Annotated in this window: 44 protein-coding genes and 1 pseudogene (2 of these 45 cut by a window edge); 27 read left to right on the forward strand and 18 right to left on the reverse strand. The window is 69.6% G+C overall.

Annotated elements, in window-relative coordinates; all coding sequences use genetic code 11:
* On the reverse strand, nucleotides 1-172 hold the 5' portion of the coding sequence (locus VFZ09_RS43890) for a hypothetical protein (RefSeq protein WP_329733800.1). Its footprint begins 458 nt before the window's first position; only the first 172 of its 630 coding nucleotides appear in the window; it begins with the start codon at nucleotides 170-172; the stop codon falls past the left edge of the window.
* 154 nt (nucleotides 173-326) lie between these two features.
* Here VFZ09_RS43890 and VFZ09_RS43895 point away from each other — a divergent pair, with 154 nt between their 5' ends.
* Nucleotides 327-1,751, forward strand: a complete 1,425-nt coding sequence (locus VFZ09_RS43895; RefSeq protein WP_329733801.1) for a M48 family metalloprotease — start codon at nucleotides 327-329, stop codon at nucleotides 1,749-1,751.
* 145 nt (nucleotides 1,752-1,896) lie between these two features.
* On the forward strand, nucleotides 1,897-2,484 hold the full coding sequence (locus VFZ09_RS43900; protein WP_329733802.1) for a GAF domain-containing protein: 588 nt from the start codon (nucleotides 1,897-1,899) through the stop codon (nucleotides 2,482-2,484).
* Nucleotides 2,485-2,735: 251 nt separating this feature from the next.
* Here the strand turns inward: VFZ09_RS43900 and VFZ09_RS43905 are convergent, their stop codons facing one another.
* From VFZ09_RS43905 to VFZ09_RS43925, 5 genes are all read right to left on the reverse strand, one after another.
* Nucleotides 2,736-2,999, reverse strand: coding sequence for a hypothetical protein (locus tag VFZ09_RS43905; RefSeq protein ID WP_329733803.1), 264 nt, complete (start codon nucleotides 2,997-2,999; stop codon nucleotides 2,736-2,738).
* 27 nt (nucleotides 3,000-3,026) lie between these two features.
* Nucleotides 3,027-4,622, reverse strand: coding sequence for a reverse transcriptase family protein (locus VFZ09_RS43910; protein ID WP_329733804.1), 1,596 nt, complete (start codon nucleotides 4,620-4,622; stop codon nucleotides 3,027-3,029).
* Between the two features lie 279 nt (nucleotides 4,623-4,901).
* The gene (locus tag VFZ09_RS43915; protein ID WP_329733805.1) at nucleotides 4,902-6,545 is read right to left on the reverse strand and encodes an SWIM zinc finger family protein; all 1,644 of its coding nucleotides are present in this window, start codon (nucleotides 6,543-6,545) and stop codon (nucleotides 4,902-4,904) included.
* A complete protein-coding gene (locus tag VFZ09_RS43920; protein ID WP_329733806.1) occupies nucleotides 6,535-9,609 on the reverse strand; it encodes a hypothetical protein in 3,075 nt (1,024 codons plus the stop codon). The genes VFZ09_RS43915 and VFZ09_RS43920 overlap by 11 nt, the downstream gene beginning before the upstream one ends.
* Before the next feature lies 1 nt (nucleotide 9,610).
* Nucleotides 9,611-11,035: a WGR domain-containing protein gene (locus VFZ09_RS43925; RefSeq protein WP_329733807.1), complete on the reverse strand. Its 1,425-nt coding sequence runs from the start codon at nucleotides 11,033-11,035 to the stop codon at nucleotides 9,611-9,613.
* Nucleotides 11,036-11,165: 130 nt separating this feature from the next.
* Here VFZ09_RS43925 and VFZ09_RS43930 point away from each other — a divergent pair, with 130 nt between their 5' ends.
* The 7 genes from VFZ09_RS43930 to VFZ09_RS43960 all read left to right on the forward strand — a co-directional run bounded on the left by VFZ09_RS43930 (nucleotide 11,166) and on the right by VFZ09_RS43960 (nucleotide 18,951).
* On the forward strand, nucleotides 11,166-11,828 hold the full coding sequence (locus VFZ09_RS43930) for a hypothetical protein (protein ID WP_329733808.1): 663 nt from the start codon (nucleotides 11,166-11,168) through the stop codon (nucleotides 11,826-11,828).
* Between the two features lie 51 nt (nucleotides 11,829-11,879).
* Nucleotides 11,880-12,308 carry a hypothetical protein gene (locus VFZ09_RS43935; RefSeq protein WP_329733809.1) on the forward strand — a complete coding sequence of 143 codons (429 nt, stop codon included), beginning with the start codon at nucleotides 11,880-11,882 and terminating at the stop codon, nucleotides 12,306-12,308.
* 61 nt (nucleotides 12,309-12,369) lie between these two features.
* Nucleotides 12,370-14,835 carry an Hsp70 family protein gene (locus VFZ09_RS43940; protein ID WP_329733810.1) on the forward strand — a complete coding sequence of 822 codons (2,466 nt, stop codon included), beginning with the start codon at nucleotides 12,370-12,372 and terminating at the stop codon, nucleotides 14,833-14,835.
* A complete protein-coding gene (locus VFZ09_RS43945; RefSeq protein WP_329733811.1) occupies nucleotides 14,832-15,191 on the forward strand; it encodes a hypothetical protein in 360 nt (119 codons plus the stop codon). Before VFZ09_RS43940 ends, VFZ09_RS43945 begins: the two co-directional genes overlap by 4 nt.
* Nucleotides 15,188-16,669: a hypothetical protein gene (locus VFZ09_RS43950; protein ID WP_329733812.1), complete on the forward strand. Its 1,482-nt coding sequence runs from the start codon at nucleotides 15,188-15,190 to the stop codon at nucleotides 16,667-16,669. The genes VFZ09_RS43945 and VFZ09_RS43950 overlap by 4 nt, the downstream gene beginning before the upstream one ends.
* Before the next feature lie 36 nt (nucleotides 16,670-16,705).
* A complete protein-coding gene (locus tag VFZ09_RS43955) occupies nucleotides 16,706-18,529 on the forward strand; it encodes a long-chain fatty acid--CoA ligase (protein WP_329733813.1) in 1,824 nt (607 codons plus the stop codon).
* A 200-nt stretch (nucleotides 18,530-18,729) separates the two neighbouring features.
* Nucleotides 18,730-18,951 carry a hypothetical protein gene (locus VFZ09_RS43960; RefSeq protein ID WP_329733814.1) on the forward strand — a complete coding sequence of 74 codons (222 nt, stop codon included), beginning with the start codon at nucleotides 18,730-18,732 and terminating at the stop codon, nucleotides 18,949-18,951.
* Nucleotides 18,952-19,001: 50 nt separating this feature from the next.
* On the opposite strand, the gene lepB is transcribed toward VFZ09_RS43960, so the two are convergent.
* Nucleotides 19,002-19,571 carry a signal peptidase I gene (gene lepB / locus VFZ09_RS43965; protein WP_329733815.1) on the reverse strand — a complete coding sequence of 190 codons (570 nt, stop codon included), beginning with the start codon at nucleotides 19,569-19,571 and terminating at the stop codon, nucleotides 19,002-19,004.
* 39 nt (nucleotides 19,572-19,610) lie between these two features.
* Nucleotides 19,611-19,883: a hypothetical protein gene (locus VFZ09_RS43970; protein WP_329733816.1), complete on the reverse strand. Its 273-nt coding sequence runs from the start codon at nucleotides 19,881-19,883 to the stop codon at nucleotides 19,611-19,613.
* A gap of 178 nt (nucleotides 19,884-20,061) precedes the next feature.
* Here VFZ09_RS43970 and VFZ09_RS43975 point away from each other — a divergent pair, with 178 nt between their 5' ends.
* The 3 genes from VFZ09_RS43975 to VFZ09_RS43985 all read left to right on the forward strand — a co-directional run bounded on the left by VFZ09_RS43975 (nucleotide 20,062) and on the right by VFZ09_RS43985 (nucleotide 24,034).
* Nucleotides 20,062-21,237, forward strand: coding sequence for an SRPBCC family protein (locus VFZ09_RS43975; RefSeq protein WP_329733817.1), 1,176 nt, complete (start codon nucleotides 20,062-20,064; stop codon nucleotides 21,235-21,237).
* Nucleotides 21,238-21,276: 39 nt separating this feature from the next.
* A complete protein-coding gene (locus VFZ09_RS43980) occupies nucleotides 21,277-22,959 on the forward strand; it encodes a bifunctional metallophosphatase/5'-nucleotidase (RefSeq protein WP_329733818.1) in 1,683 nt (560 codons plus the stop codon).
* An 88-nt stretch (nucleotides 22,960-23,047) separates the two neighbouring features.
* Nucleotides 23,048-24,034 carry an alpha/beta fold hydrolase gene (locus VFZ09_RS43985; protein WP_329733819.1) on the forward strand — a complete coding sequence of 329 codons (987 nt, stop codon included), beginning with the start codon at nucleotides 23,048-23,050 and terminating at the stop codon, nucleotides 24,032-24,034.
* 6 nt (nucleotides 24,035-24,040) lie between these two features.
* Here VFZ09_RS43985 and VFZ09_RS43990 read toward each other — a convergent pair whose 3' ends face one another.
* Complete coding sequence (locus tag VFZ09_RS43990; RefSeq protein ID WP_329733820.1) at nucleotides 24,041-24,313, reverse strand: hypothetical protein; 273 nt, start codon at nucleotides 24,311-24,313, stop codon at nucleotides 24,041-24,043.
* A 227-nt stretch (nucleotides 24,314-24,540) separates the two neighbouring features.
* A complete protein-coding gene (clpP, locus tag VFZ09_RS43995; RefSeq protein ID WP_043389552.1) occupies nucleotides 24,541-25,158 on the reverse strand; it encodes an ATP-dependent Clp endopeptidase proteolytic subunit ClpP in 618 nt (205 codons plus the stop codon).
* A gap of 98 nt (nucleotides 25,159-25,256) precedes the next feature.
* Here clpP and VFZ09_RS44000 point away from each other — a divergent pair, with 98 nt between their 5' ends.
* The 8 genes and pseudogenes from VFZ09_RS44000 (at nucleotide 25,257) to VFZ09_RS44035 (ending at nucleotide 32,599) form a co-directional block, all read left to right on the forward strand.
* The gene (locus VFZ09_RS44000; RefSeq protein WP_329733821.1) at nucleotides 25,257-25,943 is read left to right on the forward strand and encodes a phospholipase D-like domain-containing protein; all 687 of its coding nucleotides are present in this window, start codon (nucleotides 25,257-25,259) and stop codon (nucleotides 25,941-25,943) included.
* A gap of 261 nt (nucleotides 25,944-26,204) precedes the next feature.
* Nucleotides 26,205-27,047 (forward strand): DUF2169 domain-containing protein, encoded by an 843-nt coding sequence (locus VFZ09_RS44005; protein ID WP_329733822.1) that lies wholly within the window; start codon nucleotides 26,205-26,207, stop codon nucleotides 27,045-27,047.
* 197 nt (nucleotides 27,048-27,244) lie between these two features.
* Nucleotides 27,245-27,646: pseudogene (locus VFZ09_RS44010) on the forward strand (beta-ketoacyl synthase N-terminal-like domain-containing protein); the annotation flags it as partial.
* Nucleotides 27,647-28,097: 451 nt separating this feature from the next.
* The gene (locus VFZ09_RS44015) at nucleotides 28,098-29,195 is read left to right on the forward strand and encodes a DUF4150 domain-containing protein (RefSeq protein ID WP_329733823.1); all 1,098 of its coding nucleotides are present in this window, start codon (nucleotides 28,098-28,100) and stop codon (nucleotides 29,193-29,195) included.
* A gap of 41 nt (nucleotides 29,196-29,236) precedes the next feature.
* Nucleotides 29,237-29,971, forward strand: a complete 735-nt coding sequence (locus VFZ09_RS44020) for an SMI1/KNR4 family protein (protein ID WP_329733824.1) — start codon at nucleotides 29,237-29,239, stop codon at nucleotides 29,969-29,971.
* A gap of 30 nt (nucleotides 29,972-30,001) precedes the next feature.
* On the forward strand, nucleotides 30,002-30,451 hold the full coding sequence (locus VFZ09_RS44025) for a hypothetical protein (protein ID WP_329733825.1): 450 nt from the start codon (nucleotides 30,002-30,004) through the stop codon (nucleotides 30,449-30,451).
* Between the two features lie 17 nt (nucleotides 30,452-30,468).
* Entirely contained in the window at nucleotides 30,469-31,752 is a 1,284-nt protein-coding gene (locus VFZ09_RS44030; protein ID WP_329733826.1) for a HEAT repeat domain-containing protein, read from the forward strand.
* Nucleotides 31,753-31,855: 103 nt separating this feature from the next.
* On the forward strand, nucleotides 31,856-32,599 hold the full coding sequence (locus VFZ09_RS44035; RefSeq protein ID WP_329733827.1) for a hypothetical protein: 744 nt from the start codon (nucleotides 31,856-31,858) through the stop codon (nucleotides 32,597-32,599).
* 8 nt (nucleotides 32,600-32,607) lie between these two features.
* On the opposite strand, the gene VFZ09_RS44040 is transcribed toward VFZ09_RS44035, so the two are convergent.
* On the reverse strand, nucleotides 32,608-33,000 hold the full coding sequence (locus VFZ09_RS44040; protein WP_329733828.1) for a hypothetical protein: 393 nt from the start codon (nucleotides 32,998-33,000) through the stop codon (nucleotides 32,608-32,610).
* Nucleotides 33,001-33,031: 31 nt separating this feature from the next.
* Nucleotides 33,032-34,135, reverse strand: coding sequence for a D-TA family PLP-dependent enzyme (locus VFZ09_RS44045; RefSeq protein WP_329733829.1), 1,104 nt, complete (start codon nucleotides 34,133-34,135; stop codon nucleotides 33,032-33,034).
* A gap of 226 nt (nucleotides 34,136-34,361) precedes the next feature.
* Here VFZ09_RS44045 and eutB point away from each other — a divergent pair, with 226 nt between their 5' ends.
* Together eutB and VFZ09_RS44055 are read left to right on the forward strand one after the other, a co-directional pair.
* On the forward strand, nucleotides 34,362-36,668 hold the full coding sequence (gene eutB / locus VFZ09_RS44050) for an ethanolamine ammonia-lyase subunit EutB (RefSeq protein ID WP_329733830.1): 2,307 nt from the start codon (nucleotides 34,362-34,364) through the stop codon (nucleotides 36,666-36,668).
* Nucleotides 36,669-36,801: 133 nt separating this feature from the next.
* Entirely contained in the window at nucleotides 36,802-38,703 is a 1,902-nt protein-coding gene (locus VFZ09_RS44055) for a glycoside hydrolase family 88 protein (RefSeq protein WP_329733831.1), read from the forward strand.
* A gap of 141 nt (nucleotides 38,704-38,844) precedes the next feature.
* On the opposite strand, the gene fumC is transcribed toward VFZ09_RS44055, so the two are convergent.
* Entirely contained in the window at nucleotides 38,845-40,242 is a 1,398-nt protein-coding gene (gene fumC / locus VFZ09_RS44060) for a class II fumarate hydratase (RefSeq protein WP_329733832.1), read from the reverse strand.
* Nucleotides 40,243-40,723: 481 nt separating this feature from the next.
* Between fumC and VFZ09_RS44065 the strand changes: the two genes are divergently transcribed.
* The 3 genes from VFZ09_RS44065 (at nucleotide 40,724) to VFZ09_RS44075 (ending at nucleotide 47,433) form a co-directional block, all read left to right on the forward strand.
* Complete coding sequence (locus VFZ09_RS44065; protein WP_329733833.1) at nucleotides 40,724-43,900, forward strand: kelch repeat-containing protein; 3,177 nt, start codon at nucleotides 40,724-40,726, stop codon at nucleotides 43,898-43,900.
* Between the two features lie 74 nt (nucleotides 43,901-43,974).
* Nucleotides 43,975-46,827, forward strand: coding sequence for a kelch repeat-containing protein (locus tag VFZ09_RS44070; RefSeq protein ID WP_329733834.1), 2,853 nt, complete (start codon nucleotides 43,975-43,977; stop codon nucleotides 46,825-46,827).
* A 123-nt stretch (nucleotides 46,828-46,950) separates the two neighbouring features.
* A complete protein-coding gene (locus VFZ09_RS44075) occupies nucleotides 46,951-47,433 on the forward strand; it encodes an MOSC domain-containing protein (RefSeq protein WP_329733835.1) in 483 nt (160 codons plus the stop codon).
* A 9-nt stretch (nucleotides 47,434-47,442) separates the two neighbouring features.
* On the opposite strand, the gene VFZ09_RS44080 is transcribed toward VFZ09_RS44075, so the two are convergent.
* The 3 genes from VFZ09_RS44080 to VFZ09_RS44090 all read right to left on the reverse strand — a co-directional run bounded on the left by VFZ09_RS44080 (nucleotide 47,443) and on the right by VFZ09_RS44090 (nucleotide 49,222).
* A complete protein-coding gene (locus VFZ09_RS44080) occupies nucleotides 47,443-48,000 on the reverse strand; it encodes a Uma2 family endonuclease (protein ID WP_329733852.1) in 558 nt (185 codons plus the stop codon).
* A 91-nt stretch (nucleotides 48,001-48,091) separates the two neighbouring features.
* Nucleotides 48,092-48,655, reverse strand: coding sequence for a Uma2 family endonuclease (locus VFZ09_RS44085; protein WP_329733836.1), 564 nt, complete (start codon nucleotides 48,653-48,655; stop codon nucleotides 48,092-48,094).
* 201 nt (nucleotides 48,656-48,856) lie between these two features.
* On the reverse strand, nucleotides 48,857-49,222 hold the full coding sequence (locus VFZ09_RS44090) for a PspC domain-containing protein (RefSeq protein WP_329733837.1): 366 nt from the start codon (nucleotides 49,220-49,222) through the stop codon (nucleotides 48,857-48,859).
* A gap of 261 nt (nucleotides 49,223-49,483) precedes the next feature.
* Here VFZ09_RS44090 and aceB point away from each other — a divergent pair, with 261 nt between their 5' ends.
* Together aceB and aceA are read left to right on the forward strand one after the other, a co-directional pair.
* Nucleotides 49,484-51,130: a malate synthase A gene (gene aceB / locus VFZ09_RS44095; protein WP_414640800.1), complete on the forward strand. Its 1,647-nt coding sequence runs from the start codon at nucleotides 49,484-49,486 to the stop codon at nucleotides 51,128-51,130.
* 76 nt (nucleotides 51,131-51,206) lie between these two features.
* On the forward strand, nucleotides 51,207-52,493 hold the full coding sequence (gene aceA / locus VFZ09_RS44100; RefSeq protein ID WP_329733839.1) for an isocitrate lyase: 1,287 nt from the start codon (nucleotides 51,207-51,209) through the stop codon (nucleotides 52,491-52,493).
* Between the two features lie 64 nt (nucleotides 52,494-52,557).
* On the opposite strand, the gene VFZ09_RS44105 is transcribed toward aceA, so the two are convergent.
* Together VFZ09_RS44105 and VFZ09_RS44110 are read right to left on the reverse strand one after the other, a co-directional pair.
* Entirely contained in the window at nucleotides 52,558-56,883 is a 4,326-nt protein-coding gene (locus VFZ09_RS44105) for a kelch repeat-containing protein (RefSeq protein ID WP_329733840.1), read from the reverse strand.
* 226 nt (nucleotides 56,884-57,109) lie between these two features.
* On the reverse strand, nucleotides 57,110-57,671 hold the 3' portion of the coding sequence (locus tag VFZ09_RS44110; protein WP_329733841.1) for a hypothetical protein. It continues 233 nt past the right edge of the window; only the last 562 of its 795 coding nucleotides appear in the window; its start codon lies off the right edge, out of view; its stop codon occupies nucleotides 57,110-57,112.

Here is a 57,671-nt window from a genome sequence, read left to right on the forward strand (position 1 = left end):
CCATGAGGGTGAGGCGCGAGGCCACCAGCTCCCCGCCCGTCGAGGCCCCCACGGGGCGCAGCACGGCCACGCCCACACCGAGCGCCCCGAGCGCGAGCGCGGCCAGGGTGACGGATTGCAGGCGGCGGCAGCGGCGCTCCAGCAGCTCCAGGCGTGACTCCAGGCTCTCCATCCGTCGGGACCTCCTGTCCGGGCCTGGCGGCGGGCGCCGGATGACCAGAGGCTAACCGAGCCGGGCCCTCCGATGCGCGCCTCTGTCCACCATCCACCTCCCGCCGCGGGTGGGACTGGTGGGCGCCGGACGCCAGACGTATCCGCCCTGGAACATGTCCCGACGACTTCTCTTCCCGTGTCTGTTGCTCGCCCTGGCCGCGTGTGTGCGCAACCCCGTCACCGGCAAACGGCAGTTGTCCCTCGTGTCCACGCAGGACGAAATCGAGATTGGCAAACAAGGGGCCCAGGACGCGCGGCAGTCCATCGGGCTGCTGCCGGACCCCGCGGCGCAGGAGTACGTGGCCCGGGTGGGCAGGAGCCTCGCGGCGAAGTCGGAGCGGCCGCAGCTGCCCTGGAGCTTCCAGGTGCTGGACGATCCCACGGTGAACGCCTTCGCCCTGCCGGGCGGCCCCATCTTCGTGACGCGCGGCATCCTCACCCACCTCAACTCCGAGGCGGAGCTGGCGGCGGTGCTGGGACACGAGATCGGCCACGTCACGGCGCGGCACTCGGCCTCGCAGATAACGCGGGCGCAGCTCTCGCAGCTGGGCCTGGGGCTGGGCACGGTGCTGGTGCCGGACCTGGCCCGGTACGGCGGGCTCGCCTCGGCCGGTCTGCAGCTGATGCTGCTCAAGTACGGGCGGGACGCGGAGACCCAGGCCGACGAGCTGGGCCTGCGCTACATGCTGGAGGAGCGCTACGACCCACGCGAGATGGTGGGCCTCTTCCAGATGCTCTCGCGCGTGAGCGGCGCCGAGGGCAGCCGGCTCCCCACGTGGCTGGCCACGCACCCCAACCCGGAGGACCGTCTGAAGGAGACGCGGCGGCGCCTGGCCACGCTGAACCTGGACACCGCCACGCTCCGGGTGGAGCGCGAGCCCTTCCTGCGCCTGCTCCAGGGCATGCCCTACGGAGAGAACCCGCGGCAGGGCTTCTTCCAGGGGTCGCGCTTCCTCCACCCGGAGCTGCGCTTCCAGCTGGACTTCCCCCCGGGCTGGCGGATGTCCAACCAGACGCAGGCGGTGCTCGCCGTCAGCCCGCAGCAGGACGCCCTCGTGGGGCTCGCCGTGGTGGGCAACGTCCCTCCCGAGCAGGCCCTGCAACAGTTCTTCGCGAACCAGGCCGTGCAGCCGCTCCCCGTGGCCCCCGTGGGCCTGCCCCCGCTCTCGCGCTACTTCGAGGCCCGCACGGAGCAGGGCGTCCTCCAGGGGGTGACGGCCTTCGTCTCCCATGGCGGCAGCACCTGGCAGCTCATCGGCTACACGGCGGCCGGCCAGCTCGCCACCCATGAGCCGGCCTTCCGCGCCACCCTCTCCAGCTTCCGCGAGCTGAATGACCCGGCGGTGCTCGGCGTGCAGCCGGCGCGCATCGAGCTGGTGACGCCCGGCGAGCCGATGACCCTGGAGCAGTTCAACGCCCGCCACCCCTCCACCCTCCCCTTGGAGGAGCTGGCCACCGTCAATGGACTCAACCCGGGTGACACGATCCCCGCGGGGCGGACGGTGAAGCGCGTCGTGGGGGGCGTGCTCCCCCGCTGAATTCCAGAAGAGCTGGCAAAATCCAGATATGCTTGACAGCCAGAACCTACTTGATGTTCAATGAACTCATGAGTCACTGAGAAGTCGGCTCAGTCCTGTTTTCCTGTTTCAAGTCCGGGATACCCCCCTCGGAACGGAGGATGCGATGTCGCTCGAAGCATTCACGAAGGTGACCGAGGCCTCGAAGCTGCTGGTGGAGCACGGATTCTCTGGCCAGGCGGTGATGTCGGCCATCGAGATGGTGGGCAAGGCCATCGGGGTGGACCGGGCGGTGGTGTACGAGAACAGCACGGCGACGATGCCGGGCAAGCGCCTGGCGCCGCTGCGGCACGCGTGGGGCTCGGCGCCGATGACGCCGCTCATCCAGACGTTCCCGCTGAAGGATCAGATGTCGGGTTGGGTGGAGGTGCTCTCGCGCGGGCAGCCGGTCTGGGACCTGGTGCGCAACATCCAGGGGCCGCTGCAGGTGAACCTGGAGGCGCAGGGGGTGCAGTCGGTGCTGCTGAGCCCCATCAACGTGGGCAACATCAACGGCCAGTGGTGGGGTTTCCTGCGGCTGGACGACTGCCAGAAGGAGCGGCGGTGGTCGTCGGATGAGCTGACCATCGTCCGGACGCTGTCGCGCTCGCTGTCGAACGCGCTGCGCCAGGACATGCGGCGCGAGCAGCTGGCGCAGACGCGGCAGGACCTCGAGAGCATGATGCAGCGCTGCGCGGCGACGGGCACGCGCTAACCCCCGCCCAGCACCACAAGAACCCTCCCGCGAAACCCCTATCGCGAGAACCCTCCCTCTCCCCTCGGGAGAGGGTCGGGGTGAGGGTATCGAGGCCTCGGGTTCCCCCCCATCTCAGCGCCTCACGAGCCCGGCCTGGAACCGCTGTTCCTCAGCGGTCCAGGCCGCTTCTTTTTGCACGAACACATGGTGTACACATAACACCATCCCCACCCGGAACCTGACAAGCCCCGGAGGGCGAGGCGCGCGGGCTATCGCCGGTCGCGCTGCAGGTCGGCGAGGACGCGGCGGAGGTACCAGGCCTCGGACTTGCCGGGGTGCTTCTCCTGGAGACGTGCCAGGTGGCGCGCGAGGGACTCCTCGGCCTGGGCCCGCGGGAGGTGGACGCTGCGGAAGTACGCGTCCTTCAGGCGGCTGGCCTCGTTGCCAGTGAGGAGCCAGTAGAGGACCCCGAGCGCCAGCACCGCGCCCACCACCAGGATGACGATGTCCGTATCGACGACTTCTTGATTCACGCGCGGGACCCTACCGCGAGTCCCGGCTCAGAACAGCTTCCACCACTTCTTCTTCGGCGGCTCGGTGGGCTTCTGCCCGCTGTCCGGGGTGGCCGGAGCCGGGGGAGCCGCCGCCGGAGTCTCGGGAGCCTGGGCCGGAGCCGTAGAGGACGCGGGCGCGGAGCTCCCGGCCTGTGCCGCCCCCTTCGTCCCCTTCCCACGCGGCGGCGGCAAGGGACGGCGCCCGTAGCGGGCCTCCAGGGCGCGGGCCTTCTGCTGCAACGCCTTGCCCTTCACGGGGTCCACCATGGCCACGTAGTTGGCGTAGCCCACGGCGGAGGCGATGACATCCCCGCCGTTGCCCCAGCGCTTGCCCTCGGGCCCGCTCTTCTCGAGCTGGTGCAGCAAGGCGCGGAAGCGCTTGAGCGTCTCGCGGTCCACGCCGGGCTTGTCGTTGACGACGACGCCCGTCACCTCCTGCTGCCGGCCGCGGCGCAGCACGCGCGTCTTGTCGGGGTGCGGGGTGAAGTCCTCCTCGCGCACCAGCCAGCGGACGAAGCGCAGCAGCTCGCCGGCATCGTGCGGCCCGGGCCCGGGGGCGGAGAAGGTGAGGTCATCCGCGTAGCGCGTGTAGACGAAGCCCAGCTTGCGCGCCGCGCCGGAGAGCCTGCGATCCAACCGCCGGCACAGGATGTTCGTCAGCGCGGGCGACGTCGGCGCGCCCTGGGGCAACCGCCGTCCGCCCTGCGAGACGAAGAAGCGCTGCCCGTCCAGCTCCACCTCTTCCACGTCCGGCTCGGTGCACAGCAGGGCCAGCACCGTGGCGGTGGCCTCGCTGTAGCCGAGCTTCGCGAAGACGCCCTTCACCCGCGGGTACAGCACCGAGGGGAAGAAGTCCTTCAGGTCCAGGTTCACCACCACGCCCGCGCCCACGTGGGGCCGGGCATTGGTGACGATGGAGCGTCCCGCGCGGAAGCCGTGGGCGGCGTCGTGCACGGGCACCTTCTCGAGGATGTTCTCCAGCACCCAGGCCTGCGCCGCCTTGAGGCGCGGCAGGGGCGCGGAGATGAGCCGGGTGCCGCCCGTCTTCTTGGGCAGCTGGAAGCGCACGTAGTGGCTGGTGGTGGACGCGGTGCGCGTGAAGCACAGCGCGCGGAGCTTCCCCACGCTCGACCCGAGCGCCTGCGCCAGTACCTCCGGCGTGGCCAGCACGGGCAGCCCCAGGCGCGTGAGCTTCGCTTCGTCCGGAGTGCGCTCGCTCAGGCCGCCGGACACGCCCCGGCCCAGGAAGAGCAGCTCCTTGCCCTTGCGCTCCTTCCAGGCCGCGGCCCGCGCCAGCCGCTCGCGCTCGCGCCGCTCCTTCGTCTCCCGCTGCTTGCGCCGGCTCTCCTCCAGCCGCCGCTTGCGCAGCTCGCGCTTCATCGCCTCCAGGTTGCCCAGGCGGCTCTGCTCGGTGGTGAGCGCGCGCAGCTCCGCCTGCAGCTCGTTGCGGCGGCGCACCACGTCCACCGGGTCCCCGGGGCGCTCGCTGCGCGCCGGCCAGAAGCCCAGGCGAATCATCTCCTCCAGGACGACCTCGTCCTTGGAGCCGGCGCGGATGCGGTCGTACAGCTCCTGCCGGTTACGCGGAGGCTGGGAGGACATGGTGGGCCTGATGAGAAGGGGAGAGTCCGTCCACGCGGCGGTCAGAGAGCGCCTTCGTACTGCTCTCGGGACTGGACCGTCTCAACTCAAGCGGTACCCCCTCCCTGTGGCGCGCAGGACCAACGAGGTCGACAGCGCTGCCGCCACAGGGAGGGAGGTACCGCACAGTGAAGAGCGGGCCAGTGATGCATGACAGGCCAGGACGCATGGACGGCGAAACACCGTCCGGATTGCAAGGGACTGCCCCCTGACCGCCGCGTGCGCGAACCCTCCCCTTTCTCATGTGCGAGACACCCGTGAGTGCTGGAGCCGCAGCGCGAGCAGGTGCTCGCACGGCCCCCGGAACAACTTGTTCTGCTGGAAGAAGTTGCACGTGCACTCGCCGAAAACCATACGCTGGTCCGCGTCGAGCCGCAAAGAGGGACGAAGCACCTTCGCGCCCTCCTTCACCGTGCCGCTCAGCTCCAGCGAGCCATCCGCCCCGGGCCGGGCCTTCACGTCCACCGCCCGGGCGTCCAGGAAGCGCGTGGCGCGCTCCTCGCGCTCGTTGGAGAAGCGCAGCGTGTCCAGGGGCAGGGGCTCGCGGCTCAGCTCGCGTGCCCGGTACACGCCCTTGTTCAAATCCCAGATGGCCCGCCCCGCCTGCGTCCACGCCGACAGCGCGCCCAATACCGCCCCCCGCTCCAGCCCCAGCTTCGAGGCCAGCGCCTCGGGCTTCGCGGACCACGTCTCCTTGAGGGCGTCGAAGACGCGGCGGCGGGTGAACTCGTCCACCTGCCCGCGCGGCGCCAGCAAATCGAAGTTGCCCGAGGTGGACCAGTCATTGGCCGTCCAGCCGGACAGGCCCAGGGTGAAGGACAGGTCCCCCAGGTCCGCCACGTAGAAGGACGGAAGCCCCGTGCCCAGCAGGTGCACGGTGAAGCGCTTCGCCACGGGGATGAGCCGCTCCAGCACGCCCAGGCGGCGGCGGCCCCACACGCGGATGTCGTGCGTGCCCTCGCCCTCGTACACCGAGCGCCGGCACACCACCTCCGTGCCCCACGGCTCGAACACCACCTTCACCGGCTGCCCCGGCGCCAGCACGTAGCGCATGGAGCGCGGCCCCTTCTTCTCCTTGTGCCGCTCGAGGATGAAGAGGAAGTTGTGCACGTCCATGGGGTGCAGCGAGAAGCGCACCGCCGGCAGCGCCATCGCCGAGCTCACCTGCAGGAAGCCGCGCACCCACGAGTCCGGGAGGTCGATCTTCACCTCCTTGTACGCCGTGTCCGTGCCCGTCTGCGTGGTGAAGCCGCTCGGGTCCACCTCGAAGCGCGTGCGCTTGTAGGAGCGGATCTTCTGGAACTCGTCGTACAGCGGCGAGGAGTAGTCGATGTTGGTGGTGCCGCAGGAGAACTCGCCGACGTTCTGGAACACCTCGTAGCTGGCGCCGAGCCGGCCGTAGCTGGACTCGTCCTGGCTGAAGCACTCGAAGAAGCACTCGTCCGGGTGGACGGTGATGACGGGATCCAACACGAACCAGAAGTCGCGGTTCTTCTCGTAGAGATAGCGGAAGTAGCGCGCGCGGGCCTCGTAGAAGGGGGCCATGCGGCGCGAGCTGTCCTGCTCCAGCGCGGTGAGCTCCTCGCGCAGGGCCTTGAGGCGGCTGGCCACCGACTGGCGCTGCGCGGCGATGGCGGCCAGGTCCACCTGCTCCTGCTGCGCCGCCCACAGCTTGTAGGCCGTCTTGTCCTTGGGCTTGAAGCGCAGGTCCGACACCACCACGTCGTGGAGGGCGGAGATGGCCTCGCGGAAGGCCACGTTCTGGCGCAGCTCGCCGGAGAAGAAGGTGGGCGGCCGCTTCACGTCCGGCGAGAAGGACAGCGCGGTGCTGTCTCCCCGGTTCTGGACCGTGGTGCTGCCCGCGTAGGAGTACTCAAACTGCACGGCGGACCTCCACCGGGCGGATGACGAAGGGCATGGGGAGCGACGGCTGCGCCTTGGAGATGGAGAGCATGGCCTCCAGCGCCGCGGCACGATGCTCTATCGCGATGGTGGCTGACATCCGGTGCAGCACCTCCAGGGCCACGCGGCCACTGGCCTCGGAGCCACGGCCCTCGCGCATGAGGAAGCCCAGCACACGCTGGCGCGCGACGCGGCCCTTGTTCACCTGGCTCAACACGCGGATGAAGTACGGCGCCAGCTGCTCCACCAGGGCCGGCTTCCCGGTGGCGAAACGGTCCAGGTACGTGGTGGCGAAGAGCTGCACGGAAGGCGCGGGGTGCTCGGACAGGCGCAGGAGCAGCTCGGGCCCGTCCTCCTCGCGGAAGGAGCGCGTGAGCATCTCCCGCCCGAAGGCCCGCACGTCCTCGCGGATGCTGTCCGCCACGGAGACGAGCACCTCCAGGGAGAAGTCCTCCGGGGCGAAGCGCTCGCGGAAGTAGCGGAAGCCGAAGGCCCGGGCATCGTCCCAGCGCGAGTCCAGCAGGCCCACCGCCGTGGCCAGCTCCGCGCGCACCTCGGGGACATGGGACTCCAGCCAGCGCCACGCCCACTCGCGCACCGCCACCACGTCATGCCCGGCGAGCTTCACCGCGCGCGGCACGTCCACCGCCAGCACCGCGCCATGGCGGGCGAGCAGCGCAGCGCCCACCGTCTGCGCATCCCCGTCCTCGGAGTCGAGCAGCCGCCACGCCGTCTCCACCGGCAGCGCGGCGAGCGCGGGGGCGAGCTCTCCGGAGAGGAGCGCGGAGATGTGAGCCGGAATGCCCTCCGGCAGGCGGCGGCGCAGCAGCGCGGCCAGCAGGGTCTCCACGGCCCGGGCGCCCGCGGCGGGGCTCACGGCCACGAGCCTCCCGAGCAGCGGGCGCATCGCGACGCGCACGTCCAGCACGGGGCTGGTGGCCAGGCGGATGAGGAGCGTCTCCTGGGCGAGCAGCGTGGCCTCGGACTCGGAGAGGAGCGCGAGCAGCCGCAGCCCCAGGGCCCGGAGCGGCGCGTGCTCGGACTGCACCAGCAGGAGGAGCAGCTCGTCCGGAATGGGCTCGGTGCGCAGGTCGCGGCGCAGCAGCAGCTCGCCGCCCAGCTCCCGCACCTCGGGCACGGAATGGGCGAGCAGGTCGCGCACCACCTCCAGCCCCACCACGCGGGACGAGGGCCCCAGCGCGGCGAGCACCACGCGGGCCACGTCCGAGGCGATGGGGCCATCCTCCTGGGCCTTCAGGGACAGCAGCGCGGCCACCAGCCGGCCCACGAGCGTGCGCAGGGACGGCTCGGAGAGCACGGAGCCGCGCACGAGGTTGGCGGCATAGGCGCGGGTGTCCGCGTGCCGAGCGGTGGCCAGCCCGGCGACGAAGCCGGAGTCCTCGATGAGGACATGGCGCAGCTCGTCCATCCAACGGAAGGCCTGCTGGCGGGCGGGGGCGTACGAGGAGCGCGCCACCGCGAGCAGCAGGGCCCGGGGCTCGCGCCGCGCATCCAGCCGCTGCAACGCCAGGTCGAAGCCGAGGCGCGCGGTGGACTCGTAGGGGCGCTCCAGCAGCATGGCCACGGCATCCACGTCCAACCGGGCGAGGAAGTCCGGGCAGGCGCGCAGCGCGCGGGAAGCGAAGTCGTGCACCGGGGCGCACCGGCTCTCGTCCAGCAGGTGCAAGAGGCCCGCCGGGGTGCGCTCCCACAGCGTGGGGAAGGCCTCCTCGCGGACCTCGGGGGCCCGCGCTCCGGGGTAATGGGAGCCCTTGCAGCGGAAGAGGAGCGGGTTCTCCACGGGCTCGTAGCGCGGGCTGTGGCGGTACAGCAGGTGGTTGAAGGCCCAATAGGGCCACCAGGCGTCCCACTGCTGCAGGGAGCGGCCATGACCCGTGGTGCGGGGGCTGGCGGCGTCCGCGTCGCTGAAGGCGAGCAGCACACCCACCGCCATCTTCACGAAGTCCGGGCTCTCCAGCTCGCCCAGGCGGCGCAGCGTGCGCCACACCCGGCGCCGGAGGTACTTGCGCGTCTCCAGGGTGTAGGCGCGCGGCCGGCTGCTCCCGAGCGTGCGCTCCTTCTCGTAGCGCCAGGCGATGAGGCCGAAGACTTCCCCGTCGCGGCGGTACTCGGCGGCCTTGAAGAGGTGGCGCAGCACCTTCACGGATGGCACGGTGAAGGGCACGGTGCGCAGCACGCGCAGCAGGGCGGGCCGCACCGTCTCCGAGTCCACGAGGTACAGGGGCTCGAGGACATTCAACGCGTCCTGCGTCCCGGAGGCGAGGTGCGCGTCGAGCGCCTTGCCGAAGGCCTCGGCGTCTCCGGCGAGGGCCGGCTCGCGCAGTGTGAAGTTCAGCTTGTTCAGCACGTCCCGGCGGAAGTCGGCGCGGGTGGCCTCGTCGGAGAGCTGCAGCAGGGCCTCGGTGGCCATGCGGCGCACCATGTCCGGCGTGGCCCTGTCCCCATGGAGCTTCCCGAGCGCGGACACGGACTTCTCCGAGCCCAGGCGCCCCAGGGCGGCGGCGGCGGTGTAGGCCCGCAGGGGCGAGACTCCCTCCAGCAGGGGCAGCAGCAGGGGCTCGGCGGCGCGCAGCCGCAGCTCGCCTACGCGCCAGACGACGCGATCCAGGGGCCGGGACTGGGCCTGCACGTTGGCGCGGCGGAACCACTGCCGGGCATTGGCCTCCTGCTGCAACTGCGCCAGCAGGGCGCTCTCCCGGGGCGACAGGCCGGCCGGAGTCTCCACGCTCGGAGGCGGGGCGGCGGGAGCCCGAGGCGTGGGTGGCGACACGGGCGTGCCGGGGGCTCCAGCGCGCACGTAACCCGAGTCCAGCTTGGACTGGACGAGCTTGTCGAAGACGCGCCTGGCCTCGGCCTGGGGCACGGGCACGGGCGTCTTCGAGCCGTCCTTGAGCGCGGTGCCCCTCCGCCCGTAGCGGAAGTTGACCACGCACTGGCCGGGGGAGACCTCCAGGAGGTCCACCTCGTACACCTTGTCGCTCTTCCCTTCCTGGAAGAGCAGCGCCACCTGCTCGAGCAGTTTCACGTCAGCTCACCAGTCTGCGGATGTCGCCATAGGCGCGGTAGAAACCGCCGCGCGCGGACTCGCGGACCCCTTCTACGACGTAACGGCCGCCCGCCTCGCGGATGTCCTTGGGGAATTGCACGTGCCAGTCCGAGTGGTAGCCGGGGGACACCACGCGCACGCGCAGCTGCGGCCCGTCCTGGTAGCACTCCACGACGACGCCACGGCCCGCCTCGCGCGTCGTCTCGATGGTGCCGGTGGGGACGGCGGCCACGGGCTTGGGAGCCTGGATGCTGCGGGCCTGCGGCACCGAGCCGGACTGGGCGGCCTGGATGGCCTTCTCGCTCGCGTCGATGCAGGCGAGCACGCCGTCGGTGGTGACGAGGTAGAGCCGGTCCTGGAAGAACTGCATGGAGAAGGCCGAGCCGCACCCGGTGGACAGCTTCCAGAGCCGCTCGCCCTTGTCGTTGAAGCAGTAGACGCTGGACATGTTGTCGCCAGCGAAGACGTAGCGGCCGTCATCCACCGCGGCGCAGGAGAACACGGCCGCGTCGCACTTCATGACGTGGCCCACATCGCCCTTCTTGGTGAAGCGGTGCACGAAGCCCAGGTTGGTGCAGGCGTAGAGCGAGGACTCCTCCTGCCAGCCGAACATGACGTTGCCCTGGGTGGGGCGGTGCCAGATTTCGCGGCCGTCCTCCCAGTCGTACATGGTCACGCCGCGCCCGTGGCCGTGGTACATGCCCAGCTCGTCGCAGCGCACCATCCACCCGTGGGTGCCCACGCTCTGCTTCTCCCACTGGGACTCGTCCTCGTGGTTGATGGCGGTGAGCTTGCCGCCCGCGTCGGACACGCCGAGGACACCGTCCTTGATGTCCAGCCAGTAGATGTCCACGGACTCGGAGATGTTGTACGCGACGCGCGGCACCTTGCCGCCGAGGTCATAGACGCGGCCGTCGTCGCACCCGGCGTAGAGCCACCGGTCATCGGCGACGATGCACTTCACGCCATCGGCGAGGCGGAACTGGGAGAGCGTCTGGCCCTCGTGGTTCACCGAGTAGATGGAGCCGCTCTCGTTGCCTACCCAGCAGCGCGCGTCGTCCACGAAGATGCCGAAGGCGCGGTCTCCCGAGTTGAACTTCCACAGGAGCGGGGCCTGAGTCGCATTGGAGCGGCCGCTGGTGATTTCCCGGCGGGTGACGGAGCGCTTCTGGCGCTGGCCCATGACGGCGGGGGCGTAGCCCTTGCGGACCTTCTCGTTGATCTTCTTCCGGGCCTCGGCGAGCGCCTTGTCCGGAGAGGGGTACTCGGAGACCTGCGTCTGGCCCTTGTCGCCGATGCGGCCGTAGCGGACGGTGATGGAGTTGCCCTCCACCTTCAACTCGTAGAACTTGTGCGAGCCGCCACCCGCCTCCGACAGTTCCAGGTACGTCCAATCCTCGGCCATTCTCAGGTCCCCCTGCTGACGCAGTACGTGCAGAGTAGTCCGAGGCACTGACATCGTGGAAGCCTTGACTCCAAATCCGTCCGGACAAGATGATCGTTCCTCGAGAGGTATCGACGCTCAAGGAGGCGGAGTGCGCACCAAGTGTTGTTGGCTGCTCCTGCTACCACTGCTCGGAAGCGCCCCGGGCTGTGCCAGCAACAACCCCGATGTCCGGGTGCGACGCCTGCCAGACGGACGCCTTCAAGTGGATGGCCCTTTAGCGGGTCCCTTCAACACGTTGGAGGAGTTGGCCGAAAAATCCTGCGACATCATGACCCGCCAACCCGGTGCCTCCAATGGGCCGTATGGGTTCGAGTATTGCGCCCTGTACTACCACTCTCGGGAAGAGAACGCGTATTTCCTCAGCTATCTCTCCGACATCCGAGGCAGTTGGGATCCTCTCGTCAAAAGCTGCACCCTGCCCAACAGCCTCAATGATCCAACCCACTCCAATGCCATTCTCCTCGGGGGAATACATACCCATCCGAACAACCGGGAGTTCTCGGCACGGGACCTGAGTGCGGCTGCGCATTGGAAACCCGTGAGATTTTTCGACACGGGAACCGGAAAGGTATGGGACCGCCAACTCATGGTCTTCTTCAGGGAAAAGACAGGCGAATGCCGGGCCTATAGCTACAACAATTCCACCCGCATCGTTTCGGCCTTGCGCAAGGGGAGCTGGATGCCCATTGGCGAGGTTTACGATGATATGGGCTACATCCGCTTGTATGAGGGCAAGGACTGGCTCCCTTGAGCAATCCGCTATCAGCCATCGAGCTTCCTATTCCACTCGACATGGGATGACATGAAATACCTCCTCCCCTCCATACTCCTGTGCTCCTGGACTCTTTCGGGTTGCGTGCTGCTCGAACGACTCGGGTATCACAAATATCAAAAGGCGGAGATGGCTCCTCCCGAGGAGGCAGCCCAAATCCATTTTCCAAAAACATATGAAGGTGGCGTCCGCCTCAATGGAGCCATGACGAAGGCCCTGGCTGTTGCCATGAACGACTACCTGCCACCGCACATCAAGGCAGAAGACCAAGACGGTCCCGAGTTCCAATGTCTCGCGCGCTGGGACATATACCGAACGGTCGTCACACAGGCCAACGAGAATCTCTATTTCGTGCTGCTCTCCCCGGACCTGTCGAAGTGCGCTCCCGGATTCATCGTGCCCGACGCGGGCGCGGAGTACGCCATCGACGGGAAAGGGCGTATCCTCTCGAAGCGGTAACGGAATCAGACCCAGCCCGGGTGCACCAGCCCGGTGCCGCCATGTATGCTCCGCCGCCATCATGGCCACACCGCTGTACATCGGCATCGATCTCGGCACCACCAACTCCACCGCGGCGGCCTTCGATGGCGAGAAGCTCACGCTCATCCGCAACGCCCAGGGCGCCAACCTGACGCCCTCCGTGGTGCGCATCGACGCGCGCGGCGCCGTCACCGTCGGAGACCGCGCCCGCCGGCTCATCGACTCGGACCCCCAGAACACCCGCTCCGAGTTCAAGCGCCTCATGGGCACCTCCCAGGCCCTCGAGTTCGCCGCCGCGAAGCTCTCCAAGAGGCCCGAGGAGCTCGCCGCCGAGGTCCTCAAGTCCCTCCGCAAGGACGTGGAACAGCAACTCGGCGTGGCCCCCACTTGCGCCGTCATCTCCGTCCCCGCCCTCTTCGAGCTCCCCCAGAGCGCCGCCACCTCCGAGGCCGCACGCCTCGCAGGCTTCTCCCGCGTCGAGCTCATCCAGGAGCCCGTCGCCTCCGCGCTCGCCGCCGGCTGGAGCGCCGATTCCGACGAGGGCAGCTGGCTCGTCTATGACCTCGGCGGCGGCACCTTCGACGTCTCCCTCCTCGAGACCCGTGACGGGCTGCTCCGCGTCGTCGGCCACGACGGCGACAACTTCCTCGGCGGCCGAGACTTCGACCAGGCCATCGTCGACGAGGTGCTCGCCGAGCTGCTCCGCACCCAGGGCGTCGACATCCGCCGCGCCGACCCGCGTCACGCCACCTCCCTGCGCAAGCTGAAGCGCGCCGTGGAGGAGGCGAAGATCGAGCTGTCCCGCACCGACGAGCTGCCCCTCCTCGTGCCCGGCGCCTTCGAGACCGACAACGGCCCCGTGGACGTGGACGTGGTCCTCACCCGCGCCCGCGTGGAGGCCGCCTGTGCCCCCCTCGTCCAGCGCTCCATCAACGTCTGCCTGCGGCTGCTCGCCTCGCATGGCCTGGAGCCCTCGCAGCTCGGCAAGGTGGTGCTGGTGGGCGGCCCCACCGCCATGCCCTCCCTCCGTGCCCAGGTGCAGGCCGCGCTCGGTGCGCCCTTCGCCACCGACCTGGACCCCATGACGCTCGTGGCCCAGGGCGCCGCGCTCTACGCCGCCTCGTCCGGGCTCGATGGCCGCCCCACCGCCACCAGCGCCACGCCCCAGCCCTCCGGCCGCAAGGTGTGGCTCCAGTACCCCGCCATGAGCTCGGACCTGTCGCCGCACGTGGTGGGCCGTCTGGTCGAGGGTGACTCGGGCCCCAAGCCAGCCCTGGTCCGGCTCGTCCGGGCGGACGGTGGCTGGAGCAGCCCCGACTCCCCGCTCTCCGCCGAGGGCGCCTTCGTGCTCTCCGTGGAGCTCGTCCCGCGCAAGCCAAACACCTTCCGGCTGGAGGGCATCGGCGCCGATGGCAAGCCCGTCCCCCTGTCGCCCGCCTCGTTCACCATCGTCCAGGGCCTCACCCTGAGCGACCCGCCCCTGTCGCGCAGCATCGGCGTGGCGCTCGCCAACAACGCCGTGCGCGTCTACTTCGAGCGCGGCGCTCCCCTCCCCGCCCGCCGCACCTTCCGCCAGCGCACCGTCGAGGCCGTGGCCAAGGGCTCCACCGGCAACGTCCTGCGCATCCCCATCGTCCAGGGCGAGCTCGAGTGGGCCCACCTGTGCCGGCTCGTGGGCGCGCTGGAGATCCGGGGAGATCAGATCAAGGCCTCGCTGCCCGCCGATGCCGAGGTGGAGCTGACGCTGGAGCTGGACCGGGGCGGCCGGCTGTCGGCCCGCGCGCTGGTGCCCGCCCTGAGCCAGGTGTTCGAGCAGGTGGCCCAGCTCCAGGTGCCGGACGCCACCCCCGAGTCGCTCCAGGAGGGTCTCACCGCCGCCCGCGAGCGGCTGTCCCTGCTGCGCTCCTCGGCCTTCCGCCGGGGCGTCCCCGCGGTGGTGGCCAGTCTGGCCCAGGCGGACCAGGCGCTCGCGGAGATCGAACGGGACGTGGAAGCGGCGCGCGGCGGGGACGCGGACGCGGGGCAGAAGGCCCGGCGTGGGCTGCTGGACCTGGACGCCCAGCTGGAGCAGGCGGAGTCGGGCCTGCGCTGGCCGGAGCTGGAGGAGACGGTGCGCGAGGAGCTCGCCGTCGCGTCCTCGTGGGTGGCGCAGTTCGGCAGCCCCACGGAGCAGAAGCTGCTCGACGAGGCCATGAGGGCCTGTGAGCGGGCGCGCGCCGGACGCCAGGCGGTGGAGCTGCAACGGCACCTGCGCAGCGTGCGCAAGCTGGGCAACGCGGCCTTCTACCGTCACCCGTCCGCGTGGGAGTGGCAGTTCGACTCCGCCGCCAGCCGCGTGTCCGAGGCCTCCGACGTGGCCAAGGCCGAGGAGCTGGTGCAGCGAGGCCGGCGTGCCCTGGAGCAGCAGCGCCGCGAGGAGCTGCGCCAGGTGGTGGAGCAACTGTGGCGGCTGCTGCCGGAGGACGCGCAGGAGCGACGGCTGGCGCACGACTCGGGGGTCCGATGAGCCTCACGGACAGGGACGTCTTCTCCCGATTCAGGGAGAACGCCTTCCACGTGCTGGGCCTGCGCCCCTCGTGCACCCGCATGGAGGTGGAGCGCGAGGGCCAGAAGCTGCTCGCCATGCTGGAGCTGGGGCTCTCCGAGGCCGCCCACTACGACACGCCCGTGGGCCGCATGCCGCGCACCGCCGAGCTCGTCCGCTCCTCCATGGCCACCCTGAGAGATCCCGCCACCCGGCTCCAGCACGCGCTCTGGGCCCAGCTGCCTCCGGGGACTCCGGCGGCCCAGGCCCCCGCGAAGGAGGAGCCCGCCCCCTGGCCCGAGGCCCCGGTGCGGCTCGGGTGGCGGAGGCCGGAATGATTCCCTTCGGAGCCATCATCGGCGTCATCGTCGCGATCCGGCTGTTGAGCGGGAATCAGGGCGGGCAGCAGCAGACGTCTCCCTACGTGACGAACACGAGCTATCTCTTCCTCACCATCGTCCTCGTCTTCCCGGTCACGTTGTGCGCCTGGGTCGGGTGCGTCGTGGGGATGTGGTTCCTCGGGCCGGTCATCCCACTGGGAATCGCCATGTGCTTTCCCTGGACCGTCGCCCGCCACGTGTTCATCCCGCTGGGCTGGCCACGCTGGGCATCCCGCTTCGGATACCTGGCCATGGCGAGCTGGGGCTCGGACGCTCGGGGTGGGGTGGCGCTCGCCGCCGTCTGGGCGCTCCTGCGTGCGCGCAATCCCTCCCCCGAGGATCGCGCCTGGGTGGACAAGAAACTCGAAGAGGCGGACAGCCCGCTGCGAGGCGCCGGCATCGCCGCCCACGGGTTGATGGCCGCCTCGCGCGGAGACCTCGAGACGGCACGCGTCCTGTGCCGCAGCGTGAGCCTCCTCGACAAGCGCGTCGCGCCCCGGCTCGCCCGGAAGCTGGCGCTGGAGTGGTGCCTCGCCGACGCCGCCGCCCACGGACGGTGGCGCGAGGTGCTCGAACTCTCCCTGAAAGGCAGCGGCTCCTACTCGCTCGCCGCCTTCTTCCGTGCCTCGGCCCGGCGCCTGCTCGCCGAGCCTCGCGCGGGCAGGTTGCCCCTCGGGGTGTGGTGGGTGCTCGCCCTCCGGTGGAGGTCCACCTGGCCCCTGCTGAAGCGCGCGTGGGGGACACCTCGCCGCCCGTTCTCCCTGCTGGACCTGGAGGCGGGCGAGACCCAGGCCGTGGATCCCCTGGCACGCGCGCTGGAGCTGCATGCCGCCCTCGCCCGGGTGCCCGTGGGACACGAAGCGGTGGCCCTCTCCGCCGCGGCGGTCGCCTGGGACGAGGCACTGGCCTCATCGAAGGTGCAGGACCTCGCGGCGGAGCGGGCACAGGGACTCGGCCCCCACGCGGGCGCCGAGGCCCTGGACGTGCTCGAGGACGAGGTCGCCGAGGAGCTGGCGGCCTGGGCCCTGGCCCGGGAGGTGAAGCTCGCGCAGCTCGAGCCCGGCAGCGACATGGTGGAGAACGTGGCCTACCGCGTCCGCAACGAGCTCCTCGAGCGCATCGAATCCGCCGCCCAGGACGTGAGCGACCGGCTCGCGGAGCGGCGGCCCCTGGCCAGCGAGGAGGAGTGGCGGCACTTCCTGGCCCTCCAGCGCCAGTGCACCCTGGCCACGCAGCTCGGCGGGCTCGAGGTGCGGCGGCTCGCCTTCGACGCGGTGAACGTCCCCCTCTGCAACCTGGGCGCGTGGCTGTTCAACGAGCGCCAGGAGAAGGCCATCGCCAACGGCATGTTCCGCTGGCTGCTTGAGGAGTCGCGCGACGTGGGCACCGAGGAGGATTGCCGTCGCTACCAGAACAACGTCGGCTGCAACCCGTAGCAATCCCGGCCTCCAGCATGATGGTGTGCGCCCTATATGAGTGGGAGCACACAGACGAAGGAAGCCGTGGGTCAGGGGCAGGTCACGCTCGCGCAGGACGCACACCTGCTCCAACCCCTCCTGGAGCACGCTCGCAAGACGCCGGACAAGACGCTGTTCTCGCGCCGCGTGGGGGACAGGTTCGAGCCCCTCACCGCCGCGGAGATCGTTCGCACGGTGCGCCGGCTCGCCCGGGGGTTGCTCTCGCTCGGCGTCGAGCCGGGTGACCGCATCGCCCTGATGTCGAAGACGCGCGTGGAGTGGGTGCTGCTCGACTACGCCATCCTCGCCACCGGCGCCACCACGGTGCCCATCTATGAAACCTCCTCCGCCGAGCAGGTGGAGTGGATCCTCTCGGACAGCGGCGCGGGGGTGGCCTTCTTCGAGACCGACACCCTGCACGGCCTCTACCGGCAGGCCGCGGACCGGCTCCCGTCCTGCCGCCACACCTTCGTCATCGACCAGGCGGCGCTCGAGCACCTCCAGCAGCGCGGGGACGCGGTGGACGAGGCCCGGCTCGACGAGCGGCTGTCCGGGCTGAGGACGAGCCACCTCGCCACCCTCATCTACACCTCGGGCACCACCGGGCGGCCCCGGGGCTGCGAGCTCACGCACGGCAACCTCCGGATGAACGCCCTGCAGGTGCTGGGCTACGCGGGCAACATCATCACGCCCGAGGACCGGACGATGCTGTTCCTCCCACTCGCCCACGCGCTGGCCAAGATGCTCTTCCTGGCGTCCGTGGAGCGCGGCAACGCGGTGGCCTTCGCCACCAGCCCCGGCAAGCTGACCGAGGAGCTGGCCCTGGTGCGGCCCACCTGGTTCGGCACGGTGCCCCGCGTCCTGGAGAAGGTCTTCCAGCAGGCGCAGCAGAAGGCCGAGCAGGCGGGCCGCGGACACGTGTTCACCCTCGCCGCGGGCGCGGCCATCCGGTACTCGCGCGAGCAGTCCGCGGGCAGCGTCTCGCTCGTGGCGCGGCTGCAGCACGCGGTGTTCGAGCGGCTCGTGTACCGCACCCTGCGCTCGGTGCTCGGCGGCGAGCTGCGCTTCGTCGTGTCGGGCGGCGGGCCCCTGCCGGAGCGGCTCAACCACTTCTACAACGGCATGGGCGTGCAGGTGCTCGAGGGCTACGGCATGACCGAGACGAGCCCGGTGCTGAGCATCAACTCCGACCAGGCCTCGCGCATCGGCACCGTGGGCCGTCCGCTGCCCGGCACCACCGTGCGCATCGCGGAGGACGGCGAAATCCTCGTGAAGGGCCCTCAAATCTTCCAGGGCTACTGGCACAACGAGGAGGCCTCCCAGCGCGCCTTCACCCCGGACGGGTGGCTGCAGACGGGAGACCTCGGGAGCCTGGACGCGCAGGGCTTCCTGCGCATCACCGGCCGCAAGAAGGAGATCCTCGTCACCGCCGCCGGAAAGAACGTGGCGCCGGGGCCCCTGGAGGACCGCATCCGCGAGCACCCGCTCGTCAGCCAGGCCCTGGTGGTGGGCGAGGGCAAGCCCTTCGTGGCGGCGCTCGTCACGCTGGACCCCGGCGCCTTCAAGCAATGGGCGAAGAAGAACGGCAAGGAGGGCCAGCCCCTGGAGTCGCTGCTGGAGGACCCCGCGCTGCGCACCGAGGTGGGCCAGGCCATCGAGGGCGCCAACCGCTCGGTGTCGCGCGCGGAGTCCATCCGCAAGTTCGCCCTCCTCCCCCAGGACTTCACCATCGAGCGCAACGAGCTGACGCCCTCGCTCAAGGTGCGGCGCCACATCGTCGCCGAGCACTACGCCCAGGTCATCGCGCAGCTCTTCGAGCGCGGGGGCGGAGGCGACTGACACCACCCTCCTGGCCCACCCACACTCCCTCCAGACAAATACAGACACACCGAATCCGCTCCCCGCTGGATCAATCCAACACCATCAAATCTGGATATACGGATTTGAACTTGTTGTCCTGTCTGGCTCGTTTTGGTAGGTATTGGACACGCCACGGCAATGACTGCCGTTGCGTGTACCTCGACAAGGGAGGAAACCACATGAAGGCTCTGAAGATCGCGCTGTTTGGCTTGGCGGTGGCGGTGGGTGGCGTGCTGGGTGCCACCACGGGTGTCGAGGAGACGGCGGCCATCCCGTGCTGCTCGAGCTGTCTGCCCACCTACGACCGGTGCGTCACGGGCTGTGCCGGCAGCGCCTCCTGCCTGGCGACCTGTGAGTCCCGCCTCGCCTCCTGCGAGAACAACTGCAGCGACGGCTGCTAGCCGCCGCTCCCCCCGCGGAGCCGGCGTCCGCCCGTCTCCGCGGGTGCGTCTCAGAGGCTCCCGGCACGCCCGGGGGGCCAGAATCGCAGGCCCACCCGGCCGAGCACGTTGCGCCGCGGCAGGAATCCCCAGACGTGGGAGTCCGCGCTGGCGTTGCGGTTGTCCCCCAACACGAAGAGCATGTCCTCGGGCACTCGCGCCGGTCCCCACTCGTACGCGGGCGGCTCGGCCACGTAGGGCTCGCGCAGCGGCTGCCCGTCGATGAGCACCCGGCCCTCGTGCACCTGCACCACCTGCCCCGGCAGACCGATGACCCGCTTGACGTGGGCCTCCACCCGGAGCGCGCCCCGCCGGTCCACGCCCGGAAGCGGCTCGAAGACGACGATGTCCCCGGCGCGCGGTGGGTGCAGCCGGTAGGACACCTTCTCCATCAGCAGCCGATCCCCATACGCCAGGGCCGGCTCCATGGAGTCCGAGATGATCAACCGGGGCTCCGCCACGAAGACGCGCACCAGCACCGCCAGCAGCAGGGCCACCGCGACCAGGACGAGCCCGCTCCACGTCCGGCCCCTCGTCCCGGCCCGGCGCTTTGCCTCGCTGTCGTTGGCGGCCTCGTCCACGCGCCGGAGTCTACCGCCGGCGCGCGGAGACGGCGGCACTCACGCGATGACGTCGGGGGGCGAGCCCATCGGCTGCCCGCCGGGGTCCGGCGCCTCGTGGATGCCCGGCGGAGTGAGCTCCGGCTCCGCCTGGCGTCCCGGCTCCTCCATGGGCGGCTCGCGCCGGGAAGGCGGCTCTATCTCCGGCTGGTGCCTCCGGGTGGGCGGCTCTATCTCCGGGGACGGCGTGGGACCCGGCTCCTGATTGGGGGCCTTGCGCGGCTCCGGCTCGTGCATGGGTGCTCCAGGTGTCGTCGGCGTCTTCTCGGGCATGTGTCCCCCTCGGTGGTGACCGGACCGTGCGTCCAGCGTCCCCAATCTGCGCATCCAGGTGGGGACAGGTATGAGACGGCCAGGGAGACAACCCCTCGCCCGCCTGCTGTCGAGCACGCCCGTCAGCCCCACGTTGGGGGCACCGGAGTTCCAAGGAGGGCGGGAGATGAGAGTTCCGATGGGAGTTCTTGGGTCGCTCGTGGGCGGAGTGGGGTTGGGCGCGGGGCTCATGTACCTGACGGACCCGCGCAATGGCCGGCGGCGCCGGGCCGTGGTGCACGACAAGGCCCTTCACGTCGTGCACGAGACCGGGGAGGCGGCCGAGGTGGTGGTGCGCGACATCGTCCACCGCACGCGCGGCTTCGTCTTCGAGACCCTGGGACGGATGCGCCGGGAGGAAGTGGACGACCGGACCATCGAGGCCCGCATCCGCTCGGCGCTCGGCCGCGTGTGCTCGCACACCCACGCCATCCACGTGAGCGTCCAGCAGGGCCGGGTGCGGCTCGACGGCGTCGCGCTCGAGGCCGAATATCCGAGAATCCTCTCGCGCATCGCGCACGTGCGCGGCGTGCTGGATGTGACGGACAACCTCCAGGTCTTCGAGCAACCCGGCGGCCATCCGGAGCTACAGGGCGGCAGCATCCGGCCCGGAGACCGGCCCGAGTTCCTCCAGCACAACTGGTCCCCCGCGGCGCGCTTCGTGGCGGGGCTCGGGGGCGCCAGCCTGCTCACGTGGGGACTCAACCGGGGCGGCGTGGGCGGCCTGGGCTCGCTGCTGCTCGGCTCGCTCCTCACCCTGCGCAGCATCACCAACATCGGGCTCAGGAACCTCACCGGCGTGGGCGGCCGGCGGCTGGCCATCGACGTCCACAAGAACATCATCGTCCACGCCCCGGTGAAGGAGGTGTTCGGCTTCTGGCGCGCCATGGAGAACTTCCCGCGCTTCATGAGCCACGTGGAGGAGGTGCGCACCAGCGGTGAGGACCGCTCGCACTGGCGGGTGAAGGGCCCGGCCGGCATCGCCTTCGAGTGGGATGCCATCGTCACCCGGCTCATCCCCCACCAGGTGCTCGCCTGGAAGAGCGTGGAGGGCTCCACGGTGGAGAACGCCGGCACCATCCACTTCGCGCCGTGCCACGGCGGGCGCTCCACGCGGCTGGACATCCGCATGTGCTACCACCCGCCCGCGGGCGCGCTGGGCCACGCCTTCGCCCGGCTGCTGGGGGCCGACCCCAAGAAGCAGATGGATGATGACCTGATGCGGCTCAAGTCGCTCATTGAGGCGGGCAAGGCCCCGCGCGAACAGGTGTCCCCCTCGATGCCGGAGTGGACCGGACCCCGGCCCCTCCACTGAGGGTGCCCCGAGGCAGCGGGTTGTGTATAGGGGCCCCCCATGCGCCTCCCTCCCCCCCGCTGCTTCCCGCCCCTGCTGCTCACCGCCTCGCTGCTGCTGTCCTGTGTCCACGGCGGCAGCGCCCCCACAGCGGACCTCCGCCCCCGCAAGGTGTCCCTGCAGGTGCTGGCCATCAATGACTTCCACGGCAACCTCGCGCCCCCCGAGGGCTCCTCGGGCGAGCTGCGCACGGGCAGCAACCCCGATGGCAGCCCCGTCCGGGTGAAGGCCGGCGGCGCCACCCACCTCGCCCGCCACCTCGCCCGGCTGCGCGAGCTCGCGCCCAAGAACACCGTCATCGTGTCCGCGGGAGATCTCATCGGCGCGAGCCCGCTCGTCTCCGCGCTCTTCCACGACGAGCCCACCATCGAGGCGATGAACCTCGCGGGCCTGGACTTCAACGCCGTGGGCAACCACGAGTTCGACGAGGGCACCACCGAGCTGCGGCGCATGCAGACGGGCGGCTGCCACCCGGTGGACGGCTGCCAGGACGGCACGCCCTTCGAGGGCGCGACGTTCAAGTTCCTCTCCGCCAACGTGATGGACGCCCAGGGCACCACCCTCTTCCCGCCCTACGGCGTGCGCGAGGTGGAGGGCGTGAAGGTGGCCTTCATCGGCATGACGCTCGAGGGCACGCCGGAGATCGTCGACGCCGCCGGCATCCGGGGCTTCCAGTTCCGCGACGAGGCCGACACCGTCAACGCCCTGGTACCCGAGCTGAAGAAGCAGGGCGTGCGGGCCATCGTGGTGTTGATCCACGAGGGCGGTGTCCAGAAGGGCTCCTATGACGGCTGCGAGGGCATCTCGGGGCCCATCGTGGACATCGTCCAGCGCATGGACGCGGAGGTGGACGCCGTCATCTCCGGCCACACCCACCAGGCCTACAACTGCGTCATCGCCGGCAAGCGCGTCACCAGCGCGGCCTCCTACGGGCGGCTCATCACGGCCATGAACCTGGTGCTGGATGGGGCCACCGGGGACGTGGTGGAGATCACCGCGCGCAACCTGCCCGTCACCCGCGACACCGAGGGCGTCCCCGAGGTGCAGGCGCTCGTCGAGCGCTATGACGGCCTGTCCGCCCCCCGGCGCAACCGCGTCCTCGGCCAGGTGACGGCACCGCTCCAGCAGCCCAACGCCCAGCGCTGGCCCTCGGGCGAGTCCACCCTGGGCAACGCCATCGCCGACTCGCACCTCGCCGCCACGAAGGACGCCGGGGCCCAGGTGGCCTTCATCAACCCGGGCGGCATCCGGGCGGAGATCGACGCGGGCGACGTCACCTATGGCGAGGCCTTCAGCGTGCAGCCCTTCGGCAACGCCCTGGTGACGATGACGCTCACCGGCGCGCAGCTGCACACGCTGCTGGAGGAGCAGTGGGAGGGCACCCTGGTGCGCATCCTCCAGCCGTCCCAGGGCTTCGGCTACACGTGGAAGGCCTCGGCGCCGGTGGGCCAGAAGGTGGACCCGGCCAGCATGCGGCTCAATGGCGCGCCCGTGGACCCGGCGGGCCGCTACCGCGTGACGGTGAACAGCTTCCTGGCCAATGGGGGCGACAGCTTCCGGGTGTTCACCGAGGGCACCGAGCGGCGCGGCGGCCCGCTGGACGTGGACGCCATGGAGGCGTGGCTGAAGGCCCGCTCGCCCCAGCCCCCGCCCGAGACGAACCGCATCCAGCGGGCGCAATAGCCGCCAGCCAACAGTCGCGCCGGACAACCGTGGACAGTTCCCGCGCGGGGCACGGGCAACCCCGGGCGGGAGACACCACATAGGGGCCATGCGTTTCTCGCGTCCTGGCTTCCTGGCCTGTGCCGTCCTGTTGTCCGCCCTGGTGACCGCCTGTGCGCACCACGTGCCCCTGTCCGATACCCACGCCGGGCCCCCGCTGGCCCCGGGAGAACACCAGCGCGTCATCAACGGGGTGCGGCTGTACTACCGCATCGCCGGAGAGACTCCGGCCGGGCGCGCCCCGGTGCTCTTCCTGCACGGAGGCCCCGGGCACAACAGCTACAGCTTCGCCCGGCTGATGGGGCCGCACCTGGAGAAGGGCCGGCGCATGGTGTACCTGGACCAGCGCGGCTGTGGCCGCTCCGAGCGTCCGTGGGATGGGCGCTACTCGCTGGACGTGCTGGTGTCGGACCTGGAGGCGCTGCGCCAGGAGCTGGGCGTGGAGCGCTGGGTGCTGCTGAGCCACTCCTTCGGCGGGACGCTCGCGCTGGAGTACGCGGCGCGCTACCCCGAGCACGTGGCGGGCCTGGTGGTGGTGAGCGGCTTCTCCGACGCGGCGAGCACCTTCGCCACCTGGAAGCGCGAGCTGGAGCGCCTGCACCCCGGGAAGATGACCGCGCCGGCGAGCGCCTCGGGAGACACCTCGGACTACGCGCAGGTGATGCGGGCGCTGCGGGGCATGGACGGGCAGGCCTTCTTCAACCAGCTCCAGTTCCGCGCCCCCATGTACCAGCAGATGCAGGAGGCGGTGGACGCGGAGAGCGGCCTGCGCAACACGGGCGAGCTGTCCCGCATGCTGTTCTCCACGGAGCTGCAGCGCTACCGCTTCCCGGCCGCCGCGAAGGTCACCGCGCCGGTGCTCGTCATCGCGGGCCGGTACGACCACTCCATCGGCCTGGAGAGCATGCAGGCGCTGGCGCAGTCACTGCCCCACGCCACCTTCCTCGAGTACGAGCAGAGCGCGCACTTCCCCTACCTGGAGGAGTCGGAGCGCTTCGCCTACGACGTGAACCAGTTCCTGTCGTCGCTGCCGTAGGCAGGCTCAAGGACCCGGCGTCACGCGGCCGGCGGCGCCACCCACCTCGGTGGAGCCGACGACCTGGCGCCGGGCCTCGTCGAACTCGACATCCAGCAGCTTGCCCGAGCCCCGGGGAGCCAGGCCGAAGCGGATGCGCCAGTAGTTGGGACGCGTCTGCACGGCCTCGGCGACCTCCACGACGTCATAGCCGGAGGAGGTGGCGTATTCCTGGCCGATGCGGACGACGTCGCGGTAGCCGAGCTCCTGCTGCACGGTGTTGGAGGGCTCGGGGTACATCCGGCGCTCCTGGGCCGGTCCGGCGCAACCGACGCCGAGGAGGGTCGAGGAGAGAACGAGGGCAATGGCGGGGCGGAGAGGGACCATGACAGTCCAAAGGTGAGCATGGCCCGTGCCAAGGGAGGCTCCCTCGCGACGCGACGAAAGCCCCGGCGCCCGGCACGCAAGCGTTGCGGCCCGGGAATGCCGGACCGCAGCCCTTGCGCCCACCGTCCGCGGGTGAAGGCCTAGAGCTTGTCCTTGTTGGTGTTGACCGCGGGCGAGAGCACCTGCTTGGTCACCACCTCGTCGAGGATGCCGTACTGCCGGGCCTCCTCGGCGCTCATGAAGTAGTCGCGCTCGGTGTCCTTCTCGATGCGCTCCACGGTGTGGCCCGTGTGCTTCACGATGAGGCCGTTGATGTAGGAGCGCAGGCGGAGGATTTCCTTGGCCTGGATGTCGATGTCCGAGGCCTGACCCTGGGCGCCGCCGAGCGGCTGGTGGATCATGATGCGCGCGTTGGGCAGGGCGTAGCGCTTGCCCGGCGCCCCGGCGAGCAGCAGCAGGGCGCCCATCGAGGCCGCCTGGCCGATGCAGATGGTGGACACCGGACACTTGACGTACTGCATCGTGTCATAGATGGCCAGACCGGCCGTCACCGAACCTCCGGGCGAGTTGATGTAGAGGTTGATGCCCTTGTCGGGGTCCTCGGACTCGAGGAAGAGGAGCTGGGCGACGATGATGTTCGCCACTTCATCGGTCACTGGCGTGCCGAGCATGACGATGCGGTCCTTGAGGAGCCGGCTGTACAGGTCGTATGCGCGCTCACCCCGGTGGGTGGTCTCGATGACGAAGGGGATGTTCATGGCCCTCCAACACTAATCCGCCTTCCCGCCGGGCGCCCGTCCGTTCTTTCAGGACCGTGCTCCAGGTTACGCTCGGGGCCCCCACCCGGGTGTCCCCCATGAACGCCTCCGACATCGATGCCATCCTCGCCGCGACGCTGGAGGACCGGACGCTGACCCGGACGGAGCGGCAGGCGCTCCAGGCCGTCCTGGACGACCGCAAGGCGGGCGAGGCGGTGCTGGCCCTGTTCCGCTCGAGGGCCTTCGAGCTGGCGCGCGAGGCGGTGAGCGACCCCCGGGCCCGCGAGGTGATGGGTTGGCTGGAGGACATGGTGAAGGCCCTGCAGCCCTCGCGAGAGCTGCGGGAGACGAGCCGGATGGAGGCGCACTTCAGCCCCGGGGAGGCCCCCTTGAGGGCCATCGTGCGGCTGATCGGCGAGGCGAGGGGCAGCGCGGACGTGTGCGTCTTCACCATCACGGATGACCGCATCACCCGGGCGCTGCTGGAGGCACATGAGCGGGGCGTGCGCGTGCGGGTGGTGTCGGACGGGGACAAGGCGATGGACCCCGGCTCGGACATCCACCGGTTGGGGCACGCGGGAGTGGCCGTGCGGGTGGAGCGGACGGCGGCCCACATGCACCACAAGTTCGCCGTGTTCGACCGGGTGCGGCTGCTGACGGGCAGCTACAACTGGACCCGCTCGGCCGCGGACGAGAACCACGAGAACGTGCTCGTGTCGGACGATCCCCGGCTGGTGCTCCCCTTCTGCCGGGCCTTCGACGACCTCTGGGCGGCGCTGGGGTGAGCACCTGCCGAGCAGTAGCCCGGCCAGAGAGGGCATGGCAGAAGAGCCGCTGAAGAGCCTGTCGTCACCGGGGGGATGACACCACCACCATGCCGAACCTCGAGAATCTCACCCACTTCGAGGCCACGACCTTCCCATCACTGGATGAGGCGGGACGAGAACTGCTGGTCGCCTGTGTCGCGGGGCGCTTCGAGTTACCCCCGGCCGGCCGTTCCTCGGAGGCCCCCCCCTGCGCGCAGCGACAAACAGCTCCCACCTTCCATGGAGGATGGCTGGTGGGGACAGCCAGACGCCTCCAGCCTCCGCGTGGAGGGACAGAGCACCTGGTTCCGCCCCGCCACCGACATCTACATCTCTGGAAAAGCCTGGGCACCGCGAGGAAGGCCCCTCAAGGAGATGCAGGTGGGCGTCCGCATTGGTCCCTGCCGGAAGCTCCTCCAGGTCTTCGGCGAGCGGGTATGGGCACAGGGTCTGCTGGAGCCCCGTCCCTCGGACCCCCTGCCCTTCGAGTCCATGCCGCTCGTCTACGAGCGCGGGTTCGGCGGGGCCAGCGAGCCGCGCAACCCGGTGGGCAGAGGGCTCCACGCCTCGGCCCGGGCCGCGGTGGAGCAGCCACTTCCCAACCTGGAGGACCCCCACCAACTCATCCGCCGCCACTCCGACCGGGTCACCCCCGTGGGGCTCGGCCCCATTGCCCGGAGCTGGCAGCCTCGCCTCGCCTACGCGGGCACGTACGACGAGGCCTGGCTCGAGAACCGCGCCCCGCTGTGGCCCCTCGATTTCGATCGCCGCTTCTTCCTCGCCGCAACCCCTGGCCTCGTCGCCTCCCCCTGGTTGAAGGGGGGTGAACCGGTGGTCCTGAGTGGTTTGTCTCCCGACGGGCAGTGGGCCTTCCCGCTTCCCCGGCATCGCCTGGCCGTCAAGGTGGTCTTCCAGCACCGGGTCGAACGGCGCCCGCTGGTCCTGGACGCCGTCCACATCGAGCCCGAGGAACGGGCCCTGACGCTCATCTGGCGTGCGGCGGTGGTCGCCCATGAGGAGCTGTCCCGGCACGAATACAGCGTGGTGCGTGAACTGGAGCCGTGGGAGGAGGCCTCCCCATGAGGGCCTGGCCAGAGGACATGGCGGTGCTCGGGCTGGGACTGTGCACGCCGCTGGGGCTGACCACCCGGACCACCCAGGTGGAGATGGCGGCCGGCACCGTGCGCTTCTTCCAGACGGAAGTGCTGGACAGAAAGGGAGAGCCACTCCGGGCCTCCCGGCTGACACTGCTGGAGCCCGAGCGCACGCGCTCGGAACGCATGCGGGCCCTGGCCACCACGGCGCTCCAGGAATGCTTGAAGCAAGCACGGGTGGAGGGGACCGGGACCCTGCCCCTGGTGCTGGCACTGCCGACACCAGGGAGTGGCCCAACCGTTGACGAGGCGCCGCTGCTCCGGGCACTCACGGAGGTGGCGGCTCCAACCCGGCTGCTGGTACGGCCCGAAGGGCTGTGCCGCGAAGGGCGCGCGGGATTCTTCGTGGCGTTGGCCCGCGCCGCGGAGCTGCTCCTGTCCGGGCAAGCGGAGCGCGTGCTGGTGGGCGCGGTGGACTCCCTGTGCGATCCGGGCTCGCTGGAGCACCTGCTGGCACGGAGACGGCTGCTGTGCTCCTCGGTACGGGAGGGCATCCTCCCAGGGGAAGGGGCCGGCTTCGTGCTACTCGCGCGGGCCTCGGCGCTCAGACGCGACAGGCCACGGGCCCAGGGACGCATCCTCGCCCTGGCACTGGCGATGGAGCCCCGCCACAGACTCCAGTCCGAGCCCAGCCTGGCCGAGGGGCTCACGGCGGCCTTCCGCCAGCTCCACGCCCACCCGGCCGCCGGCTCCCGGCGGGTCGCGCACGTGCTGTCCTGCCAGACGGGTGAGACGTTCTGGGGCCATGAATTCAACCGGGCCTACCTGCGCAACGCGGCCCTCATGCCCGAGCCGTTGGTGGGGCATCTGGTGGCGGAGAGCCTGGGGGACGTGGGGGCGGGCGCCGGTGCCATCCAACTGGGCCATGCGCTCCATGTCCTGGGGGAGCTGAACCCGGAACACGGACAGCCCCCCGGGCCCTGGTGTACGGCTGCTCCGACGAGGGCCGGGTCGGAGCCTTCATCCTCTCGAGGGAGACATGACGAAGACATTCGCGAACGGGCGCAGCATCGTCCACAAGGGAGACGGCAAGACGAATGTCTCCGCGGCACCCGACGTGTGCAAGACGCCCTCTCCGGGAGGGCCGGTGCCCGTCCCGTATGTCAACGTGGCCAGGAACAGCGACTTGTCCGAGGCCAGCAAGACGGTGGAGATCGAAGGCAATCCGGTGGCGCTGAAGAGCTCGGCCCTGAGCACGAGCACGGGGGACGAGGCCGGAACGGCGGGCGGTGGGCTCATCTCCTCCAAGACGAAGGGGAAGATGACCTGGGGCACCTATAGCCTGGACGTGAAGTTCGAGGGCAAGGGCGTGGTGCGCTTCATGGACGTCACCCAGCACAACGGGAACACCTTCAACACGGCCTTCCTCCAAGACGGAGGAACGGGGCTGGCCTACGGTGATGACCCGGTCAAGGGGAATACGAAGTGCCCCCGGTGCAAGAAGGACAAGTCGGAGCACCGTCTACACGAGAGGCACTCCGTCCAGGCGGAGGCGCGAAAACTCTCCAAGGAAATCTTGAGAGTGGCGAGCAAGCAGAAGCTGGAGATGCTCAAGACGCACGAAAACCAAGAAGGCGTCGAGATTCTTTCGGGCTACATGATTGGCGCGCTCATCTGCAAGTGCGGACAGAAGCTCTATGCGGCCATGTCTGGCGGCTACTACGTCGATGCCTTCACAGAGGCGGTCAAGAGCCTTCGACAACGAGACGGCAGGTGGACCCTCTGTTCTCCTCTGGGAAAGGACGCCATCGTGACGAATCCCCAGGGGAAGAAAATGAAGCTCTCTGAATTCAAGGACAACATCGGTAAGAACAGACCAGGGGTTTGCGCGGGGCCACAGCTCATCCAGAAGGCATTGGGTGATGGACACGTGCCTGGGTCCATGTCCGAGATATGGTTCCGCCCTCCCATTCTCCGGCGCTTCCCACAAGGCAGCAAGGCCGTCAGGGTCAAGCATCTCCGCAATGAGCTGGAGTTGGAAAGAGCGTTCAGGCATCGCCAGAGCGTTCCATCATGTGACACCTGCAAGGTGGTCTTGACCGCGATGCTTTGTGAAGTCCAGGAAAAGACGTGTTGAGTACGGTGGCTGATTGTTCTTGAAGCCACCGGGAGAAAAAGATGCGCGACCTGATTGAATTCATCCGGCAGTACGATCCGGAATTTCCCTCGAAGGTTCGAGGCGCCTCCATTGAGGAGACGGCAAGACTCGAGCAGTTGGTGGGCCGAGACCTGCCAGCACACTACAAGGAGTTCCTCCTGCATCTGGGCAAGAACATGGGCGATCTCCAGATGCCAGAGACTGACTTCCATATCGGACGGGTGTTGAAGTTTTACGAAGTTGGCAAGAGAAAGCCGCCTGCCCGGTATATCTTCATTGGTGCACAGCTCGAGGATCCCTACGATCGCTACCTCCTCGATTGCGGTGACAGCGCACGCCAGGACTGCCCCGTAGTCAGGGCCGATCCTCAAGAGCCATTCAAGACGACAGACAATCTCTGGGTCTCTTTTCCGTCGCTCAAGGACATGTTGTTCGTGCTCGCCTTCAGTGTCAAACGAATGGAATCATTGCCCCATCGGCGGCAGTTCACCCCCTCGCTCGAGGAGGGAGAGGACGGGTTGTCGCGCGTTCCACCTGGGCTGATGGACTCCTTGGGGAAGATCATGGCGATGCAGGGTTTCGAGAGGCAGCCCTACACCAGCGAACTGAACCCGTTGTTCGAGCGAGGAGACGCGGCCTTCTATGCCAGCCGCAATCCCGAGGGAGGTGGAATGACGGCGGAACTGGCCGCGCAGGATGAGAGGGAGTTCAAGAGGTTGATTGAGGTCATCCGTGACAACACGGCACTCCTCTGACCTGCGCCTGGCATTCTTGTCTCCGCTCCCATGATGGATGAATTCCTCACATTCCTCGGCCAGTATGACTCCGACTACCCCTCGAGCGTGCGGGGTGCGTCGGCGGAGAGGATCGAACGGCTTTCCGCCGTCATGGGCCAGCCCATCCCTCCCATTCATGAGGAGTTCCTGCTCCGTATGGGTAGCAGCCTTGGAAGACTGGAGATTCCCAACCTGAGCTTCGATATCGAGCAGCTCATCGGACTCTACGAGGCCGAGGAGTGGCGGCCCCCTCCACGTTATGCGGTGATTGCGGTGCAGCTGCAGGATCCGTACTTCGACTGCTACCGTCCGCAGTGCCTTCTTCTTGAGCGGGAGGATGCGGCCATCCATGGGCATCTCCCCCCTCGTGGTGGATTCAACGCGAAGGCCGCAGCCACGGACAGGGGCCAGCTCTCCAAGCTCTGCGAAATCCTCCGTGACCAGACGATCCTCGTTTGAGCGCCGTGGCTGACGTCATGACCAAGACCCTGCTGGACCATCCTGGCGCCGAGTCCTTCCTGCGCGAGTTCCAGGAGGAGCACCTCTCCGAGGTGGAGTTCCTCCTCCAGCAGCGCAGGCGCCTGCTCCATGGGCCCGGTGCCCGCTGGACGGATGCCGAGGAATTCGAAACCCGGCTCGCCCTCCACCTCGCGGCCATGCGCGCCTCCGCCGAGGTGGCCCTGGGCCGTGCGCGAGAAGCCGTGGCCTCCGGAGATGACGGGCAGTTCCTCGCCGGGCTCCATGTGCTGGCCTCGCTGGCTCCCGAGGAGGCCGGTATCGACGCGCTCCTCCAGACCCGGGAGGCGGCTCTCGAGGAGGTGCTGCCCACCTGGACCGAGGCGCTCGCCCTGTCGCTCCACCCCGAGGTAGCGGGGTGCTGCACCCGAGCGTTGGCGGATGGGCGCCCCCAGGTACGTGCCGCGGCCGCCGGCCTCCTGGGACACCGGAGGGAAGGCGAACCCTCCCGGCTCATGCCCCTGCTCGAGGACGAGGACGACCCCGTCCGTAGCGCCGCCGCCCTGGCCCTCGCCCGCCTGGGCCACCGGCCCGCGCTTCCCGCCCTCGAAGCCCTCCTCGCCCATTCGCCCCCCGAGCAGGCCGAGCCACTGGCTCGGGCCGCGCTGCTGCTGGGCTCACGCCGGGCGCTGACGTTCTGCCGCCAGCTCTGCAACTCCGGTCTCCCACCTCCCGAGCTCCCCCGGTTGCTCGCGTTGGCCGGGGATGCCCAGGATCTGCCCGTGTTGCGCCGGCTCGGTGCGCGCCCCTCCCTCGCCGAGGCCTCACTCGAAGCGTTGGGCTTGCTGGGGCTCTCGGCCGCCGTGCCCGAGCTGCTGTTGCACCTGGAGGCAGAGGACCCCCTGCACCGTCAGAGCGCCGCCTCGGCGCTCGGGCTCCTCAGCGGCGCGGGACCCGGGTTGAAGATTCGCGTGGCCGCCCGGGAGGACGAGGAAGAGGGCCACGAGCGGGAACAATGGAGCACCGACCCACGAGCCTGGCGTCAGTGGTGGGACGCCCATGGACACCGTTTCGAAGGGGGGCGGCGCTGGCGCCATGGCCATCCATTCACCCTCGAGGGCTGCCTGGAGGAGTTGGAAGACCCGCCCAGCCCGCTCACGGTCCGAAGCCGTGCGGCCCTGGAGCTGGTACTCCACTCCGGAAGGCCCCTGGACCTCGAGCCCGACTGGCCCGTGCGCCGCCAGCGAGCGTCCCTCACCCGGTGGCGCACTGGGAGCGGAAGGGCTGGTCCCCTCACCTGCTGAATCCCAGGAGTACGCCTCCCTGCCCGCTCTCCGTCCAGGCATGGCGCGGAGATTGGCCGGGCGCTCCACCCCACCCCACCCTGTGCAGCCGGGGGAGGTGCACATGGGACTGTTGGGTGAAACGGTGGGGCAGACGGTCGGGGCCCTGTTGTCTCCACAATTCCGTGCCATCTCGGGCCTGCGCCACGCGCGGGCCGTTCACGCCGAGGGCATCTGTCTCCAGGCCGAGGTCGTTCCCGTGAGGACCGACCCGCCCTTCCTCTCCGTGGCCAGCCGCCTCGCGGGCCCGGCGCTCGTGCGGCTCTCCACCGCCACCTGGCGGGGCGGACGCGAGTGGCCGGACATCCTCGGGGCCTCGATACGCTTCCGGCGCGACACGCGCCTCACCGAGGAGGCCTCACCCGGCGACCAGGACGTCCTCTGCGCCACCCTGCGCCATGTCTGGACGTTGGGCCCCGCCTTCCTCACCACCCGCGTCCATGACTGGCTCCAGAACGACTACTACGGCCTCGCGCCCTTCACGGTGCGGGGACTCGGGAAGACGAAGCTGCGGCTCACCTCGCAGCGCGGCCCCCGGCGATTCGGCTCCCGGGTGGCCCGGTTGCGCGACGCCATGCACGACGGCAATGCCCTCCTCACCTTCGAGGTGCTGCCCCTGGAGCATGGACTGCCGCGCACCTGGACGCCCCTCGCCGACATCTTCCTGCGCCAGGAGGTGGTGTTGGATCCGGCGCGCCTGCGCTTCAACCCCTTCCGCGATGGGCTCGGCATCCGCCCTCGCGGCTTCCTGCACGCCATGCGGCTCCCCGTCTACCGCCAGAGCCAGAAGGGCCGCGTCGAGCACTGAGCGGCGCGCTACTGCGCCTCGAGGATCATGAAGCGCTCGACGTGCACGAGCTTCTTTCCCTGCTTCACCTCGAGCCGGTACTGGCCAATCGGCCAGCCGCTGGTGGGCCGCCCGAGCGTGAAGGTCGCCGCCATCTTGTCCGCGGCCGTCACGGTGGCGGAGTCGATGACGAAGTTCTTCGGTGCGGCCTTGCCCACATCCTCGGCGATGAAGGAGCCCGTGAGCGTCGTTCCCGCCGGAGCCCGGAAGTAGAAGGTGACCTTGGGCAGACTGGCGGGCAGGACCATGCCCATGGGCTCGATGACCGCGCGCGCCTTCGCATGGGAGGGGGCAGAACCCAGGATCGCGAGGGTGGCACCGAGGGCGAGAACGGCGAACACGGACAGCTTCTGCGTCTTCATGGGGGGCTCGCTTTCGAGGAGGGGCGGGACACTATAGGACAGGAGACGGCCCCCGGCCCCGTCCCGTCACGTCCCAGTGGCCCACCACCTGCCCGCCGCGCACGGCCCACAGCTCGTCCTGCAGGTTCACCGAAACACAGACATGGTTGGGCACCACCCGCACCCGCTCGCCCACGCGCGGCCTCCACGAGGTGCGCGACAGGTCCAGCATCCCGTGCTCCTCGGACAGCGCATGCACGACCACGTCCGGCCGCTCCAGCAACGCGCCGTAGCCGCCTATCGGTAGCTCTTCCTTCGCCAGCGCCTTGGAGCCCGCGTCGATGACGGCCTGTCCCGGCACCGCCGTGCTCACCACCGTCGCCAGCACCGAGTAGGCCACCTCGTCCCAGCCACACGCGCCCATCCACGCGCTCGCCCGGTCGAAGAAGGGCGTGATGCCCGGGCGGATCTCATTCATCCCCACCACCTCGTGCGAGCGCCAGAGCGTGGGCGTGGAGCCTCCACTCACGATACCCGGCGTCAACCCCGCGGCCCCGAGCGCTTCCAGGAACGTCCCCAGCCGCCGTGACACCTCCGCGAGCGCCGGACCCTGCTCGGCCATCGGCATGCGGATGTGCCCCGGGTAGAACATCACGCCCTGGTAATCGAGCGCCTCCGTCCCGGCGACCTCGCGCGCCAGCGCCACCGCCTCCTCCGGCATCGGCACGCCCACGCGGCGCATCCCCAGGTCCAGTTCCACCAGCACGCCCACGCGGCGCTTCGCCCCGCGAGCGGCCTCGGCAAGCCCCGCCAACACCTCGCGGGAGTCCACCGCCACCGAGAGCCGCACCCGTCCGGGCAGCGCCATCAACCGCGCCAGCTTGGAAGCCCCCACCGGCGAGTAGGCCAGGAGCACGTCATCGGCCACCGTGCCCATCACCTCCGCTTCTCGCGGCGTGGCCACCGTGACGCCGGAGGCTCCGGCCTGGAGCTGCCTCGCCGCCAGCTCCGGCACCTTGTGCGTCTTCGTGTGCGGCCGCCACCGCAGCCCGTGCTCGCGCACGTACGCCGCCGCCTTCTGGAGGTTCTTCTCCAGGCGGTCCTCGTCCACCAGCGCGGCCGGGGTCTCGATGCTGTCCAGGGAAGGAAGGCTCATAAGGGCTCCGGACGGTACTCCTGAAGCCACACCGTCTCGAAGCCCCACGTGCTCACCCCTGGGCAATGTCAGACAGGGCCGTTTTGCCTCGGCGTCAGCGCTCCTGGTAAAATCTCCTCCATCCAACGCAAGGGGGACAGCCATGAAGACGATGCACCGGGTCCGGCCACGCCGTGGAACGCAGCGTAACCCCTCGCCCCCGAGTCCTCGCTGGGAACCCGTGGTGATGCGCCGCCGGATGTTCATGAAGTCGGTGATGCTCGGTGGCTCCGCGCTCGCCCTCGCCTCCTGCCGCGAGGAGCCCACACCTCCACCTCCACCCGGCGTCTACGTCCCCTCGGTGAAGAACGGAGAGAGCCTTTTCGCCTACCTGGAACGCACCCGGGGAGGCTTCGACCTGACGCTCTACAAGCAGCTCATCGGCGCGGCCAACGAGTACAAGGAAGGTGACGAGGCCGCGCACCTGGCCGCCGCGGACGACACCTCCCGCGCCAACGCGCGCCTCCTCCTGTCCAACACGCGCATCGGCGACCTGCGCGCCCACCCGCTCTTCGAGGACGGCCTCTTCACCCTCATCGAGCAGGGCGTGGACGCCTCCGCGGCGGACTCCGTGAAGGGGTGGACGATGGGCGAGCTCAAGCGCTTCCTGCTCGACCGGGACGAGGCGGAGATCAAGTCCATCATGTCCGGGCTGAGCAGCGACATCATCGGCTGCATCGTGAAGCTGATGAGCAACGAGGAGCTCATCTCCGTGGGCAGCAGGGTCTTCAACCCGCTGCCCGGCAGCCGGATCGGCTCCCAGGGCTACCTGGGCGCGCGCATCCAGCCCAACTCGCCCACGGACCACCCGGATGACATCCGCTGGCAGGTCTTCAACGGCTGGGCCTTCGCCGTGGGCGACGTGGTGCTCGGCACCAACCCCGTCTCCAGCGAGGTGGCCTCGGTGCGCACCGTGGAGAACACGCTCCGGGATACCCTGGAGACGTTCGGCATCGCGGACGTGATGCCCCACTGCGTGCTGGCCCACATCGACATCCAGGCCGAGGTGGAGAAGCTCGAGCCCGGCTCCACCGCGCTCTGGTTCCAGAGCCTCGGCGGCACCGAGGGCGCCAACCAGACGTTCGACGTCACCCTCCCCAAGATGCTCGGGCACGCGGCCGCGCGCACCGGCAAGTACGGCCTCTACTTCGAGACGGGCCAGGGCGCCGATGGCACCAACGGCCATGGCAACGGCTTCGACATGGTGGTGCACGAGTCGCGCAAGTACGGCTTCGCCCGCGTACTCCAGCAGCGCGTGGCCCAGGCCCAGCTCGGCGCTGGCAGGCCCGCCGCTCCCTGGGTGCACCTCAACGACGTGGCCGGCTTCATCGGCCCCGAGGTGTTCCGCACCCGCGAGCAGCTCGTGCGCTGCTGCCTCGAGGACATCGTCATGGGCAAGCTGCACGGGCTCACGCTCGGCCTGGACGTCTGCTCCACGCTGCACATGGAGGTCAACCTGGATGACCTCGACTGGTGCCTGGAGCAGATCATGCCCGCCAACCCCGCCTACCTCATGGCGCTGCCCACCAAGAATGATCCGATGCTCAGCTACCTGACCACGGCGTTCCAGGACCACGTCCGCATCCGCGAGCGCTTCGGCTACAAGGTGGATGACCGGATGTGGGCCTTCTTCCAGGAGCTCGGCGTGCTCGACGCGCACGGCGCGCCCACCGAGCACTTCGGCGACCCCACCTGGGTGTACCTGCAATACCGGCGGCGCAAGGGCGACACGCGCCCGGACGCGGAGGTGCTCGCCGAGGCCCGGAAGCAGATGGCCGAGGTGCGCCAGCGCGGCGTGTGGCTCGCCGAGGGCCATGGCGCCCGGTTGTGGGACCTGAACCCCGACCTGGACCGGGAGATCCGCTACCTCTACGACGACGCGAAGAAGAGCATCCACGCCGAGCTGCCCGACACCTTCGCGAGCACGATGGCCGGCGCCGTCTCCGTGGTCACCGGCTCCAAGGACCGCCAGGACTACATCCTCCACCCGCCCACGGGCGAGCAGCTCACCGCCGAGGCCGTGGAGGCCCTGCGCCGCCTGCGGGACACGCACGCGGGCCAGTACGACGTGCAGCTCGTCATCTCCGATGGGCTCAACGCCTACGCGCTCACGGACGAGGGACACCTCGCGCCGTACCTGGAGCGGGTGCGCACGGAGCTGGCGGCCGCGGGCTACAAGGTGGCGCCCCAGCCCATCGTGGTCCGCTCGGGACGCGTGCGCGCCGGCTACCACATCGGCGAGGTGCTGTACGGCTCGCTGCCGGAGGCGGACTCGCACCGGGCCATCCTGCACCTCATCGGCGAGCGGCCCGGCTCGGGGCACCACGCCTACTCCGTCTACATCACCGCGCCCCCGGTGAGCACCTGGTCCCGCGAGGGCGAGGTGGACCACGACATCACCCGCGTGGTGTCCGGCATCGCCGACACGGCCCTGTCCCCCTCCACCGCCGCGGTGGACACGGTGAGGATCCTCCAGCGGCTCACCTCCGCATGAGGTGATACCGGGAAGCCCCTCCCTGCCGGCGAGAAGCGTCGAGGCATGGACGCATCCCTGCCACGCGAGGCCATTGGCCTCTCCCCCCACCCACCCCATCTTCCCTGGACCACAGGACACAGGGAGGGTGGGCATGGTGGAGAGTGGAATCAGGGAAAAAGCTTTCTCATGGTGGCTCGCGGGTTTCCTCTGCGTGTTCGCGGCGGCGCCCGCTCTCGCCTTCGATGACGCCACGGCGGACCGCGTCCTGCAGCACGCCCAACAGAAGCTGCGGGCCACGGCCACCCATCCGGCGATCCCCACGAACCAGTATCCCAAGGCCACCACCAACGGGCCGTGGAGACTCGTCCCCAACACCGCCAACCTCGACTGGGTCCAGGGCTTCTTCCCGGGCCAGCTCTGGCTCATGTACGAGCCCACGAGAGACCCTTTCTGGCGCTCGCGGGCGGACGCCTGGACGCGCAACCTGGAGATCCAGAAGAGCAACCCCGACATCCGGCAGATCACCCATGACCTGGGCTTCAAGTTCATGAGCAGCTTCGGCCAGGGGTACCGGCTGACGGGAGATGACTACTACCGGCAGGTGATGTTGACGGCCGCGACCTCGCTGGCCCGGCGCTACAACGCCACGGTGGGCGTCATCGACTGCTGCGATTGGAATGACGGCGTCTGGCACGTGCCCATGGTGACGGACACGATGATGGACCTGGAGCTGCTCTTCTGGGGCGCCCGGAATGGAGGCAATGCCGCGTGGAACGACATGGCGCTGCGCCATGCCGTGAGGACGCTGACGGACATGGTCCGCGCGGATGGCAGCACCTTCCACGTGGTGGACTACAACACCTCGGGCGGCATCCTCTCGCGAGGCACGTACCAGGGCTACTCCAACAGCTCCACCTGGGCCCGGGGACAGGCGTGGGCCATCTACGGCTTCACCATGGCGTACCGGTACACGCGGGACGCGCGCATGCTGCAGGGCGCCCAGCGGACCGCCGAGTACTACCTGTCCCACCTGCCCGCGGACGCCATCCCCAACTGGGACTTCAACGCGCCGCAGGACCAGCAGCAGAAGGACTCCTCGGCCGCCGCCATCGCCGCCTCGGCGCTCCTGGAGTTGAGCCGGTACGTCAGCGACCCGGCCGTGGCCCAGCGCTACCGGAGCGCGGCCCTGGCCATGCTCGACACCCTCAGCTCGCCGGCCTACCTCACCCCCGCCGCCAGCGACAGCCCGGGCATCCTGCTGCACGGGGTCGCCTTCTACCGGACGGCCATCAACCCGCAGGGCGATGACATCGACAAGAGCCTCATCTACGGGGACTACTACTTCGTCGAGGCGGTGAGCCGCTTCAAGCGGTGGAACGCGGGCGGCTGGCTCTCGACGCTCGGCTTCCCCGGGAGCCTGCATGACCTGGGGACTGGCAACACCGGCGTGCGCGTGGTCGAGTTCGACGTGACGCCGCTCGGCAAGTTCATCGACGCCGTCATCGGCTACGCGGACACGTCCACCTCCGTCACCAGCTACGCCAGTCTGGCCATGCTCATCCGCCTGAACCCGAGCGGCTTCTTCGACGTGCGCCGGGGCGGGGACTACGCCGCGCTCGCCAGCGTGCCCTACGAGGCCAACGCCACCTACCACGTGCGCATGCGGACGGACCTGGGCGCCAGGACGTACAGCGTCTGGGTGACACCGCCCGGAGGCGGCGAGGTGCTCCTGGCCGACCGCTTCGCCTTCCGCTCCGACGCGCCCGCCACCGATGACCTCGGCAAGGTGTCCCTCAAGAGCGGACACTTCGATGATGAGATCCGGGTGCGCAACCACGGCGTGAGGGCCGAGAGCACTCCCGCGACGCCCGACGCCCCGGGGATCCCGGAGCCGGAGTCGCCGGAGCAGATTCCTCCCCCCGACGAGCCCGGGTCCGACGACGGCATCCTGGGCTGCACCACGGCCGCTGGCACTCCGTTCGCGGCCGCCGCACTGCTGCTCGCGGGGTGGAGGGCGGGCCGCCGCCGGCGCCGGTCATCGTCCGGGCGCTAACGCGGAGCCAGGCTGGCCTTCCCCGTCTTCAACGGCGTGTGCCCCAGCGCGAACAGCCGCTGTACCAGCAGGTCATGGCCTCTCGAGAGCGTGCCGGTTCCCTCACACCGTCATCCTCGACGTGCCGTGGGGCCGGTGAACCTACAGGTTGCCGGTCATCTTCTCCGGGCGCACCCACTGGTCGAACTGCTCGGCGGTGAGCAGGCCCAGCTCCACCGCGACCTCCTTGAGTGTCTTGCCCTCCTTGTGCGCCTTCTTGGCGATCTTCGCCGCGTTGTCGTAGCCGATGTGCGGGTTGAGCGCGGTGACGAGCATCAGCGAGCGCTCCAGGTTCTCCTTGAGGCGGGGCAGGTTCGGTTCAATCCCCACCGCGGCGTGGAGCCGGAAGCTGCGCATGCCGTCCGCCAGCAGCCGGCAGCTCTGCAGGAAGTTGTGGGCGAGCAGCGGCTTGAAGACGTTCAGCTCGAAGTTGCCGGAGGCGCCGCCCAGGGAGATGGCCACGTCGTTGCCCATCACCTGCGCGCACAGCATGGTGAGCGCCTCCGACTGCGTGGGGTTCACCTTGCCCGGCATGATGGAGCTGCCCGGCTCGTTCTCCGGGATGGTGATCTCCCCGATGCCCGAGCGCGGCCCCGATGCCAGCCAGCGCACGTCGTTGGCGATCTTGAAGAGCGCGGCGGCCAGGCCCTTGAGCGCGCCATGGGCGTGCACCAGCGCGTCATTGGCCGCGAGCGCCTCGAACTTGTTGGGCGCGGTGACGAAGGGATGGCCCGTGAGGCGCGCGAGCTCCTGGGCCACGCGCTCGGCGAAGCCCTTGGGCGCGTTGAGGCCCGTGCCCACCGCGGTGCCACCGAGCGCCAGCTCGGACAGGTGCGGCAGGGACAGCTCGATGTGCCGGCGCGCATGCTCGAGCTGCGCCACGTAGCCGCTGAACTCCTGGCCCAGCGTCAACGGCGTGGCGTCCTGCAGGTGCGTGCGGCCGATCTTCACGATGTCCCGGAACTTCTCCGAGCGCTCCGCGAGCACGTCCCGCAGCGCCAGCAGCTCGGGCAGGACGTTGCGCACCACGGCCTCCGCCGCGGCCACGCTCATGGCGGTGGGGAAGACGTCGTTGGAGCTCTGCCCCTTGTTGACGTCGTCATTGGGGTGCACCTCGCGCTTCTCGCCGCGCTCGCCCCCGAGCAGCTCCGAGGCGCGGTTGGCCAGCACCTCGTTGACGTTCATGTTCGTCTGGGTGCCGCTGCCCGTCTGCCACACCAGCAGTGGGAATTCCTCGTCGTGCTGGCCGTCGAGCACCTCGTTGGCGGCCTTCACGATGGCCTCGCCCTTGTCCCCGGGCAGGGTGCCGTTCTCCATGTTGACGATGGCCGCCGCCTTCTTCACCAGCACCAGGGCGCGGATGAGGGCCGTTGGCATGCGCTCGGTGGAGATGGCGAAGTTCTGCCGGCTGCGCTGCGTCTGCGCGCCCCACAGGCGATCGGCTGGGACCTCGATGGGACCGAACGTGTCCTTCTCGATGCGGACGTTCTGGTTGCTCACGTGGCTGCCTCCTCGGAGGAAGCCGGTGCGATAACACGGGCCCAGCCTCCCCGCCCCCGTGAGCCTCCGCATCCGTTTTACGGTGGGACGAGGCCCGGGATAGGATTCTGGAAGTGAACACTCGGCGCTTCCCGTGCGCGTCTTGCCCCAGGGCCAGCGCCTCGAAAGGCACCGCACATACCGTCACCGCGCCTCTGTGATCGGGCTCACCTCATCCGAGTGGGCCCGGCTACAGCCCGGACGAGAGCATTTCTGTACTTCATGCATGGTCACGACGCGAACGTGAACGGCCTTCCGTGAATGAGCCTGCTGGGGGGTCGCGGTGCCGGATTTCAGAATCATCCAGGTGGAACGAGGAGGTCTGGTCATGGGCAGTCTGATGAAGAGGCGCGAACCTGCGCTGACCGCTGGAGTGCCGATACTGCTGCTGCTGGTCTGGGTAGGGTTGGGCTGCAGCGTGCCTCCAGGGCTGGAGGCTGCAATGGAGCGCCTGAGGGTGGGGCGGATGGACCCGCTCACGGCGGGGTACACGTGGAGTTACACGGGCTCCATGGCCACGGAGCGCAACGGACACACGGCGACACTGTTGCCCGATGGCAAGGTCCTGATTGCCGGCGGCGCCAACGGTACACTGGTGACCAGCGCGGAGGTGTACGACCCGGGCACGGGGGTGTGGAGCCCGACAGGCTCTCTGGCCGAGGGCCGCATTGGGCACACGGTGACACTGTTGCCCGATGGCAAGGTCCTGGTCGCCGGAGGCAGCGGCTCCAGTGGCAATCTCTCCGGCGCGGAGGTGTACGACCCGGGCACGGGTATGTGGAGCCCGACGGGCTCTCTGGCCATGGCCCGCCGCCAGCACACGGCGACGCTGTTGCCCGATGGCAAGGTCCTGGTCACCGGAGGCAACGGCTCCGGTGGCACTCCCTCCAGCGCGGAGGTGTACAACCCGGGCACGGGGGTGTGGAGCCCGACGGGCTCTCTGGCCGGGGGCCGCTTCTCGCACACGGCGACCCTGTTGCTCAATGGCAAGGTCCTGGTCGCCGGAGGCGAAAGCTCCAGTGGCAATCTCTCCGGCGCGGAGGTGTACGACCCGGCCACGGGGGCATGGAGCTCCACGGGCTCTCTGAGCATGGCCCGCCGCTGGCACAATGCGACGCTGTTGCCCAATGGCGAGCTGCTGGTCACCGGAGGCTTCGGCTCCAGTGGCACCGACTCCAGCGCGGAGGTGTACGACCCCGGTACGGGGGCGTGGAGCACCACGAGCCCTCTGCTCATTGGCCGCGGCTTTCATACAGCCACACTGTTGCCCTCCGGCATGGTGCTGGTCACAGGCAGCACTAGCATCAGCACCAACGCGGAGCTATATGGACCCCCAGGCATCTCGCGCCCGACAGGACCACTGGCCGAAGCCCGTACGGCCTCCATGGCGGTGCTCCTGCCCAAGGGGCAGGTGCTGGTGGCTGGGGGCTCGGGTTCCAGCGGCTCCCTGGCCAGCGTGGAAATCCTCGACACCAGCACCGGTCAACGGACGACCACGGACCCCATGAGCACGTCCCGTGCCTCCTCCACGGCCACGCTGCTGCTCACGGGCGAGGTGCTGGTCGCCGGCGGCCTGGGCCAGGCCGGCAGCGGCCTGTGGACCCTGAGCACGGACCAAGCGCTCTCGAGCGCCGAGCTGTTCAACCCGGAGACGCAGACCTGGCGCCCCACCGGTCCGCTCAACGAGGCCCGCCACTCCCACTCCGCGCTCCTGTTGTCCACCGGCGAGGTGCTGGTCGCCGGCGGCGTGGACAGCCAGGGCCAGCGCCTCTCCAGCGTGGAGTTGTACGACCCCGCCAAGGGCACCTGGCGCATGTCGAGCCCCATGCTCACGAGCCGCCAGAGCCCCATGGTCGTCCAGCTCCCCACGGGTGAGGTGCTGGTCGCCGGCGGCCTCGATGCTCGAGGCCACCCCCTCGCCAGCGTGGAGCTGTATGACCCGGGGAACGGGAAGTGGACCGAAGCGACCGCGATGAACGCGGCCCGCGCCTCCTCCACCGCGGCGCTGCTGTACACGGGCGAGGTGCTGGTCGCCGGTGGCACGGATGGGAGCCAGGTGCTCTCCAGCACCGAGGTGTACGACCCGGGGGAGCGGACATGGACCGAAGTGGGCAAGCTGAACACGGCCCGCCAGTCCCACGCGGCGCACCTGATGCCCACCGGCAGGGTGCTGGTGCTTGGCGGCTCGAGTGGGAAAAGCCCCCTGGATGGCGTGGAGGTGTATGACCCGAAGCATAGAGAATGGCAGGTCAGTACCAGGCTGAGCACGCCTGGTGAGGACTCCACGACGGTGCTGCTGCCCACGGGGACGTTGTTGGTGATCGCGGGCACGAACGAGCACGGCCCCATGTCCAAGACCGAGCTGCATGACGAGGTGCAGGGGAGCACGCGCCCCATCGTCAGACCGCTGCTTCCCCAGAAGCCCGGTGCAAGTCTCGCCTTGGCGGGGAGCGGCTTCAGAGGTGGCAGTGGTGATTCCGGCATCGTCCGCCTGCTGATCAAGCCACGAGGAGAGCTGAGGGACCTGCCGACGCAGGAGCTCTCGGACACCTCCGTACAGGTAACCCTGACCGATGTGCCGGATGGCTATCACCTGCTCTTCGTCGTGGCGGATGACATGTCCGGAGGCCAGGTGGTGCATGTGGACGGGACGCCGCCGGAAGCGCCCGCGGTGACGGAGCCGTCAGCATTCGTCGGTACGCCCCAGCCCAAGATTGCTGGCACAGCAGAGCCGCGCAGCACCGTCGAGGTGTTCCTGGACGGGCAACCGGAGGGCACGGCGACCGCGAACTTCCGGGGGAACTGGAGCTTGGTGCTGGCCACCACCCTCGAGGAGCGGACGTACCACCTCACCGCCCGGGCCACGGATGAGGCCGGCAACTCCAGCCCGCTCTCCGAGGCCCGCAGCCTCACCTTGGACCAGAAAGCGCCACGGGCGCCCGAAGTGCTCACACCCGGCGAATGGGTCAATGACCGCAAGCCCACCGCGAGTGGCACCTCGGAGAAAGGCAGCACGGTGACGGTGTATGTGGATGGGAAGAAAGCAGGCAGTACCACCGTGGACCTGGATGGGCGCTGGAGTCACACCCTTCCCGAAGAGCTGAAGCTGACGGACGGGAGGCACACGGTCTCGGCGACCGCCACGGATGAGGCAGGCAACGTCAGCAAGTACTCCACGCCGCGCGACTTCACCGTGGACACGCAGCCCCCCCCGGCGCCCGAGGTGCTGACGCCCCAAGAGGGGAGCACGGTTGCCACCCGCCCGCCGGTCTTCAGCGGGAAGGCGGAGCAAGGCAGCACGGTGACCGTGCTCTTGAATGATGGGGAAGCGGGTACCACCACCGCGGATTCGGAAGGAAACTGGAGCGTCACCCAGCGCACGGAGCTGGAAGATGGGGAGTACACGGTCTCGGTGAACACCACAGACGCGGCAGGCAACACCAGCGAGGCCACGGTGCTCCGCATCACCGTGAGCAGCGCCTCCGGCCTGGACGACTTCATCATTGTCGGCGGCGGAGGTTTCGGCTGCACGGCGGGCCCGGGACAGGCCCCTCCGTGGCCGCTGGGTCTGACACTCCTGGGGTGGCTGCTCGCCCGCCGCCGTCCTGCTCGAGCGTGAGGGAGCACATGAAGCGCATGAAGATACACAGTGGACCGCGGACAGCCCCTCGTCGCGGAGGGCTTCTCCTCCTGGTGTGCGTGTGGCTGGGCTGCGGCCTGCCAGAGCGCTCGAAGCACGAGGGCTGGCAAGCGGCGGAGCCGGGCATGGGGCGGAGCGCGCTCGCGGGCTCCAGCGAGGCGGGGGCGGGCTGGAGCAACGGCCCCGAGCTGGGCTCCATCCGCTCCAACCACACGGCCACGCTGCTGCCCTCGGGCAAGGTGTTGATCGCCGGGGGGTACGGTGCCACTGCGGGCCTCCTCAACAGCTCGGAGCTGCTCGACCCGATGACCGGCGCGAGGGAGGGGACCGGCTCGATGCGCCACGCCCGCCAGAGGCACACGGCCACGCTGCTGACCACGGGCCAGGTACTGGTGACGGGAGGGATGGACTCCGATGGCAACCCCCTCGCGAGCGCCGAGGTGTACGACCCGGTGGAGAAGACCTGGAGCGAGGCGAGTCCGATGGACCAGGCTCGCTTCGGGCATACAGCGACGCTGCTGCCCTCCGGCAAGGTCCTGGTCGCCGGGGGCACCGCGGATGGCAGCAATGCGCTCACTCTCGCGCGGGTGTACGACCCGAAGGACAAGACCTGGAGCGGTGTGGATCCGATGACCCATGCCCGCTCCGGTCATACGGCGACGCTGCTGCCCTCCGGCAAGGTCCTGGCAGCCGGGGGAGCATCCGCGGAGCTCAAGGAGGTCGAGGAGTTCGATCCAACGAGTGGGACGTGGAAGCCACGCGGCGAGCTGCACATCAACCGCTCCGGGCACACGGCGACGCTCCTGCTGCCCTCCGGCGAGGTCCTGATCACCGGGGGCACCTCGGATGGCGGCAGCGGCCTCGACTCGGTGGAGGTGTATGAGCCGGACGAGGGCACCTGGAGACAGAGCGGGCACTCGATGGGCCAGGCCCGCGTGGAGCACACGGCGACGCGGTTGCCCTCCGGCAAGGTGCTGGTGGCTGGAGGCCGCGCCGGGCCGTCGCCGGACAGTGTCCTTTCCAGCGTGGAGGTCTACGATCCGTGGGATGGGAGCTGGAGCCCCGGCCTCCGCCTGAGCAAAGGCTCCTTTCAGCACGCGGCGACGCTGTTGCCCTCCGGCAAGGTCATGGTCACCGGAGGAGTCGGAATCCAGGGCCTCGATAGGACGGAGGTATACGATCCAGGGCCTGGGGACTGGCGGGAGGGGCCACAACTGTCCATGGCCCGTTCTGGCCATACAGTAACGCTGTTGCCCTCCGGCGAGGTGCTGGTCGCCGGCGGCACCTTGGACGGAAGCAGCCCCCTCCGCGAGGCCGAGCTGTATGATCCGGTGAGCGGCACATGGAAATGCACGGGGCCCCTGGGCACCGCCCGCTTCAACCATACGGCGACGCTGCTGCCCTCCGGCCGGGTGTTGGTGGCCGGAGGACGCAAGGACGCGAACAGTCCCCTCGACAGCGCCGAGCTGTATGATCCGGCGAGCGGCTCGTGGCGCCCCACCACCATGTCCCTGGGCACCGCCCGCTTCAACCATACGGCGACGCTGCTGCCCTCCGGCCGGGTGCTGGTGGCCGGAGGACGCAAGGGCGCGAGCAGCCCCCTCGATAGCGCCGAGCTGTATGAGCCGGTGAGCGGCTCGTGGCTCCCCACCGTGTCCCTGGGCACCGCGCGCTCCGAGCATACGGCGACCCTGCTGTACTCCGGCGAGGTCCTGGTGGCCGGAGGACGCAAGGGCGCGAGCAGCCCTCTCGACAGCACCGAGCTGTATGAGCCCGCGAGCGGCTCGTGGCGCCCTACCGCGCTGGGGCTGGGCACCGCGCGCTCCGAGCATACGGCGACGCTGCTGCCCTCCGGCCTGGTGCTGGTCACGGGAGGCCGGAATCAAGACCCCCCGCTGCGCGGCGCGGAGCTCTACGACCCGCGGGAGAGCACCTGGTCTCAGCACCCCACGCTCCTGGCCCACTCGCGCTACGCCCATACCGCCACGCTGCTGCCCTCCGGCCTGGTCCTGATCGCCGGGGGGACACAAGGGCTCGAGTCCCTCGCCAGCGTGGAAGTGTATGACCCGGCACTGGGCGTATCCAACCTCGCGAGCGCCCTGACCACCTCGCGCTCCGAGCACACGGCAACCCTGCTGCCCTCCGGCCAGGTGTTGCTCGCCGGAGGCGTGAATGGCACCCAGCGCTTGGCCAGCGCCCAGGTGTACACCGGGACGGTGGCTCTCGCGGACAAGGCCTCACGCCCTGAAATCCACGCGCTCTCCGCCAAGAAGCCGGGCACACAGCTCGATTTCACCGGGCGCCGCTTGCTCAACCCTTCCACGCTCCCCCTGCTCAGCCTGACAGCGGTGGAAGGCGGAGCGCGGACACCCATCGACCGATGGATCTCGGCCTCGGACACCGGGTTCGCCGTCACCCTGCCAACCGTGCCGACGGGCTACTACGTCCTCTCCGTCATGCTCCCTGGCACCTCCGGTGGGCAGCTCCTCCTCGTGGATGGAACGCCGCCGGATGCCCCGCAGGTGACGAAGCCATTCCAGAAGCAGGTGTTCTTCACCACCTCGACACCGGAGATCGTCGGCACCGCGGAACCGGGCAGCACGGTGGCGGTGATGCTGGATGGGGCAGAGCCCGAGGAGGTGCCAGCGGATGCTGTCACGGGCGCATGGAGCTACACGCCCCAAAAGCCGCTGGAGCCTGGGACTCACACGCTCTCCGTCACCGCCAGGGATCAGGTTGGCAACGTCAGTAGCGAGTCCCCCACGGTTGACTTCCGCCTCGACGTCCCCAGGAGCCATTACGGCTGGAGCTGTGCCACGGTCCCCGCGCTCCCGGCCAGCTGCGTCTGGCTCGTGGTGACCTTGTGGCTCAGGCGCCGCAGCAGGTGCTCGATGCGGACGCCCTGATTGCTCACGGGGTTGTCTCCTCGGCGGGAGCCGGTGCGATACCACGGGCCCGGCTGCCCCGAGCCCCCGCGCGTCTGCGCATCCGTCTTGCGGTGGGACGTGACGCTGGACAGGATTCAGGGTGTGGAGACTCCCGCCTGCACCATCCGCGCCCTGCTCCTCGCCCAGGAGCGGGGCACCCCCATGAAGCGCGTCCCCGAGGCCCAGGCCGTGGAGGGCCGGGGCTTCGTGGGCGACCGCCATGGAAAGAAGAAACCCAACGGGAAGCGGCAGCTCCTGCTGCTCGACGAAGCCTCCCATGTCGCGTTGCGGCTCGGGCCAGGCGAGTTGAAGGAGAACGTGGTCATCTCCGGGTTACCGCTGGAGTCCCTACCACCAGGGCAGCGTCTGGCGCTCGGCGCCGAGGTGGTGGTGGAGTTGACCGAGCCCTGCGTACCCTGCTCGAAGCTCGAGCGCATCCGCCCGGGCCTGCTCAAGGAGTCCTGGGGGCAGCGGGGCCAGCTGGCCAGGGTGTTGCGCGGAGGCACGGTGCGCGAGGGAGACGGCGTGCGCCTGCTCGACATCAACCCGGACGTGCCCCGCCCCATCCGCCCCAAGCTGCCCTGATCAACGCCTCTAGAGGCGGCCCAGCTCCAGGGCCAACGCCTCGAAGGGCTCGGCCCGCACCGCCACCTCTCCCACGTGCTTGCCCAGCATCGACCAACCGCCGCTCTCCCGCCGGAACACCTCCAGGGACCGGGCAGACGGATCCACGAGCCACAAGTGCTTCACCCCCTCACGGGCGTACGAGCCCATCTTCCAGTTCCGGTCGAGCGCGGCCGTGGAGGGAGAGAGCACCTCGCAGACCCAGTCCGGAGCGAGCGTGATTCCCACATCGTCTGGGAGCGTGGGCATGCGCTCGCGGCGCCATCCGGCCAGGTCCGGAACCAGGACCTCGTTCCCCAGATGCAATTCGGGCTCGACGAGGAGGACCCACCCTCCGGGTCCCTCCTCTCCCGGATCCTGGTCGAATGGACCCAGGGCATTGCAGAGCCGGAAGGCCGCCCGGGCGTGCCTGGGCCTCGGCCGGGGGCTCACATACAGCTCACCGCCGATGATTTCGCCCACGGCATTGGGCGGGAGTTCCTCCAGGTCCGCGTATGTCGCTTCACACCGGGGCGGCTTGTCGGCCATGGAGGCAGCATGTGACCCGGCTCCAGCCGTATCAAGCCGGGGTGGTGGCTGCTTGCCCTCCGGCAGCTTCTCGGGAATTCGTCTGGCCATGTCAACGCTCCCAGAGCGCACCCAACTCCAGGGCCAGCGCCTCGAACGGCTCCACGTGCACCGTCACCCCTCCAGCGTGCGTGCCCAGCAGTGACCAACGTCCGTTCTCCAGAAGATGGACCTCCAGCGTCTGGAGCAGGGGATCCACGAGCCAGAAGTGCCTCACGCCTTCGCGGGCATACACGGCCATCTTTCGAGATCGATCGAGCCTGGCCGTGGAGGGAGAGAGCACCTCACAAGCCCAGTCCGGTGCCAGCGTGAAGGCCGTTGTGTCCGGCATCTCCGGCATCCGCTCCCGGCGCCAGCCCGCCAGGTCGGGCACCAGCACGTCCTCGCCCAGGTGAAGCTCCGGCTCGTCCAGGATGACCCAGCCCCCGGGCCCACCCCGTCCCCGGATGAACGGCCCCGAGAGCTCCCCGCCCAGCAGCGAAGCCGCCCAGGCATGCGGCGAAGCAGGCCGCGGGCTCGCGTACAGCTCGCCCCCGACAATCTCACCCACGAGGTTGGGTGGAAGCTTCTCCAGCTCCGCATACAGCGCATCCCGGCGCGACCGCTCGTCGCTCATACCCACAGGATGCAGTTTCACCTCGACGGCCGCAAGCCGCCCTCCCCACTCTCCACCGTTCTCCGGATTCATGCGGCCAGGATGCACCTGACCTCTGACATCCTGTCGCCGACCCTCACCCCAACCCTCTCCCAGAGGGAGAGGGAGCACCTCGGGAGAGGGGGGACACCTCGCTTTTACAAAATTACCAACGCCAGGCCTTCAGACGCGGCGCTCCATCCGCGGCTCCTCCACCGGCGCGCCCCCCACCCGCCCCACGAAGCCCATCACCCGCTGCACCGGCGCCTTCCCCATCACCGACGGCGGCGTGAGCGCCCACAGCAGCAGGTAGAACCCCAGCGCGGCCCCGCCCGTCATCACCAGCGCCAGCACGAAGGCCACCCGCACCAGCGCCACCTCCAGGCCCAGCAGCCTCGCCAGCGCCAGACACACCCCCGCCACCACCCTCCCGTGTCCCCCTCGGTGCATCGGCTCGCCCGTCGCCTGCCGCTCCCGGCAGTGCGGGCACTTCGTGGCATCCGCCCGGATGTCCATCCTGCACGCCACGCACTGCTTCGTCTCTTCCATGATGGCTCCGCTCCTCGTGGAGGCCCCATCCGCTCCGGCCTCTTCCCTCCCTACGCACCACCCCGGCCCCCATTGCACCGGGGCGCCCGGCCGCTCCCCACCGTTTTTCAAGCCGGTGAATTTACAAATTTAATCCCGGCTGTGTTGACACCCTTACAAATCTGTCGACTTTCAGCCACGGGGGCTTCACACTTCCTCGAAGCGGACACAGATTGGTGGCCGTCTACGCCTTTTACAACGCACCCCGTCAAGGAGCTTTGCATGGATGCGGCCGTTCCCTCCTCCCCCCACACGCAACGTCCCGAAGGACATGGGACCGTGGGACAGGGTGTCGCCCTCCGGGGGGCCTGGCATCCGGATTATGCCCCCATCCTCACGCCCGAGGCCCTGGAGTTCGTGGCGAAGCTGGCGCGCGCCTTCGGGGCCCGCCGCGAGGCCCTGCTGGAGCGGCGCAAGGCGGTGCAGGCCGCCTATGACCAGGGCGAGCGGCCCCACTTCCTCCCCGAGACGAAGGACATCCGGGAATCGGAGTGGACGGTGGCGCCCCTGCCCGCGGACCTGTTGGACCGGCGCGTGGAGATCACCGGCCCGGTGGACCGGAAGATGATCATCAACGCGCTCAACTCGGGGGCCAACGTCTTCATGGCGGACTTCGAGGACGCCAACAGCCCCACCTGGGACAACGTGGTGCGCGGGCAGCTCAACCTGCGCGACGCGGTGCGCGGCACCATCAGCTACACCGCCGAGAACGGCAAGCACTACGCGCTCCACGAGAAGACGGCCGTGCTCCTGGCCCGCCCGCGCGGCTGGCACCTGCTGGAGCGCCACCTGGAGGTGGACGGCAAGCCCGTGTCCGCCTCGCTCTTCGACTTCGGCCTCTACTTCTTCCACAACGCGCGCGCCCTGCTGGAGAAGGGCAGCGGCCCCTACTTCTACCTGCCCAAGATGGAGAGCCACCTGGAGGCCCGGCTGTGGAACGACGTGTTCCACCTGGCCCAGAGCGAGCTGGGCATCGCCCGCGGCTCCATCAAGGCCACCGTCCTCATCGAGACGCTGCCCGCCGCCTTCGAGATGGATGAAATCCTCTACGAGCTGCGCGAGCACTCGGCGGGGCTCAACTGCGGCCGCTGGGACTACATCTTCAGCTTCATCAAGAAGCTCCAGGCGGACCCCAGGTTCGTCCTGCCCGACCGCGGGCAGGTGACGATGGACAAGGCCTTCCTGCACAACTACTCGCTGCGCCTCATCCAGGTGTGCCACCGCCGCAACGTGCACGCCATGGGCGGCATGGCGGCCTTCATCCCCATCAAGGGAGACCCGGCCGCCAACGAGGCGGTGATGGCCAAGGTGCGCGCGGACAAGGAGCGCGAGGTGCGCGACGGCCACGACGGCACCTGGGTGGCCCACCCCGGCCTCGTCCCGGTGGCGCGCGCCATCTTCGACCAGCACATGCCCGGGCCCAATCAAATCGCCAGGAAGCGCCCGGACGTGCGCATCTCCGAGGCGGACCTCATCGCCATGCCCGAGGGCTCGCGCACCGAGGAGGGCCTGCGCCACAACATCCGCGTGGGCGTGCAGTACCTGGCCGCATGGCTCGGGGGCCTGGGCTGCGTGCCGCTCTACAACCTCATGGAGGACGCGGCCACCGCTGAAATCTCCCGCGCCCAGGTGTGGCAGTGGATCCACCACCGCATGCCCCTGGCCGACGGCAAACCCGTCACCCTGGAGCGCTTCCGCCAGGTGCTCGCCGAGGAGATGAAGCACGTGGAGGCCGAGGGCGCCACCGGGCGCTACGGCGCCGAGCGCATGAAGGAGGCGCGCGAGCTCTTCGAGAAGCTCTCCACCGCGCCCCGCTTCGAGGACTTCCTCACCCTGCCCGCCTACGAGGCCCTGATGACGCACGGCTGAGCGAGCGTGCCGCTACGACCCGAGACCACTTTCTCATCTCAACACTGGTTCATACCTATCGACTGAGGAGCCGACCATGTACGACGCCGTGACGACCACGAATGACGCCTCGCCCCACGCCAAGCTCCACGCTCAGCGCTTCGAGGGCATCACCCGCAACTACTCGCAGGCGGACGTCGAGAAGCTGCGCGGCTCCATCCGCATCAGCTACACGCTGGCGGAGATGGGCTCCCAGCGGCTGTGGGAGCTGCTCCACACCAAGGACTATGTGCACGCGCTCGGCGCGCTCACCGGCAACCAGGCCGTGCAGATGGTGCGCGCGGGCCTCGAGGCCATCTACCTCTCCGGCTGGCAGGTCGCCGCCGACGCCAACACCGCCGGGCAGATGTACCCGGACCAGAGCCTCTACCCGGTGGACAGCGTCCCCAACGTGGTGCGCCGTATCAACGCCGCCCTGCGCCGCGCGGATCAGATCGACTGCGCCGAGGGCAAGCGCGAGCGCTACTGGTTCGCCCCCATCATGGCCGACGCGGAGGCCGGCTTCGGCGGCCCGCTCAACGCCTATGAGCTGATGAAGTCGATGATTGAGGCGGGCGCCGCGGGCGTGCACTTCGAGGACCAGCTCGCGAGCGAGAAGAAGTGCGGCCACATGGGCGGCAAGGTGCTGGTGCCCACCCACAACTTCATCCGCACGCTGACGGCGGCGCGCCTGGCCGCGGACGTGATGGGCGTGCCCACCCTGCTGGTGGCCCGCACGGACGCCGACAGCGCCAAGCTGCTGATGAGCGACGCGGACGAGTACGACCACGCCTTCATCGACCGCAAGGCGGGCCGCTCGGCCGAGGGCTTCTACCGCCTCCAGGGCGGCCTGGAGTGCGCCATCGCCCGCGGCCTGGCCTACGCGCCCTACGCGGACCTCATCTGGTGCGAGACGAGCACCCCGGACCTCGACCAGGCCAGGAAGTTCGCCGAGGGCATCCACAAGAAGTTCCCCAACAAGCTCCTGGCCTACAACTGCTCGCCCTCCTTCAACTGGAGGAAGAACCTGGACGAGAAGACCATCGCCAGGTTCCAGCGCGAGCTGGGCGCCATGGGCTACAGGTTCCAGTTCGTCACGCTCGCCGGCTTCCACGCCCTCAACTACTCGATGTACGAGCTGGCCCGGAACTACAAGGACCGCGGCATGGCGGCCTACTCGGAGATGCAGCAGAAGGAGTTCGCCTCCGAGAAGGACGGCTACACCGCGACGCGCCACCAGCGCGAGGTGGGCACCGGCTACTTCGACAAGGTCGCCGAGGTCATCTCCGGCGGCTGCTCCAGCACGCTGGCGCTGAACGACTCCACCGAGGCCCACCAGTTCTGAGTGGCCCCGGCCGGGCTCCTCCCAAACCGCACCGCGTGGGTCTGGGAGGAGGGGCCAGGAAGCGCTACGGCACCGGCAGGTGGTAGCGCTCCACGGAGGTCTGGTCTCCCGTGCTGAAGCCGCCCAGCACGAGCACCTGGCCATCCGCGAGTTGCGCGACGGCCGGCTGGTAGCGGCTCACGCGCATGGACGTCGTGGACACCCAGGTGCCGCCGCACGGCTCGTACAGCTCGGCCGTGGAGAGGATGCCCGTCAGGTCGTCATAGCCGCCCAGGACGAGGACGAAACCCGAGGGCAACACGGCGGCCCCATGCATGCGGCGGGGCGAGGCCATGGCCCCCGTGGCGGAGAAGGTGCCCGCGGCCACGTCGTACAGCTCGGCCGAGCTGGCCGCCGCCTCGCGAGCGCCACCGGCCAGCAGCACGCGCCCGTCCTTCAGCAGCAGGGCGGTGTGCTGGCGGCGGGCCGCCGTCATCGTCCCCACGGCGCTCCAGGTGCCCGTGGCCACGTCATACACCTCGGCCGAGGCCAGCGGCCCGCCAGTGGGGGAGAGTCCTCCCGTCACCAGGACGCGCCCGCCGGGCAACGGGGTGGCGGTGTGCTGGACGCGTGCCACGGACAAGCTGCCGGTGGCCTGGAAGGTGCCCAGGGCCGGGTCATAGAGCTCGGCCAGCGCGCTCCCTCCGCCCACCACCAGCACCCGGCCGTCCGCCAGCGACGTCGCGGTGTGCTCGCGCCGGGCCACCCGCATGGAGCCGGTGGCGCTCCAGGCCCCCGTGGCCGGGTCATACACCTCGGCCGAGGTGTCCGGTGCGCCGCTCGCGCCCCCCGTCACCAGCACCCGGCCGTCCGCCAGGAGCGTCGCGGTGTGGGAGCGGCGGGTGGTGGCCGGGCTTCCCGTCTGGCTCCACCCATGGGTGGCCGGGTCATACACCTCCGCCGAGGCGGCGAAGCCGCCGGTGACGAGCACCCGCCCATCCGCCAGCCGGGTGGCGGTATGCAGCAGGCGGTGCGGGAGGAGGTGGCCCGCGTCCGTCCAGGTGGCCTGGAGTCCATCCACCGCGCGTGGGCTCACCCGCACCTGCCGGGTGGCGCTGGCGCGGTGGCCCAGGGGGTCCTCCACCTCGTAGGACAGGGAGTAGGTGCCCGGCCTCCAGGAGTCCACGCTTCCGGAGACGGCCACCTGCGAGGTGAGGCTGCCATGGCAGGCATCCCTGGCCACGTAGCCCGGCTCGACGAAGGGCTGCCCGCAGGCCAGCGCGTGCACGGAGGAGCCCTGGAGGGTGAGGGTGGGCGCCTGCGTGTCCACCGCCTTCACGGTGGTGGTGCAGGACACCTGGTGGCCCGCGGTGTCCGCCGCCGTGTACGTCACCCCGGTGGTGCTGCCCACCGGGAAGGAGCGGGGCCCCTCGATGAGGGGAGGCTGGCAGGAGTCCTGGGCCACCAGGGGCGGCTCGGGGAGCGTGGCGAGCCCGCGCCCGTTGCACTCCGCGGTGATGGAGGCCGGGCACTCGAGGGTGGGCGGCTCGTCATCCACCACGGTGACGGGGAAGAAGCAGCGGGCCTGGTTGCCGGAGGCGTCGATGGCCGTGCACTGCGCCTGCGTGGTGCCGGGCGGGAAGGTGGCTCCGGAGCCCGGGTAGCACGTCGTCGTGACGGCGCCGCAGTTGTCCTGGGCGGACGTCTCGTAGCTCACCGGCGCCCCGCCCTCCCTGCACACCAACTCGGGCACCTCCCCGGGGCAGGTGATGACCGGGGCCACCTCGTCCTTCACGGTGACGGAGGCCTCGCACCAGGAGGACAGGCCCCGCGAGTCGGTGCACGTCAGCCGCACGCGCTGGGTGCCCACGGTGTAGGGGCAGTCCGGCGTCTGCACACACGACAGCGTGTCTCCCTCGTCCGGATCATACGAGCCATCATCCACCGAGCCGCACCCCTCGCAGGACTCCCCGGTGCGCACGGTGATGTCGGTACAGCGGGCCTGGGGCGGACGGTTGACGCAGGTGGAGCCGCCGCAGCTCGGCCCATCCGCCGGGTCATCCCAGACGATTTGAATCGAGCTGCCCGCGGGCTTCTCCATCCCCTCGGTGAAGGCGAAGACCTGGATGTCGTTGCCGCAGGCCTCGAGCGGGACGGTGAAGGAGAAGGACGGCTCCCTTCCACAGTCCGTGCAGAGGGTGACCTCGGGTCCTCCGTTGAGCTGGTACCAGACGCGGTCCACCACGGCCGGGCCGCTCCTCACCACGCCGGAGACGGGGAGCGTGGACGCGCTGGCGCAGCCCGGAGGCGCGGTGAGGGTCACCGCCAGGGGCGGGACGATCTTCACGTCCTGGCCACACCCCAGCGTGAGCTGGACGGGCTGGAAGTTGGCGACGCTGATGGCCCCGCTGTCCGCGACCAGGGTGGCGCTGGGCGTGAGGGAGAAGCTGCCCTGCGGCAGGGTGAGGGAGACGGTGCCCCCCGGCTGCGCCATGGCGCGCCCGTCCGTCACCCAATCCCCGCCCAGGATGGCCGGGGTGCCGTAGAACCAGCCTCCCGAGCCGTAGGACACGGAGCGCCCCCTCCAGTCCACGCCCTCGAAGCCGCCCGAGAGGTCCACCCGGGGGTTGAAGAGGCGCCCGAGGCTGGCCGCGTAATACAGCGACACCTCGTTGTAGCAATACTCGTGGTCCACCCGGTGGCGCTGCTCGGGGGCCATGAGCCTGGCGTTGCCCTGGCGAGGGGAGTTGCCCTGCAGGCCATAGCGGTAGCGCTCTGGATCATACTGGCCCGGCCGCGTCTGGAAGTGCAGGTTGCGCTCGGACCAGAAGGACAGCACCAGCCCCTCCTGGGCCCACCACTGCGGCTCGTCGAAGGGGCTCACCAGCACCTGCTCATAGGTGGAACCCAGCTCGCCGGTGGTGGGGTCGAAATGGCCCGGGAAGCTGGTGGTGGAGCGCCCTCCCCCGCTGCTCACGGCGGTCACGTAGGTGGTATGCCACCCGGTGCTGTCCGGCCAGCCATCTCCATTGGCGTCGAAGTCCGCGTTGAAGTGCAGCGTCCGCAGGGTGTTGAAGCGCTCCGGCTGCTCCGCCGCGGTGGGGTTGGCCAGGCGCACCGAGCCGTAGAAGTGGGAGGGCCGCATCAGGTACGCGTGACGAAGCTCCCCGTCCACCTCCTTCGTCAACGGCGTGACCGCATCCGTGACGACGGGGTGGGAGTTGATGCCGGGCACATTCAACCACGTGAGCTCGCGCCCCCCGCGCAGCCAGGCCGAGCTGGAGAAGTTCCAGAGGCCCTCACTGGCCCGCGACAGCTTCCACCACGCCCCCGGGTCCGCCTCGGGCATGTCCTGGGGAATGACGGCCCTCCGGTGGAGGGGCCACGTGGCGTGGCTGGCGTTGACCTCGGAGCCGAGGGTCGGCTCGCCGGAGATCTGCCAGGGCCCCGTGAAGTCCCCATCCCTCGCCGCCACCGCGGGCTCCACGGGAATGCAGACGCGCGCCACCTGGTCACAGCCCACGCTCCACTCCAGCGCCCTGCGGACCACCAGGGTGATGGGGCCGCCGCGCGAATCCGTCCCCTGGACGTAGTAGTAGAAATGGCCCTTCCAGTTGGAGCCATCCGGGACGTACCCCGTGTACAGCTGGGGCCCGGACTCGTACACGGAGATGGGCAGGGAGCTGCCCTGGAAGATGGGCGAGCGCTCCTCGCACGTGTCGTCCGTGCCGAACTGGAACTGGACCACGCCGGTGCAGGCCTCCAGGGACACCTCCGTGGGCTCCGGCTGGAGGGAGCGCGGCTTCACCGTCGCGTACTGGGTGGGAAAGCCAATCATCCACCCCCGGTGGGCGTTGACGGCGTAGGAGACTCCCGCCTCGCCTCCCGCGCCGGCCTCCACCAGCATCTCGAAGGAGAAGCCCAGCGGGCTCGTGTCCTCGAAGGTGTACGCCGTGGACGAGTAGCCCGCCGGAGCGTAGCTGTAGGCGTTGGCGCCGAAGCCGTGGCGCCAGGGGTCGCTCCGCAGCAGCGCCAGGATTTCAGGATTGGTATTGGTGAGGCGAGCCGTCCCGCGCAGGACGTTGGCCGACAGCTCGACGGCGCCGGGAGAGGCCGCGGCCGCGGGAGCGGCCATGGGAGAGAGGCCCAGGGCCGGGGACCCGGCTCCCCGGAACGGCGCGGGCTCCCAGGGCGGAACGGCCGGCCCTCCAGCCCCCGCCGGGGGGGACAGCTCGGGCAACGGCGCTCCCTCGGGGAGGCTGGCCACGACCTCCTGCTCCGAGGTGATGGCCGCCCGCCATTGCTTCGGCCGCGCTCCCTCCCCTTCCTGCGAGGGCCGCGGGCTGCACGCCACCCATGCCAGACATCCCAACAACGTGAACCGGCGCAAGGCCGGTGATTCCATGCGCATCCAGGAGGCTCCAACCAACGGGTGAGGCCGCCACGCCAAGGCAATAAGCAAGCCACCTGGAACGTCCTCTCGTGGACAGCCCCTCCCACCTGCTCACGGCTGACTCCCGCTGGAGCCACCCGGCCCAGCCCGCTGCATCCCGGCGGATGCAGCGGATACGGCGGAGCGCTGGCACCGGCATGCGGGCGCGTTCCACCCGCATGCACGCCAGACACTCCACCAAGCGTCAGAAGCTGCCGCGCCAGCTGCCGCACAGCCAGCCCGTGCGGTTGCCGGCCTTGCCGCCGCCGTAATAGGCATCCACCGTCTGCTGCGACAGGCCCAGGTCGAAGAAGTTGGGATTGGCACCGATGCCGCCATTGCCACAGTAGCCCGCGCAGTAGCAGCCCAGCGGGCCGCCGGAGCCGCGGATGGCGGCGGGCACCACGCACGTCCAACCGGTATTCGCATTGGCCTGGAAGTACTGCTGGACCTGGCTCAGCGAGATGTTGGTGAAGATGTCGCCCTGGTAGGCGCCGATGGACCCATTGCCGCACGCCCAGCCGGTGCACACGCAGGCGCGCTTGCAGACATCGGCGACGGCGTAGGAGACCGACTTGAAGCTGCTGGTCCAGCAGGTGGTACGGGTGCCGGAGCTGTCGACGACCATGGGGTAGGCCTTCACCACCAGGTTGTGCGCGTAGCAGGAGGCACCCGACAGGCTGAAGGACCAGCCCCCGGACGACCCGAGGCGCTCCTCGGAGCTCTGCAGGACACCATCCACCGTGTACTCCAGCCGCACCCCGTTG

This window comes from Archangium sp. (assembly GCF_036277355.1).
Classification (GTDB): domain Bacteria; phylum Myxococcota; class Myxococcia; order Myxococcales; family Myxococcaceae; genus Archangium.

Excerpts from the sequence above, each read along its gene's own strand:
- VFZ09_RS43895 (WP_329733801.1), top strand. The coding sequence starts at position 327 with ATGTCCCGACGACTTCTCTTCCCGTGTCTGTTGCTCGCCCTGGCCGCG.
- VFZ09_RS43900 (WP_329733802.1), top strand. The coding sequence starts at position 1,897 with ATGTCGCTCGAAGCATTCACGAAGGTGACCGAGGCCTCGAAGCTGCTG.
- VFZ09_RS43910 (WP_329733804.1), bottom strand. The coding sequence starts at position 4,622 with ATGTCCTCCCAGCCTCCGCGTAACCGGCAGGAGCTGTACGACCGCATC.
- VFZ09_RS43925 (WP_329733807.1), bottom strand. The coding sequence starts at position 11,035 with ATGGCCGAGGATTGGACGTACCTGGAACTGTCGGAGGCGGGTGGCGGC.
- VFZ09_RS43935 (WP_329733809.1), top strand. The coding sequence starts at position 11,880 with ATGAAATACCTCCTCCCCTCCATACTCCTGTGCTCCTGGACTCTTTCG.
- VFZ09_RS43940 (WP_329733810.1), top strand. The coding sequence starts at position 12,370 with ATGGCCACACCGCTGTACATCGGCATCGATCTCGGCACCACCAACTCC.
- VFZ09_RS43945 (WP_329733811.1), top strand. The coding sequence starts at position 14,832 with ATGAGCCTCACGGACAGGGACGTCTTCTCCCGATTCAGGGAGAACGCC.
- VFZ09_RS43950 (WP_329733812.1), top strand. The coding sequence starts at position 15,188 with ATGATTCCCTTCGGAGCCATCATCGGCGTCATCGTCGCGATCCGGCTG.
- VFZ09_RS43955 (WP_329733813.1), top strand. The coding sequence starts at position 16,706 with ATGAGTGGGAGCACACAGACGAAGGAAGCCGTGGGTCAGGGGCAGGTC.
- VFZ09_RS43960 (WP_329733814.1), top strand. The coding sequence starts at position 18,730 with ATGAAGGCTCTGAAGATCGCGCTGTTTGGCTTGGCGGTGGCGGTGGGT.
- VFZ09_RS43970 (WP_329733816.1), bottom strand. The coding sequence starts at position 19,883 with ATGCCCGAGAAGACGCCGACGACACCTGGAGCACCCATGCACGAGCCG.
- VFZ09_RS43975 (WP_329733817.1), top strand. The coding sequence starts at position 20,062 with ATGGGAGTTCTTGGGTCGCTCGTGGGCGGAGTGGGGTTGGGCGCGGGG.
- VFZ09_RS43980 (WP_329733818.1), top strand. The coding sequence starts at position 21,277 with ATGCGCCTCCCTCCCCCCCGCTGCTTCCCGCCCCTGCTGCTCACCGCC.
- VFZ09_RS43985 (WP_329733819.1), top strand. The coding sequence starts at position 23,048 with ATGCGTTTCTCGCGTCCTGGCTTCCTGGCCTGTGCCGTCCTGTTGTCC.
- VFZ09_RS43990 (WP_329733820.1), bottom strand. The coding sequence starts at position 24,313 with ATGTACCCCGAGCCCTCCAACACCGTGCAGCAGGAGCTCGGCTACCGC.
- clpP (WP_043389552.1), bottom strand. The coding sequence starts at position 25,158 with ATGAACATCCCCTTCGTCATCGAGACCACCCACCGGGGTGAGCGCGCA.
- VFZ09_RS44000 (WP_329733821.1), top strand. The coding sequence starts at position 25,257 with ATGAACGCCTCCGACATCGATGCCATCCTCGCCGCGACGCTGGAGGAC.
- VFZ09_RS44005 (WP_329733822.1), top strand. The coding sequence starts at position 26,205 with ATGGAGGATGGCTGGTGGGGACAGCCAGACGCCTCCAGCCTCCGCGTG.
- VFZ09_RS44015 (WP_329733823.1), top strand. The coding sequence starts at position 28,098 with ATGACGAAGACATTCGCGAACGGGCGCAGCATCGTCCACAAGGGAGAC.
- VFZ09_RS44020 (WP_329733824.1), top strand. The coding sequence starts at position 29,237 with ATGCGCGACCTGATTGAATTCATCCGGCAGTACGATCCGGAATTTCCC.
- VFZ09_RS44025 (WP_329733825.1), top strand. The coding sequence starts at position 30,002 with ATGATGGATGAATTCCTCACATTCCTCGGCCAGTATGACTCCGACTAC.
- VFZ09_RS44030 (WP_329733826.1), top strand. The coding sequence starts at position 30,469 with ATGACCAAGACCCTGCTGGACCATCCTGGCGCCGAGTCCTTCCTGCGC.
- VFZ09_RS44035 (WP_329733827.1), top strand. The coding sequence starts at position 31,856 with ATGGGACTGTTGGGTGAAACGGTGGGGCAGACGGTCGGGGCCCTGTTG.
- VFZ09_RS44040 (WP_329733828.1), bottom strand. The coding sequence starts at position 33,000 with ATGAAGACGCAGAAGCTGTCCGTGTTCGCCGTTCTCGCCCTCGGTGCC.
- VFZ09_RS44045 (WP_329733829.1), bottom strand. The coding sequence starts at position 34,135 with ATGAGCCTTCCTTCCCTGGACAGCATCGAGACCCCGGCCGCGCTGGTG.
- eutB (WP_329733830.1), top strand. The coding sequence starts at position 34,362 with ATGCGCCGCCGGATGTTCATGAAGTCGGTGATGCTCGGTGGCTCCGCG.
- VFZ09_RS44055 (WP_329733831.1), top strand. The coding sequence starts at position 36,802 with ATGGTGGAGAGTGGAATCAGGGAAAAAGCTTTCTCATGGTGGCTCGCG.
- VFZ09_RS44065 (WP_329733833.1), top strand. The coding sequence starts at position 40,724 with ATGGAGCGCCTGAGGGTGGGGCGGATGGACCCGCTCACGGCGGGGTAC.
- VFZ09_RS44080 (WP_329733852.1), bottom strand. The coding sequence starts at position 48,000 with ATGGCCGACAAGCCGCCCCGGTGTGAAGCGACATACGCGGACCTGGAG.
- VFZ09_RS44085 (WP_329733836.1), bottom strand. The coding sequence starts at position 48,655 with ATGAGCGACGAGCGGTCGCGCCGGGATGCGCTGTATGCGGAGCTGGAG.
- VFZ09_RS44090 (WP_329733837.1), bottom strand. The coding sequence starts at position 49,222 with ATGGAAGAGACGAAGCAGTGCGTGGCGTGCAGGATGGACATCCGGGCG.
- aceB (WP_414640800.1), top strand. The coding sequence starts at position 49,484 with ATGGATGCGGCCGTTCCCTCCTCCCCCCACACGCAACGTCCCGAAGGA.
- aceA (WP_329733839.1), top strand. The coding sequence starts at position 51,207 with ATGTACGACGCCGTGACGACCACGAATGACGCCTCGCCCCACGCCAAG.
- VFZ09_RS44105 (WP_329733840.1), bottom strand. The coding sequence starts at position 56,883 with ATGCGCATGGAATCACCGGCCTTGCGCCGGTTCACGTTGTTGGGATGT.